The following is a 57,671-nucleotide window of genomic DNA, read 5'->3' on the forward strand; positions in this document are numbered from 1 at the left end:
TAAACAACGAAGGGTCTCACAATTTCAGTCTCGAAGTAGAAAATACAGAACTTACCCCAAGATATATCGGTGCTGTAATTAATGATGTAAAAGTTACAGATTCACCCGACTGGCTGAAAAACAGACTGAAAGCTATTGGATTGAGTCCTATTAATAATATTGTAGACATTACCAATTATATTCTTCATGGTTTGGGACAGCCGCTTCATGCTTTTGATGCAGATAAAATTGCCGATCAGAAAATAAAAGTTGGAACCGTTGCAGAAGGAACAAAATTCACCACATTAGACGGTGTTGAAAGAACGTTGAACGGTTCTGAAATCATCATCAAAGACGGCAAAGATACTCCATTATGTATTGCCGGAGTTTTCGGTGGACTAAATTCAGGAGTTTCTAATGAAACAAAAACTATTTTCTTAGAAAGTGTCTATTTTAATCCGGTAGCCATAAGAAAGGCAGCAAAAGCTCATGGTCTAAATACAGATGCATCTTTCAGATTCGAAAGAGGTGTAGATCCTAATATCACAAGAACTGCCATTACACACGCTATCAAAATGATTGAAGATTTGGCAGAAGGAAAACTTACAGGAGAACTGCTTGAAGAATATCCTAAAAAAATTGAAGATCATTATATCATTCTTAGATTCTCAAAAATAGAGCAGATATTAGGAACAAAAATTCACAGAGAAAAAGTGAAAGAAATTCTAAAAGCTCTTGAAATTCAGGTTCTAAATGAAATTCAGAATGGCTTTGAGATTTCGGTTCCTGCATACAGAGCAGATGTTACCCGAGAAATTGATGTGATTGAAGAAATTCTTAGAATTTACGGTTATAATAAGATAGACGCTCCTCAGAAAATATCGTTCACTCCTGTAAAATTGAGTAAAAACGATCAGGATGAATTAGAAAATTCTTGGGCAAGAACTTTACAGAGTTTAGGTTTTAATGAAGTTATGAACAACTCTCTTACTTCTGTAAAAGACGAAACAGATGCGGTAAAACTTCTTAATCCTTTAAGCGGAGATTTGGCATTTATGAGAAAATCTTTACTCGAAGGGCTTTTACAGAATGCTGCCTATAACATCAACAGAAAGAGCCAAGATATTAAGTTTTTTGAATTCGGAAAAATCTATCATAAAAAAGAAAAATACGAAGAAAGAAAACAACTGGCTGTTTTAGTTTCTGGAAGAAATGTTGCCGAAAACTGGTTGCAGCCTAAATCTGCTACCAATTTTTATCATCTTAAATCTTTTGTAAAAGTACTTCTAGAAAGACTTTCTATAGATTATAAAGAAGTTGCGTTATCTGATGATAGATTTTCGGATGCTATTGCTTACGAATGCAACGGTAAAACTTTGGTAAGAATAGGAAAAGTTTCTGCCCAACTTCTGAAAGATGCAGATATTAATCAGGAGTGTTTCTATGCAGAAATAGAACTGGAATTCGCTCAGCAACTGCGTTCAGACAATCAGCTTATATTTAGAGATATTCCAAAATTCAATAAAATAAGAAGAGATTTGGCATTGTTGATTGATAAGAATATTACTTACGAAGAATTATTTCAGTCTGCAAAGAAAAACAAATCGCCTTTCATTAAAAACATCAACCTTTTCGATGTATACGAAGGCAAAAATTTACCTGAAGGTAAAAAATCTTACGCAATGAGTTTTGAACTTTTAAATGAAGAAAAAACTTTAGAAGATAAAGAAATTACCCATGTAATGGACTCTTTAATTAAAACTTTCCAGAAAGAATTCAGTGCAGAATTAAGATAAAACAATATATTTTTCATATAAAAACGGGCTTTTGTCCGTTTTTTTCATTTTAAAAGCATAATTTTAAGTTTTTAGGTTTACATATGAAAAACGAACAGCTATTTCCACTTATCCAAAAGGCAATAGAAAAAGATCAAAAGGCACAAACGCAGCTCATTAATATTTTTTGGGTAGATGTTTTTTCTTTTGTGATGAAGAAAGTACAGGACGAAAATGATGCAGACGAAATTACTGTAAATGTATTTTCTAAAGTCTTGTCTAAACTGGATATGTTTGATGCTCATTTTCAATTCAAAACCTGGATATTAACGATTGCCCAAAACACTATTATTGATTTCTGGAGAAGAAAATCCAGAGAAAACCAAAATACAACGGAAAATCTGGAAGAAGTAAAAAATCAGTTTGCCAAATCCCCTGAAGAACTGATGATATCGGAAGAGGAACAGAAAAAAATCATTAAAACTATAGAATCTTTAGACTCAAATTATCGGGATATTATCCGTTTGAGATTTTTTGAAGAAAAAAGTATTAAAGAAATCGCCGAAGAATTGGGAATTTCTGTAGCCAATACCAAAGTCCGTGTAATGAGAGCCAAAAAAGTACTCGCAGAACTACTGAAAAATAACGGTTTGGGAGATCACAGCTGAAAGAGATTACCCAACCAAATCCAAAAGTGTTTTTTCTTCCAAGATTTTAAGCGAAGCATCCCTTACTTCAATTAAAACATCGTGCAAACCGCAATGATCTTCTGTGCAGTTTTCACATTTTTCGTAAAAATTAAGACTTACACAAGGCAGTAAGGCGATAGGACCATTCACCAGTCTTATAATTTTAGCCAAATTAACTTCTCCCGGATTTTCTCTGAAGAAATATCCCCCGCCTTTCCCTTTTTTACTGTCTAAAATTTCTGCTTTTTTAAGCTGAAGAAGTATATTCTCTAAAAATTTTAGCGGAATTTTTTTGTTTTCCGCAATTTCAGAAATAAGAACAGGACCTTCATTTCTCTTTTCTACAAGATACGAAAGTGCTTTAAAGGCATATTGAGATTTTTTTGAAAGCATTACAGCAAAAATAATAAAAAGTTAGGATATTTTACAGTTTCAGAACTTTAACTGCAATAGGTCTTCTTTATAAAATATTATCTTTGTATTATGTTCAGTAAGCAGGAAGCCCAACAGTTAAAAAAAGAATTTTGGATCGCATTTGGAAAATCGTTTCCAAGAAAATGGATTTTATATGACACGAAGATTAAAGATTTCTCGTTCAAATTTTATGCAGATAAAAAGAAAGCAGAAGTTTCTATAGACATAGAAATGAAAGATGAAATTTTCCGAAATGCTTATTATGAGAAAATCTGGTCTTTAGAGGATATACTTAAAGATTTTGTAGGAGATTTTTTTAAAGACGAATACTATACATTAGAAAACGGAAAAGTAATTAGCCGGATTTGGGTAGAAAAACATGATGTTTCTGTTTTCAATAAAAATACATGGCAGGAAATTTTCGAATTTTTCGTTGAAAAAATGGACGGTTTCGAACGGTTTTATTATGAATATGAAGACTTTATAAAAGATGTATAAATTTCATCAAATAAAAAAAGATTTGAAAATTTAAACCATCATAAAAAAAGACATCTGCAAAAGCAGATGTCTTTTTTCAGTGAAAATATCAACTGAATTATTTTTTACCAGCTTTAACATCAACGTTAATCTCGATATCTTTGCTGATCATCCATTCTGCTGGATCAGTTTCATCTGTTCCGAATTTAATACCCCAATCTGCACGGTTTACAGTAAACATAGCTTTAAGAGAAGCAGAATTTTCTACAATTTCTACTTTTGCAGGGAATGTTACATTCATTGTTTTACCTAATAATGTAAGATTTCCGCTGATTGTTTTGTTTGCTCCTTCTACAGCTTTTGTAGCACCTGCTGCTAAATCTTCAACTTTGGTAATTTTAAAGTCTGCAGTAGGAAATTTTTCAACATCAAAGAAATCTGCATTTTTAAGGTGAGCTTCAAGCTCTGTATATTTTTTGTCTTTTTCGGTTACAGATGCAGGATCTACTTTTAAAGATTTCATATCGATTACAAATTCACCGGAAGCCAGATTATTTTCTGCTACAGTAAGCTCTCCTGTACTTACATTAAGAGTTCCCCAACGTGGTGCAAAACCTCCTTTGTGGAAGGCTTTCCAGTCTACTTTAGATGCCGCAGCGTCTACTGCAAAAACATCACCGCTTTTTTCTGCTACTGTCTGCTCCTGAGATGTTGTTGCATTTTCTGCTTTTTTATCGCCACAAGATGACAAAAGCAAACCTAATCCTGCTAAAGCAATTACTCCAAATTTTTTCATTTTTTAAAATTTTAATTTATTATTGAATATTTTTTGTTCATTTTATTTTGCAAACCTCCGAAAATTTATTCTTGAACTCATTGACTTAGGATAAGATTTTTCATTTACTGAATTTTATGATATATAAATTCCATTTAAGAAAAGAACAGTTCATTCTGTGGGTTTTCGTGTTCAATGATACAAAAAAGTTTTGTTTTGAAAAAAAAACAGACTTCCATTTATAAAATTTTAACAATTTAAAATATGCTTTTTGAACAAAAAAAAGAGAAACCTCACAGTATCTCTTTTTTATTATTTTAACCAAACTTTTTCTTTCTCAACCAGAAGAATAATCCTCCCAAAAGACCAATAATCGCTAATGGCAGAAGCAAATTAAGATATTGCCATTTTGATCGTTCTTCGCTTATTCTGTGTCGGTCTAGAAGTCGTTCCTCAATATTTCGGTTTCTGAGATCCATAATATTGCTGTCATCCAAAAGATAATCTAATGAATTTCGAAGAAACTGTTCATTACCAAACTGCTCGTCGGTTAACATATCTACACCCAAAGGCAAAGGTTGCCCTTTAATCACTTTATTTCTACCGACATCTCCATCTGCAATAACAATCATTTTATTTTCCGGACTTGTAGCTTTGAATCCCGGATAAGATTTTCTTTCGATTCTTGATGCATAAGCAGAACTGAATTTCCCTTCCAAAGCAACCGCAAAAATCTTCGGAGTACTTGGCTTTTCCATTTGCCCAAGGCTGTCTACACTTGCAATTTCTTTCAGCTCAACATAGTTGGGAACCTGCTTTAATAAAGTTCTTTCACTGGATTCAAACAAAACATGGGTTTTAAACTTTCTTCCACCCAAAGTATCTATTGATGTTGGAAATTCCAGTTTTACAGGATTAATATTTTTCGTAATCGGATGGTCATGTTCTGCAATTCCCAAAGGAAAATACGGCCACGGAAGATTTGTATATTGTGCATTTCCTCCTACTTCACCGGTAACCAGTTTTAAAAGTGCATATTTTTTCACATCTTTTACCAGAGCCGGATTGATTCTTAAACCATAATTAAAGAAAAAATCGGTCATATTGATATCCACAGGGAAAGGCATTACTTTTTTGGATCTTGTTAAAGTATCCATTTCAGCATTTACTGCATCGATCATCCAAAGCGTTTTTCCACCGTTCATAATAAACTGATCCAAAATAACTTTTTCACCGTCTGTAAAAGCTTTTCTAGGCTTGGCAATTACTAAGGCATCCATTTTTTTCAAAAGAGGAAGATCTGCCAAAGTTAATTCTACATTATTTTTTGGAACAACAGGACCTGCATCGTAATTTTCTAAGGCAAGATGCATAAATCCTTCGAATTCTCTTGGACCCAACTCATCCTGATTTACGAGAATACCAACTTTTTTTCTTTTATTTTCTGAAACAGATTTTATATTTGAAACCAGATTGTATTCTAAATTTTCTATAGATTTTCTAAGCTGTTCGTCTGCGTTAATATTTGCCTGTTCTACCACCAAAGGTATAGAAACACCTTTTCTATTGTATTTTATGACAGCATACGGAAAAAGACGAATCTGGGTAACTTTACCATCCTGAACATCGGGAAGAATAGAAGGCTGCATTCCCATCGCCATTAAAGTATCCTGAGACATTTTGGTTTTGATGGGATCTATAAACTTATAATCTATTTTAGGATTAATTTTTCTGAATTCTTCCAGCATAAATTTTGTCTCGCTCTGAAGCTGCTTAAAACTTGCCGGAAAATCTCCTTCCAGATAAACCTCAACAGTTAAAGGTTTCTTTACAGATTCTAAAACCTTTACTGTACTTTCTGAAAGTGTATATCTTTTCTCTTTTGTTAAATCTAATCGTATTCCGGAAAACATCATGATTATTGCCAAAGGCAAAATAATGATAAGTAAAATTCCGAATGGAGATTTCAAGTTGATCTTCTTCATGCTCTTACTTCTTTTTGGTAATAAAATGATTAGACAAAGCTAAGCTCAAACCGATGACAAAAACGAAATATGCAACATCTCTGAAATCAATTAAACCGCGTGTAAATGCTAAAAAATGACTGTAAAACCCAAGGTTCTGCAAGATATAATCTGCTCCACCCAAAAGTTTGTAGCTGGCTAACTGCTCAATTCCGAAATACATAATGAAGCACATAAAAACTCCAAGCAAATAAGCCATAATCTGGTTTTGTGAAAGAGAAGATGCTAAAATTCCTACTCCTGCAAATGCTGCAATAAGAATAATGAGCCCAAAATAACTTCCTAAAGTCATACCGCTGTCGATATTTCCTTCCGGAACACCGAGAACAAATACCGTATAATAATAAATTACCGATGGAATAAGACATAAAATTCCGACGATCCATACCGAGAAAAACTTCCCAAAAACCAAATCGGAAATTTTGATAGGTTGAGAAAAAAGCCAGTTTAATGTTCCCGTCTGTTGTTCTTCCGCAAAAGTTTTCATAGATAATGCAGGGATGATGAACATCAAAAGCCACGGAACCAAAACGAAGTAACTCTGCAACGAAGCCAGACCAATATCGAAAATATTAGAATCATTTTCGAAAAAAAACAAAAACAGTGTAGTAATCAGACTGAAAGCTGCAATGATTACCCATGCGCTCCAGTTACCGAAATAACTCCAAAGTTCTTTTTTTAAAATTGCAATCATGTAATATTCAAAAGTTTTAGAAGGTAAATAGATGGTTACAGCTCCTCATTTACCGTAATATCTGTTATTAATTTTTATTTTTTCCTTTATTCACCAATTTTACAGTCATCATAATAAGAAATACCAAAACGAAAAATCCTGTAATTAATTGCCACCAATATTCAATTACCTGAGATTTTAATATTACCGTAAAAACCACTAAGAACAAAATAAAAGTAGCAACTTCATTTGCCTGTCTTAGTTTTAAGTTGGGTGTCTGTAGAGTATTTCCGTTCAAAGCAACTATTTGTTTTACTTTTTTCCAGCACCAGTAATGGTAAATGGCAAGTCCGATCAAAAAAGTGAGCTTAAGATGAAACCAAGGCATTTTCATCAGACCAAAATTCAGAAAAATCATTGTAAGACCGCAAACCGTCATGATTATCCCTGCAGGAACGGTGATAATATTCCAAAGTCTCCGAGCCATAAAAGCATACTGTTCTCTAAGGATTTTCTTTTTTTCGTCCTGAAATGCATCTGTATCTTTATAGTAAACAAAAATTCTTACGAGGTAAAAAATCCCCGCAAAATAACTTACCATAAAAACAATATGCAATGCTTTGATGATGATATACAACATCCTCTAAATTTGTGTGCAAATATAACGATTTTGCAGATGATGAGTTTAAAAATTATTTTGTAAAAGAAAGACTATCAACTTTTTTCCCTTTATCGTATTTCTTAATGTATTTCAGATTTCCTTGCTCATCATAATACTTCCAGTCTCCGAAATAATACCAGTGGCGTTCATTTGTGGAAATATCTACTTTAGAGATTCCTTTTTCCATTATTTTTCCGTTTGGATGATGCACTTTTGTTTTGGTAACATTATTTCGAGTTACATCTTTTTGGTATAGTTTGTTTTGATAAATTGTTTTCCAAACTCCAATTTTTTCACCATTTCTATATCTTCCGGACGCTGTCATTTCTCCCTCTATTGCAGGATAATGCTCAACCCATTTCCCGTGTCTTTGCTGGGCTTTTCCCGGAATTTTGATGTACTGATTTATTTTTTGATTGCAAGAAAACAAACAGATCAGCATAAATGCAGATAAAATTTTATGAATTTTCATCAGTTAATATTTTTAGTAAAAATAGAAAAATAATATTATTCTACAAATGTAGAACATTAGAATTATAAAAAAACAACTCCTTTTTTAAAGAGCTGTTTTTAAATATTTTGAATTGAATTATCTATAATTAACCTTCAATAAAGAACTTTACATTTTCTACCGGTCTGCCAATCATTGCCACAGAACCTTTAATAAGAATAGGTCTTTGGATAAGAGAAGGGTTTTCTGCCAAAATTTCTAACCATTCGTCTTCAGAAAATTCTTTACCTGCATATTTTTCAAGATAAAGCTTTTCATTTTTACGAACCATATTTTCTACTGGCTGATTGAGTTTTTTGAGAATTGTTTTAAGCTCCAGAACGGTTAAAGGATCTTTCACAATATCAATAATTTCAAACTGAACACCATTTTCATCCAAATATTCTAAAACAGCATTGGATTTGGAGCAGTTACTGTTGTGTAAGACCTTTATCATAATATACTAGATTTAAAATAATCCGTTGAGTTCCGCATCTATTTTCTCGAGAATAAAACCAAAATCTTCAGGTTTTTCTACAAAGTCCAGATCATCTACTTCAATAATCAGAAGTTTGCCTTCGGTATAGTTAGAAATCCATTTCTCGTATTTTTGGTTGAGTTTAGATAAATATTCTATGCTGATAGAAGCTTCATACTCTCTTCCTCTTTTATAGATTTTTTTTACAAGATTAGGAACATCAGACTTAAGGTAAATAAGCAAATCGGGTGCCGAAACAAAAGTTTTCATTAAATCGAAAAGCGAAGCATAATTGCTGAAATCTCTGTCTGAAAGAAGTTTCATATCATTAAGATTTTCTGCAAAAATATGAGCGTCTTCATAAATTGTACGATCCTGAATAATATTTTTTCCGCTCTCGCGAATTTCTTTTACCTGACGGAATCTGCTTCCCAAAAAATAAATCTGTAAAGCAAAACTCCACTTATTCATATCTGCATAAAAATCTTCCAGATAAGGATTATGATCTACGTCTTCGAACTGTGCATCCCAACCGTAATGTTTAGAAAGCATGGTAGTAAGTGTGGTTTTTCCGGCTCCAATGTTACCTGTAACAGCAATGTGCATATTTTTGTATGAAGTTTTTTCTAATTAAATACCCAAAGATTCTACTCTGGAAATTTCATCTATTATTTTTATAATATCTCCTTTTTCAGATTTTTCTTTTTCCAGCCTTTCTATCTCTTTCTGCAATTCTATTTTTTTCTTTTCCAGTTGTTCAAGAGTTTTTTCCGGCTTCAATTTCCGAAGATTTTCAAGAGTGTAAAGATAGAGTTTGTTGCCTTTTACTTCAAAATAAGCCAAAGAGTTTTTATCCACAATCTGCGTTGCAGGATCCTCAAATAATTTCGAAAGTTCTTTATCCTGAACATAGGTAAAAACAGCGGTATTGGTAATCACCATAATATTTTCGTTTTCTCTGCGAAATCTTTTTGCGTTAACAACAGGCGCTTCAAATAGTTTTTCGAACTTTAAACTGAAAACACGAAATGTATCCTTAGATAAAATATAAACCTTACTTTCATAAACAAGTAAATCTATGAGATCATCTACATTTACACTATAAGGAAAAGAATTGATGGTGGTATCGTTTCTGAAATTATACTGCAGCATTCTCTTTGTACTTTCATCGAGTACCCAAACCTGCTGAAGATCTTCTGCATAGGCATGTTTCACAAAACCGAATTTCTGTTTAAAATCTAATTTCTGAATTTCGTTAAGATTCTGGTCTACAAATTTCATTTCCTGAGCATTTTCAGAAAAAAGTGCAACGCTGAGAGGATTCTGCACTCCCTGAACTTTGAAAGGAACGGTAAACATCATTTTACCCAACTGTTTCCCGAGAGAATCGTATTTGGTAAAACTAAAATCTTTGTTTTTGTACAAATAGATGCTTCCGTAATCATCGGCAAACATATCTCTAACTTCGCTGAGTTTCAAGCTGTCGAAAGGCAAAACTTTCTGAGCCGAAACGGAACAGAAAAAAAGAATAAGTAAAAATGATAATATTCTCAAATCTTCTTTAATAAGATAGCGTCCCGAAAAGGAACGCTACCAATTTACATTTTTTATTTATTGTAATAAAATTCTGAAGGTTTTTTAACTACTTTAAAGCAACTTCATAAATTTTAGACCAATTTTTACCGGTAACCAGCATATTATCTCCTTTAAAGGCAATACCGTTCAGTACATGTTCAGAATCTACATCTGTGAAAGGATCTGCCAATTTAGAAAAATCGAACTTACCTACAACTTCTCCGTTTGCAGGATTTATTTTCAGAATAATTGGTTTATGCCACACATTAGCGTAAATAAATCCTTTGTAATATTCTAACTCGTTTAGCTGATCGTAAACACTTGTATTTCCCGCTACCGAAATGTATCTTACCAATTTAGATGGATTATTAACATCCAGAAAATAAAGATTTTTGGAACCATCTGAAGCAATAAGGTTTTTGCCGTCATAAGTAAGTCCCCATCCTTCTCCTAAAACACTTGGATAATCGAATTCTGACAATAATTTCAAAGTTTTCTTATCATAAACAAATCCTTTTTTGTTTTTCCATGTAAGCTGATAAACTTTGTCTCCCGCAATGGTACTTCCTTCAGAGAAAACATCTTCAGGCTGTTTGGTGCTTAAAACCGGAGTTGTATTTCCCAACTGATAAGTAAGAATTTGTGAAGAACCATTTTGCCCGTCGCTTTCATAGATGGTATTTCCGTCTAACTGAAAACCCTGTACAAAATTTTTAGGATCATGAGGATATTCTGCAACAACTTCATAATTAAGCGTAGTTTCCGGAGATTTGCTGTAAACATTGATGGTTGCATCCTGATACAATGTTTCCCCACCTTTTGTTTTCACATTAAACGTAACCGCATTATCACCTAATGTAAAATACTTGGGATCAATTACAAGATTGTTCGTTTCTTTTTCTCCAAAACTTATGGTAATACTTTCTGCATTATCTATAACTTCTTGCGGCAAAGTAAGTTTATCGCCAAAATGATATCCTTTCTGCTCCATTCCTGTATTATAGTCTGCAAGAGAAGTGAGGATTTTTTCGTCATTTTTACAAGAAACAATCAGTAATAATGCTGCAAAACCTGCTATTAATTTATTTTTCATTGTTTTTATCGAAATTTTTTTCAAAAATAACAAAATTTATTCCTCTCTGCTAATTTCTTGTACAGATTCGCCAAACTGAAGGATATATCCGTTGTTATCGTAAATGGCAAATTCTCTCATTCCCCAATCGAAAACTTCGAGTTCATAACAAATTTTTGCTGTAAACTTCAAAGAATCCCAAAAAGACTGAATATTTTCAATATTAAAATAAAAAGATCCGGAAAAACATATTTCCCTTTTCTTTTCATGAGAATTGGGCAAAGAAATCATGATTTGAATTTCATCTTTCTCCAAAACAGCCCAATTCCAATCTGAATTTTGGTTTTTTAAAGAAAATTTCAAAACATGAGTATAAAACTGAATCGTTTCTTCAAATTTTTCAGTCCACAATACCGGAGTTAAAGAATTTACTTTCATTCTCAGTTCATTAATGGGTAAATCCTGTAATTTTAGCTTCATCAAAATCGAGCTGCATTTCTATACCCCGTAAGACTTGATCATCAAATATTTTTTCGCGTTTCATTCTATGAAGTTCGTTTCTCTGTGCCTGAATTACCTGACGAAGAACATCCTTACTCTCATGAAGAGAGGAAGAGAAATTTTCCGTAGAAGCCATGCATTGCGTTTTATCTGCCATCATCATCATTTCATTTTCAAGTTTACGTTTTTGATGACGAACCAAGCTGTTGGTTTCTATTAACTGAGTATAATCGTTCTCTAATGTATGTAAAGCCGTTTCTTTAAGCTTTCTCCAAAGTATAACTTCTTGTTTTTCCTCCGGAATATCGCTTTGTACATCTTTAATTTTTAAAAGTTTTAAAATAGGTGAAAGCATTAAGCCTTGTCCCACCAAAGTAATAAGAATGATAACAAAAGTGACAAAAAGGATAATATTTCTATGTGGAAAAGCCTCACCATTCGGTAAAAAAGCCGGAATTGAAAGTGCTGCAGCCAAAGAAACTACCCCTCTCATTGCCGCAAAACTAATGATAAAAGGTTCCCGCCAATCTGGTTTTGGAAACTTCAGTCTATAATCTTTCGAACACAGCCAAGGCAGATAAGCCACTGCATAACTGTAAAAAATTCTGGTAAAAACTATTGCTCCTCCGATAACAACACTATAGATAATACCTTCAGAAATCGTATAATCTTTCATTCCCGCTACAACCACCGGTAATTCTAGTCCGATAAGGATAAAAATAATGGTATTCATTAGGAAAATAAGAACATTCCAGACATTTCCTGCCTGAATTCTCGTGGTATGACTCATATAACAGTGAGAATTATATGACATTAACAACCCACCTGCAACAACCGATAAAACACCGGAAAAATGGAAATGTTCTGCACCTACATACATTATATACGGTACAATAAGAGTAATAACTGTATCTATATTAGAATTAGAAGGAATGTATCTTAGAAAAAATCCAAAAACAAAACCGCAAGCAATACCAACTGCTACTCCACCAACTGCCATCATAAAGAAGTCTTTAGCAGCATCAGCAAAGATAAACTGTCCAGAAATAACTGCCGCCAAAGCAAATTTAAAAACAATTAAACTCGAAGCATCGTTAATTAAACTTTCCCCTTCTAACACACTGGTAATTTTTTTTGGAATTTTCATGTGCTTCAGTACAGAAGTTGCCGCTACAGCATCTGGCGGAGAATTTACTCCTCCTAAAAGAAATCCCATCGCCACAGTAAGTCCCGGTATAATTGATGATGACAGATAAGCTACGACGATGGAGGTAAGAAAAACCAATCCAAATGCCATAGAAAAAATCTGCTTTTTCCATTTCCGAAAATCCTGCCAAGAAGTAAACCATGCCGCTTCAAATAAAATGGGAGGAAGAAAAATAAGAAAAACCAAATCTGGCTCTATTTCGATATGTGGCATACCGGGAACTAAACTTATTAAAAGCCCTGCAATAACCAAAAATATAGGATATGCAACTTTAAGCTTTTGCCCGATCATTACCAAAATCATCACCGCCAACAATACTACAATGGATAAAATGACATAATTGTGAATCATTCGTTTTTTATGTATTAAGTTAAAAAAATAATTAAGAATTTATTATAAAGCTCTGCTTATAAAGACCGAATAAAAGTATTTTTACTTTAATTTTTTGTAAAAGGTATATTATTATAAAAACCAATCTGTATTTGCCCGCGGTTTTTATTTTCCTGAATTTGGTTCATATAACCGGCTTCAATACGCATGTTTTTATTAATCACAAAGCCAACTGCTCCATAAACGCGGTTTCTATCGAAAACAGGGCTGTTGAAATGCAGGAAAATCTCATTATATGCCGAAGCATACCATGTTTTAGGCAACATTTCTTTATTGTTAATGGGAATATTAATCCCAAGCAAATAACGGAACCTCATTCTGAAATCATCCTGTAAAAAACGCTCTTCTAAACGATAACGATGCTGAAGAAAAACTCTTCCGAATTTTTGTTTTGTAATATATTGCTGAAATAGTCTATGCTCAATATTTTCGGATTTTTCTCCATTGATGTAGGGTTTACTCAAAACAAAACCATATCCTACCAAGACATTATTATTATTCTCAGTAAGATCGTACCCAATCCCAGTACGTATTAATAATTGTTCTAAATCTGTTCCTGCATCGAAATTTCTGTACTGAATTTCATTATGAAAATTAAATCTATCACTAATTTTATTATTTCCGAAATACATATACCAAGCTCCCAATTCGTTTTTCTGTGCAAAAACTGAAATACTCAAGAAACATAATACAACAACAATTACTCTGCGATAAGCCTTCATATTTAATAATTTAAAATAACTATCATTAATTACAAAATTAATAATAATTATCTATCAATCAAAATATAAATTTCAGACTTTATTTAACTAAAAAAACCGGCAATAACCGGTTTATAATTTTAAGGATGTTGTTGCATTTTTTCAGGATCATCATAATTAACCATCCATTGGATTCCAAATTTGTCTGTAAACATTCCAAAATAAGCTCCCCAAAAAGTGTCTTGCAAAGGCATGGTTACAATTCCTTCATCCGAAAGACCTTCAAAAAGCCTGTTTGCTTCCCCCTTAGATTCTGCATTAATAGAAATCGCATAGTTATTTCCTTCTTTAAAAGGATAATCTCCCATAATATCGCTTCCCATCAACATGGTTTCTTTAGAAATCGGTAAACAAACATGCATAATTCTGTTTTTATCTTCTTCCGGTAATTTTTTACCGTCTGATGCAGGCATTTCGCCGAAAGTTCCCATGTATGGAATTTCTCCGCCAAAAACTGACTGATAAAATTCAAAAGCCTGTCTGCAGTTTCCATTGAAAGTAATATATACATTTACTGTTGCCATAGTTTATTACTGTTTAAATGTTTTTAGATTAAAATTTACAATATTTCTATCTGTGCTGGTCTATAAGAATCATATTTCCGTCGGGATCTTTAAGATAAATATGTTCCGGTCCAGAAGAGTTTTCGTCTGCTTCTTTTTGCAATTCTACTTTATTATTTTTCAAATGTTTCTGAATTTCTCTTACATCATCAAAAATTTCCAAGTTTTGCGCATTTTCATCCCAACCCGGATTGAAAGTGAGCATATTCCCATCAAACATTGCCTGAAAAAGCCCGATAAGTGTGGTTCCGTTCTTCATTATAAGATAGTTTTGCTCTACGCTTCCACCCATTTCTTTAAAGCCGAGTATTTCATAAAACTCTTTAGATTTCAAGAGGTCTTTCACACTCAAACTAATAGAAAATGCACCTAATTTCATATTCTTACTGATTTTTAAGTTTAGTTTTAAGATTTAAATCTCCATCATAACTCTTCCAGTTTCCCACTAAATCAATAGTCTGATTTTCGATTTTTTCGGTTGCATTATTCCAGCGAAAGGCAAAGGTGAATTTACCGGAGAAAACACCAGAATGTTTTCCTTTATTTTCTTCTGCCAATTCGTAATTTCCGAACACTAATCCTCTTTTTCTACCGTCTTTATATTGGGGTAATGGTAAACTTACCTTCAAATTTTGTATAATTTAAATCTACCAAAGAGTAGCCGGAAACAAAATATTCCTGATCGTTTTTCTTATTCTGTTCCGAAATAGTAATTTTCAACTTAATCGGCTGGTTTTTGTTGCCAATTGTACCTATGTAAGGATTAGAATTATTCTGCCAAACATTGGAAATATTCGGCATTTGGGAAAATAGGAACTGAGCAATGAACAGTAATAAAAGAAATATTTTCCTCTTCATAAAATTACTGTAAAATTACACTCCAAATTGACTTAAATGATGATTGAGATGTTTCGCAAGCATATTATTCCATTCTTTTGACGATAATCTGCCGAAAGAGAAAGATTCTTTATCTTCAAACGCTGTAGCTCCCAATTGTTGGGTTTTTTGGATATATCCAATCAGTCTTTTCTTTTCATCATCAAAATTCTTTCTCTCTTTAATTATAAATTGGGGAGCGGTCGGAGAATCTTTCGTATAAGATTTTTCGCTTACAACCTTAGATTTCACAAAAGTTTTCAGTATAAATTTAGCAACTGTACCCGGCTTTTTATGTTTTTCGGGTTCGTAGATCATTTCGTAGGATACACAACAATGTGCCAACATCTGGTCGACAGTCATTCTCCCCCACAACCCATGAGTATCTTCAATTAAATTATTGATTCTGTTGATATAATTCTGTGCATCTTTTGCATCGAATACATTTTCCATGATAATTTACTCTTTTATAACAAATATATCAGTTTTTTTTCTTGTGTGAAATATCAGAATGATTTCAGTTTAAGAAAAAATATTTCTTATGATTAAGACACAAAAAATAGGAGCAGAATTTCTCCCGCTCCTATTATAATATTCAAAAAGAATGTTTAAAAATTATTTCTTGATTGCTTTTACAGTTTGCTTAGTACCGTCATTCATATGAAGAACAACCAAATACATTCCAGCATTCAATTCGCTTAACTGAAGATTAGCTGTTGGTTTTTCGAAAGATTTCACCAATCTTCCAGCAACATCCATCACAGAAATAGATTTTATATTTTTAATGTCTGAAATATTCAATACATCAGTAAACGGGTTTGGATATACTTTAATATCGTTTTTAGTCTTAACAACTTCTGATGTTGATAAACTCGCATCATAAGCAGAAACTTTGAAAGTTCCGTTGTTAGTAGCACTGTAATTCCAAACTCCAATTAAGAGTGTTTCTCCAGGAGTAATAGAATTAGCAGATGTTAAACTAAGTTTAGAAAACGATCCATCGTCTGAGCTATCGTCATCACAACCAATTTCTACGAGAGATCCACACGATCCGGAATATACTCCAAGAACTGTATCGGTAACTGAAGATCCTGCATCTGAATTTGTTTCTATAGTAATACTACCACTTGCCGGGACAACAACTTTATACCAAGTGTCCGCATATCGTATGGTTTGACAAGTTGTTGTTGCAGTAGCATCACTCGTAAGAGTAGCACCAACAGTGGTTCCTACAACAGAATTCTGAGCAAAATTAGCTCCAGGAGTTAAAGTAGTTGCATTTGAACAATTATCATTTACAGGAGGTGTTTTAAATGTACCTGTTATCCAATTACTATTAGATGTAGTTGTACAGTTAGTTCTTATCCAATAATAATAGGTTGTATTTGCTACTACAGATGGTAAATTAACAGATGTTGCCGATGTAACTGTTCCTGCTGTTGGAGCTGTATTCACTGTTGAAACATAGTACTCATAACCAACTCCTGGTACAGGAGATACTGATGACCAGTTTAAAGTAGCTGTATTGTATGTTAAATTTGTAATTGAGGAAGATGATGGCTCCGAACATGCCGGCTTAAGATCAATATTAATATCATCTAAATATATCTGATTCATATCTTCGTCCGAATATGCCTGAAAGCCAAAATAATAAACCCCTGTTGTAGCTGGAGTAAAATCTACAAAATCATTGGTAATAACACCGCCAATTACACTAGGATAATCTCTAAGCAGATTAGTCATTCCGGCAGCGTTATTTGTACTTCCGTAAGCTACTTTCATTTTTTCGTTATATTGATAGCCAGTGGCATTAGAAAACTTATATTTTATTCTGTAATTAACACCAGCTGTTAAATTGATTCCCTGTGTAAAAAACCAAGTATCTGCTGGTTCATTCGAATTATATGAATAATTTAGAACATTACCATTGAAACCAGCTGGTACAGTAGAAGATTGAGATATATCTTGCGTTTTCCAAATATTTCCTAATCCATAATTTACCGCAGTAGTACAACTTGGTAATGATGGAGCAGTAACACCATCAAAATTTTGAGCATAAGGAATAGTAGTTGAAACACAAGGAGTATTAAAGGTAAGAGCTCCTATCCAATAACCCTTATCTGAAGTAGAACATACAGATCTAACCCATACATAATAAGTACTATTAGCAACCAAATTAGGCAAATTTGCAGATGTGGTATTAGATGTTACCGAATTGGTTGCATTTAATACAATTGTACTTGTAGGAAATGTTGATGAAGTACTATAATAAACTTCATATCCATTCGCAGGAACTGTTGAAGGTGCAGTCCACGATAATAGTGCATTAGATGAAGAAATATTTGATGCCGCAATTCCTGATGGTTGCAAACATGTTGGGGGAGCAGATTGTGAAATTGCTACATTATCGAAATAATAAAATGAATCTCCTGAATTATCAGAAATTACATTAAACCTCACATAAAAAGTTGCTGAATTTGGAGGTATAAATGTAAATGTCTTTGTAGCACATGATGCGCTTTCTGTGTGATTATTTTCATCGATTGTATAAACAGCTGTCCAAGGTCCTGATAAACTCGATGCATATTCTACAGATATACTTCCAATTAGGTTAGATGCTGTTGGACTACCAGGACCTGACCATGAATAATCCAATACCTTATAATCAAAAGACATTGTTATTTGCCCCTGATTATTTCCAGTCATCTGAGGGGAAGTTAACTGCCCAGCGTTCCCATAATATCTTTCTCCTCTAATAGTTCCACCAGATGAACCACAAATTTCGGAAGGATCTGTTATATCCTCAAAAACATCTCCAAACAATTTTTGAGAAGAGGTCCAGCCATTAAGACCAGAAGCTGTCCAGTCTTGTGTGTATGACACCTGAGCCATCATAAATACTCCAAAAAGTATTTGACTTAATAATAAAATTTTCTTCATATAAATTTTTTTTGAATTATTTAATAAAATTATAAAATAACAATGAAGTCAACAATAAAAAATAAAAAAAATATTTTTTTATTAATAAAAATTTAAAATCATAAAAATATCTACATTTTACAATAAAAAAGGTGGCCTTCTCAGACCACCTTTAGTATAATAACTTTAAAAATTATTTTTTAATTGCTTTTACAGTTTGCTTAGTACCGTCATTCATATGAAGAACAACCAAATACATTCCAGAACTCAATTCGCTTAACTGAAGATTAGCTGTTGGTTTTTCGAAAGATTTTACCAATCTTCCAGCAACATCCATCACAGAAATAGATTTCACATTTTTAATGTCTGAAATATTCAACACATCAGTAAATGGGTTTGGATATACTTGAATACTTTCTTTAGCAACAGCTTCAGAAGTACCTAAACATCCTACAGAACTAACAGTAGCTGTAACCATTTGTCTTGGACCTTCACAAGAACTTGAGAATTTCCAATTATATATATAATACCAGTAATTTGTTCCTAAACTGAAATTATTACCAGTTACGTTAATTGCAGATGATGTGTATGGGTAATTAGCACCCTCCGTATTTCTATTTAAATTAATTGCCACACCTGTTCCCTGACCAATTCTATACCCTGTACCTACAGATAATGGGTAATTTAACACAATTGTCTGTGCAGTATTACCTCCAGTCACTGTAACGGTATAAGGAATATTAATTAATGTTACACCTGCACTATTACGAATTTCGATTGCAGAATTAGCTCCTACAGCAGCTGTAGGAAATACATCAATACTTACTAAAGTGGTTGGTACGGTAACATCGAATATTTGATAGTATGTTGTAACATCATAACTTGTTGCACTGATGCTTGATAATGCACTTGGATTTACAGGACCTACATCACCTGACACTCCATTAGATTTAGCTGAAGCATAATAATTAGTAGTCGTTGATAAAACTGGCGTAGTATATGTTAATCCCGTACCTAAAACTGTACCTGCAGTCGCTGCATCATACCATGTGATAGTAGCTCCACTTTCTGCAGTTGCTGAAAGAGTTGCTGTATTACCAGGACAAACCGTTGTTCCTGTAGTAGAAAGCAAAGCTGGAGGTTGACATAATGTTACAAAAGTTGCTACTGAAGTCCAAGAACTTCTATCAGGACCATTACACACCGATCTTACCCAAACGTAATATGCTGTAGAAGGAGATAATCCACTTATTGGGGCTGAAGTTGTTAAAGAGGTTACTGAGTTTGTCGCATTTAAAGGAGTTGTAAATGTCGGTGCTGTACTCGAAGAACTATAATACACCTCATATCCATTAGATGGAACTGTAGAAGGAGCAGTCCAAGTTGCAGTAGCTCCAGACGTTGTAACACTTGAAGGAGTTATTGCCAAAGCAGTAGGAACAAAACAAGTAACTACAGTTGTGAAATTCCTTTCAGAACATCCTAAAGAGGTACTTGTTGCATTATATCCATTAATTGTATAAAAATATTTTAAACCATTATTTAAAGGCGTTGGTAAAGTATAAGTAAGAACATTACCTACATCAAAAGCATTTAAAACATCATTACCACCAGAAGTAGTTCCAATTGTAATCTTATATCCAGTTGCATTAGCACTCGCTGCCCACGTAAAAGTAGGAGTAACAGAAACTCCTGTTGCTGCTGAAGCAGGAGCACTTACACTTGGACAAGCCGTTAAAGTAGTAAATGTTCTTTCAGAACAACCGGGAGTAGTACTTGTACTATTGTAGCTATTTAAAGTATAATAGTATTTTGTTCCTAGAGCCAAAGAATTTGGCAAGGTATAAGTTGTTACGTTACCTACATCGAATGCATTTAAAACATCAGTTCCTCCAGATGTAGTTCCAATATTTAATTTATAACCTGTAACTCCTGTAACAGCAGCCCAAGTAAATGTTGGCGTTAAAGATACCCCAGTTGCAGCTGAAGCAGGAGCACTTACTGTTGCACAACCAGCTGTAGTAAAGCTTCTTTCCGTACAACTTAATGAAGAATTATAAGAATTATAAGCATTTAAGGTATAATAATACTTTGTCCCAATAGTTAAAGATGTTGGCAATGTATATGTTGTAACATTCCCCAAATCGAAAGCATTAAGAATATTATTACCACCTGGAGTTGTACCTATTGTTAACTTATAACCTGTAGCATCAGTTACAGCTGTCCATGTAAAAGTTGGAGTAAGCGAAACATTTGTAGCAGAAGATGAAGGCGCACTTACAGAAGGACAATTTAAGTTTTTAGTTGTAAAAGAAAATTCTGTACATCCTATAGCTGTACCATATGAATTGCTTGGTAAAACTTTTACATAGTATAATTTACCATACAATAATGGAGTTGTACTAGGTATTGTATAAGTAATTACATTACCCACATCAAAACTATTAAGAATATCAGTACCTCCAGGAGTCGTTCCAAGATTTATTTTGTAAGAAGTTGTCCCAACAGATGAAGTCCAACTTATTGTAGGAGCAAGAGCAACTCCAGTAGCATTATTAAGAGGAGCTGTAATAGTTGTACATGCAGGAGGAGTGGTATTTATTGATATATTTACATTATCCACATAGATATCACTGCCACCATTATCTCCAGTTGCCAAAAATCTTAAAATCGCAGTACTACTTACCGAAGGTAAAACAAAATCTTTGGTAGCCCACGTATCCTGAACTCCTATAGAAGAACCAATATTCGTAAAAGTATTTCCGCCATCCGTAGATAATTGAACTTGTAAAATATCAGTTCCTGAAGTATTAAGGTAATTAAATGTTAAAAGTCTATCGCCAGAATTTCCCGAAAGATTTACGTATAAATCCATGTATCCAGATACATATAAGCAGTTATAAGAATGGAATCTGGCAGCTGGTGTTACTGCAGGTGCAGAAACTGTTGAAGATCCTCCAACACCACTCCATCCTGAAGCACTTGTAAAACCACTATCGGTAATATCACTCGCTCTCCAAGAATTATCACCTCTTGAAGGCCAAGTTCTCCAATAGGTTGCATTTGGCAAGTCTGCAGTAGAGTTACCATTTACCCAGTTAGAAAAATTTTCGGTAAAAGGAATGGTTGCATAGGTAGTTGGAGCAGCTAACCAAGTTCCTGGGCTATAATTAAACGTTAGTCCAGATGCTGGTATCGTAACTCCTCCAGTAGTTCCAAATGTTACTGTAGAAGTTGTTGATGTACCAACTGCTGTTGAGGTCCAATCTGCCCCGGTCCTATTATTAAGATCAGATGCTTCCGCTCCCTTTAATCCAACCTGTCCTGTTGCAGTTGCACTTCCCGAAGCACAAGTTCCATAAACAATAGCAATAGAATTATTTGACGAATCTAATTGAATCTGAAAATTAAGTAATTGAGAAGAAGAACCTCCGCTTACTTTAAGATCTGTAAATTGTACTACAAATTTAGAACCAACTGTTTCATAAGCAATTTCGGAAGTTGTAGTATTAGCATTTACTAAATTGGCAGAAAAACCTGCTATTGCACCTTCTATGGTATTTGGAGCAGACGAATCAGTGGAAAGACCTGTCGTAGTTGAAGCTAAACTAGACGTTGCTCCAAAAGTAACAAACCCATTGTTGCTAATATAGACAGAATTGTAAGTCTTCCCATTATACTTAAAAGATGGTATTGTTACCAAACTAGAAATACCATCAGTGGAAAGGGCAGATCCAGACTGCCAAACAGTTCGATTTGCCGAAAGCGGCGTGTAGGTACCAGATGTTTGCGAAAATCCATAACCATTGTTAGCATTTGGATTTACCGCAGTAGGTGGTCCTACCTGTGCATATACTCCAACGCTGAGAGCTAACATGCACGTTAGTAAAAGTTTTTTCATACTCAGTTAAATTAAAATTAGGTGGCTAATTTAATAAAAATTAACATTACAATTTAAATAAATTATTATTTTCTTTAAAAATTTACTATAACAAACTCAAAAGCATTAAAAATTTACTAAACATTTGTTTAATTCTATGATAAACAATCATATTCTATTTATTAACAATTAAATTAATTTCAAATAAAATCGCAGTTCAAAATAATCTGAACTGCGATTTATATTTAATATTTTAGAGATACATTAATTCAAATAAAACTCATACTTATTTAAAAGCTGAATCTCCTTTATAAGATCTCCATTAAGATCGACAGACTGTTTCATAGATTGTAATTCTATTTGAGAGTCATCATCATTGTTTTTAATAAAAAACTTAATTTTCTGTGAACCTTGATTTCTCTCCAGAACAGTACGGAAAAAGTTTAAATCTTCCGGACGGAAATCCATCACATCCATTACTAAAGAAATACTTTTGGCGTATTTTTCAAAAGCTTCCTGTAGCTCAATTACCTCATTTACATTCACAAAAACTCTTCCGTCTTTTACCTGTGCAAATTTTATTTTTAAAATAACAAACCGCTGTACTTCAAGCTTTTCTTTCAGTTTCATATAATCTCTATCGCCTAATCTGAAAGAATAAGATCCTGAATAATCTTCCAAGGTAAGAAAAGCCACTTTTTCACCACTTCTGAAACCGTCTTTTACCACATATTCAGTTATTAAGCCTGCCACAGTATATTCTTTTCCGCCACCGCCGTTTTCTCTTTCTTTCTGAATTGTTTTCCAGTCTTTTTTCTTTTCTTCAAAGAGTTCTTCCTGTTTGTTGGCAAAAGCCTGCTCTTTATAAGTATCAACCTCATCCAGATTCAAAAATCCGAAAATACCCTTTGGTTCTGCTTTTTTAGTGATTTCTTCAATAATTTCTTCCTCTTCTCCCGCCACAATATCATCCGAAATAATTTCTGCTAAATCTGTTAAATCTTCCGTTTTATCCTGCTCAATAATCGGAACCTCCTCAATAATAGGTTTTATCTCCTCACCTTTTTCCAATACTGCATTTTTAGACAGTTGCCCCTGCATAAACTGGAACTGATATTTGAATTCATCAAGCGGATGTGCCGAAAGGTAGAAGCCAATAATTTCTTTTTCTTTATTGAGCTTATGCATGTTTGGCCACTCCGGACAAGGAAGCAATTTTGGCTGCTCAATCTGAACTTCTTCGGCAAAATCGGCAAAAAGAGAATTCTCCATTTCGTTTTTACTTTCCTGAAAACTTTGTCCGTAACGGATCAATCTTTCTAAATTGGTTCTTCCAGCCATATCAATATCAAAATACTGACCGCGGTGATAGGCATCCAATTCATCAAAAGCTCCTGCCAAAACCAAACTTTCGGCTACTCTTTTATTCATTTGGGAAGGTAAAATTCTTTCAAAAAAATCATAAATATTTTTGAATTTTCCGTTTTCTCTTTCTTTCGTAATCGCTTCACTTGGTCCCTCTCCAATTCCTTTAATCGCTCCAAGACCAAAACGGATCTGCCCTTTTTCGTTTACAGAAAATTTATACTGAGATTCATTCACATCAGGCCCCAAAACATCTACACCAATATTTTTACAGTCTTCCATAAACATGGTAATAGAGTCGGTATTGTTAATGTTATTGCTCATTACACTCGCCATATATTCTGCCGGATAATTGGCCTTCAGATAAGCAGTCTGATAAGCAATGAAGGCGTAGCAAGTAGAGTGAGATTTGTTGAAAGCATATTCTGCAAAGGCTTTCCAGTCATTCCAGATTTTTTCTAAACGTTCTTCATTAAGGTTATTTTTCCTTCCGCCCTCAATAAATTTCGGGTACATTTTGTTCAGAACGTCTATCTGCTTTTTACCCATTGCTTTTCTCAGCGTATCGGCTTCACCTTTGGTAAAGTTCGCCAGTTTTTGAGAAAGAAGCATTACCTGCTCCTGATAAACGGTAATACCATAAGTTTCTTTTAAATATTCTTCGGTTTCGGGTAAATCGTAAACAATTTCCTCAATTCCGTGTTTACGGTTAATAAAATTCGGAATATATTTAATAGGTCCCGGGCGATAAAGGGCGTTCATAGCAATGAGATCGGCAAAAACCGTAGGCTTCAGTTCTCGCATATATTTCTGCATTCCCGGACTTTCATACTGGAAAATCCCGACCGTTCTTCCTTCTTTAAAAAGCTGATAGGTTTTTGCATCATCAAGCGGAATCAAATCCGGATCAATATCAACATTATATCTGGCTTTTACCAGTTTTAAGGCATCTTTTATAATGGTTAAAGTTCTGAGCCCCAAAAAGTCCATCTTCAAAAGTCCTGCACTTTCTGCCACCGAGTTATCAAACTGAGACACCAAAATATCAGCATCTTTTGCCGCAATGGTTACAGGAACCAAATTACTTACATCTTCAGGTGTAATGATGACCCCGCATGCGTGAATTCCTGTATTTCTGATGCAGCCTTCCATCTTTTTGGCACTTGCCAACACATCGTGTCGGGCATCATCTGGAGTATTCAGAACGTATTTCATCTCATCAACGAGCTGCTGTTCTTCCGGCTTCAGTTTATCATATTTAGATAAAGCTTTGGCAATATTCATCCCCGGACTTGGCGGGATAAGCTTCGCAATATTATTGGTATCGGGAATCGGCACATCTAAAACTCTTCCGGCATCCTTAATTGCCGATTTGCCACCCAAAACAGAATAAGTAATAATCTGCGCCACCTGAGTTTTACCGTATTTTTCTACCACCCATTTAATGATTTTATCTCGACCTTCATCATCGAAGTCAATATCAATATCGGGCATAGAAACCCTTTCCGGATTCAAAAATCTTTCAAAAAGAAGATCGTATTTTATAGGATCTACATTGGTAATCCCAATACAATACGCAACGGCAGAACCTGCTGCAGAACCACGACCGGGACCTACCCAAACTCCCATTTTACGGGCTTCGTTACAGAAATCCTGCACAATCAAAAAGTAACCCGGATAGCCCGTATTGGCAACTACTTCCAGTTCGAAATCAAGACGTTCTTTTATTTCGGGAGTAATTCCGGTTGCTTCGTATCTTTTTTTTGCACCTTCGTATGTTAAATGAGTTAAATAGGCCATTTCGCCCCGCTTTCCGCCATCTATATCATCTTCAGGATGAATAAACTGTTCCGGAATATCAAATTTCGGCAAAAGAACATCTCTTTTTAAAGTATAGGGTTTAAATTTAGCCGTAAATTCTTCATATGCCTCAAAAGCATCGGGATAGGCTAAAAATGCTTCTTTAATTTCATCAGAATTTTTGATGTAATACTCGCCTGTCGCCAAACCTCTTCTTTTACCAAAACCTTTACCTACAGGCGTTGTAAGCTTCTCTCCGTCTTTAATACAGCTTACGATATCCTGAATATTGGCATCATCTTTATTGGTATAAAAAGTTTCGTTCTGAGCTAAAATTTTAACACTGTATTTATCTGCAAAATGAAGTAAAACATCATTCAAATGTTCTTCTTCGGGCAGCTTGTGATTTTGAATCTGAACATAGAAATCATCTAGAAAAGTATCTTTCCACCATTTGAAAAGCTCCTCTCCTTTCTGTTCACCAGTATTGAGAATAGCATCCGGAATATCCCCGTGAATCCCCGATGTTAAAGCAATAACTCCTTCCTTATATTCAGCAATAAGTTCACGGCTGATCCTTGGAACTCCAAAATAAAAGCCTTTGAGAAAACCGATACTTGAAAGTTTAGCTAAATTTTTATATCCGTTAAAATCTTTTGCCAGCAAAACCACCTGTGTTCTTCTGTCCGGATCATCTTTGGTAAACTGCTTCTGTTCGTAGCGGTCTGAAATGTAAAATTCGCAGCCTACAACCGGTATCAAAGGTTCTGAAACAGGTTCTTCTTCATTAAATTCTTCTCCCTTTTCTTCTGCTTCCTGTTTTTTTACCAGATATTCTTTATGCTTTTTCGCCCGGTCACCATTCGCACCTTCTATTGCCGAAACAAACTTGAAAGCCCCCATCATATTCCCCAAATCTACCATTCCCACAGCAGGAAAATTGTCGTCTGCGGCTTTTTTAATTAAATCATTAAAACTAGAAGTAGCCGTTAAAGTAGAAAAAACACTGTGATTATTAAAATTAAAATATTTTCCAAGATCAATATCTTCAACACTTCCAAAATCCTGTTGCTTTTTCTTACTGTTGAAGTCTGCAACCTGCCTTCTGATAACAATATTGAAAGGCTTGATCGGATTGGGATAAAGCGTTTTAAAATAAGAGAGCTGATCTTCAGAAATTTTTAAAATCTCCGCCGGAATTACCCCGATTCTCATCATTTCAAAGAAAACCTGAGCCGTTGCATTAACATCGGCAGCCGCATTGTGAGCTTCATCAAATTTATGACCGTATAGTTTTTCATACAATTCTTCCAGTTTGGGAGATTTGTAACGTCCACCTTTTCCGCCACCAAGCTGACAATAATCTGTCCCCAGAATCATGGTATCGGCTTTAGGCTTTTCCTGAAGGTTATCCTTTATATTTTTTCGGTAAAACTCGGCTCCTACGATGTTATAGTCAAACTCCACATTATGTCCGGAAACTACTCTTACTTTTTCTAAAACTTTAGAAAATTCGTTAAGAATTTCTTCCAGATTGCGACCTTCTTCCTGAGCAATTTTGGTGGTAATCCCGTGAATTCTTGCCGCGTTGAAAGGAATATCATATCCTTCCGGTTTTATGATATAATCCTGATTTTCAATTAAAGTTCCGTCATCATCATGCAGCTGCCATGCAATCTGCACCATTCTTGGCCAGTTATCTGAATCCGAAAGAGGAGCGTTGAAATTCTTTGGTAAACCCGTGGTTTCTGTGTCAAAAACTAAATACATGTAACTTTTTTCTAGCTTTTTATTTTAAAAAAGAGAATGTAAAGTTAGGGTAATTTTTCAGTTATAACAATATCTGGATGTAGTCTTCCAGACTAAAACTGCAATAAAAAATCCTCAAACCATACGGAATGAGGATGTATCAGTATTTTAGTGAATTTAAACTTTTTTGGTAGCCAGAGTATATATTTTTTTTCCAGCACTTATCAAAATCAAAGCTATTAAACCGCCTGTAAGACCGTAAATAATATGTTTAAGCATTTCATTCCAATCTGGTAAAACATGATGAAGTACGGCTATATTATGATCGAAAATTCCCCCTGCAACCAAGATTAAAGCAATAGTTCCGACTACGCCCAAAGCCTTAATCACGAAAGGAAGAGCTTTTACAAGCAAATGTCCTAATTTACTTATTATACCTTTATCGTTACTTTTTTTAATCAGTTTAAAACCAGCATCATCCATTCTAACAATGAGTGCGACAATTCCATAAACCCCAATCGTTGCAATAATGGAAACAATAGAAACGGTAACAATTTCCACTAGAAAAGGATCAAATTGAGATTTTAAGCTTTCGTAACCTGTTTTTGCAGAAGCAAGTGCTATGATGACGATTTCCAGAGAAAGAATAAAATCTGTTGTGATGGCAGATTTTACTTTTGTTTTTTCTGCAACTTCGCCATCTTCCACAACATCATCCGATTCTTCTATAACTTCCTGTCCTTTTTTCTCTCTGTGAAATAAAAATTCTACAATTTTTTCTACTCCTTCGTATGCAAGGTAAAATCCACCAATAATTAAAATAAAACTAATTGCCGGAGAATAGAGCCATTCTAAAAGAAATACAAAAGGTATAATAATCAATTTATTGATGAATGACCCCTTCATAATCTTCATTAGTACCGGAATTTCTCTTGAAGATAGGAAACCGGTGGCTTTTTCTGCATTTACCGCAAGATCGTCCCCAAGAATTCCTGCTGTTTTTTGGGTTGCAATCTTACTTGTAACCGCTACATCATCCATTAAAGCAGCAATATCGTCTAAAATTGCAAAAAAACCTGAAGCCATATTTTAAGTAATTTTTAATCTTTGTTAATACCCCGCAAAAGTATAGATTTTTTTAGGATAAATTTTAATTTTGGCAACTTTTCGATTCTGTTTTCAGCATAAAAGATTGAATAATTCCTCATTAGAAATTATAGTTTTCTTTATATCTTTACTTAATGAAAAAACTGGTTCTGAAATTCCCTATTATTTTTTTAGGATTAAGTGTTTTTATTTTGAATTCTTGCAACACAAAATTTCGGGTTTGGGTGGGAAATAATAGTCAGAAAATCTACAATTTGAAATATGGCGAACATAAACGCCAAAAAATGGACATTTTTTTACCCGCAGAATATTCTAAAGATTCTCCTGTCGTTTTGCTTGTGCATGGTGGTGCATGGAAATACGGACGCAAAGAACACATGATTAATATTCAGAAATTGTTGTTTGAAAATAGCATTCCAAGCATCAACATCAATTACCGTTTGGTTTCTAAAAATATTACTTACAGAGATCAGCTAGAAGATATTCATTCAGCGATTGAAAAATTCAATTCTCTTTCGGAAAAAGCCGAGCTTCTTCCAAATCATTATATCATTTTGGGCGAAAGTGCAGGAGGACATCTTGCTTTGCTTTACGGGTACAGAAACCCAGAAAGAATTAAAAAAATCATCTCTCTAAGTGCGCCCACAGACTTCTATTCTTCAGAATATTTGCATTCTTTTTATTCCAGATACACTTCTAGAACTGTACAAAAAATGGTAGGTTCGAACTTTAACCGAAAAAATCTCTCGGAAGAATTCAAAACAGCAAGTCCGATAGCAAATATCAGTAATGTTCCGACTCTATTATTTCAGGGAAATCAGGATTTTTTAGTGAATTACAGACAAGGTTTAGCATTAGATTCTGCTCTAACTGAAAAGAAAGTTCCCCATCAATTTATTTTTATGGATAAAACAGGGCACGCTCCGAGATTTTTCAATAAAAAAAAGAGAGATACCATTATATATCCCGCAATTTTGGAATGGATAAAAAAATAACCCGCAAAAATGCAGGTTATTCTATTTTTTAATCTTCTTCTTTATCTATAAGCTCTTCCAGTCTTTCGTCTTCAAGTTTTGGATTTCCTTTTGGGGCTCCAAATACAAATTTAAGAATAACAGGGACAGTGGTAATAAGAACAATAACGATAATGATAAATTCCAGTTTATCCTTTAAATCTATTCCAAACTGAGCTCGGAAAAGTTCATTAAGATAATGTCCGGCAAAAATCAGGATAAAAGACCATAATATACCCCCAATGATGTTATCTCTTACGAACTGTTTTCTGTCCATCTTTACAATCCCTGCAACAATCGGCATAAAAGTTCTTACAACCGGTAAAAATCTAGCCATTATAATTGCCAAAGCCCCATTTTTTTCAAAAAAATCGTGAGCCTGATACAAATATTTCTTTTTGAAGAGCATTGTATCTTTTTTATTGTACAAAGCAGGACCTGTTTTACGCCCGAACCAATACCCTACCTGATTACCAACAATTGCAGCAAAAGCAACCGCAGAAGATAATAATGTAGTATCTAAAAAATCACTACCTGTAGAACCAAAAGTTTCTTTAATAATTTCAACGGCGTAAATTCCTGACACGAAAAGCAGTGAGTCTCCCGGTAAGAAAAACCCAATAAATAAACCTGTTTCGGCAAATACGATGAATAAAATAAGCCAAAACCCTCCCATTTTAATATAAAGTTCAGGGTTTAATAAATCTTTCCAACTATTGATATCTTCCATAAATAATGATGTGTAGCAAAAATAAGCTTAATACTCTTGAAAAGGAAATATATTAGCATATTTTAACGAAAATTCTTATACCAGATTTATAGGTCTAAATCGTCTTCTGAAACCGCTGTTCCGTCTGCCATTAAAAATGCTTTTAAAAATGGAGTAAGGTTACCATTCATTACCGCATCTACATCGGAGGTTTCATAACCCGAACGGACATCTTTTACGAGTTTATATGGATGCATCACATAATTTCGGATCTGACTTCCCCATTCTATTTTCATTTTATTGGCTTCAATCTCGTTTCGGGCTTTCATTCTCTCTTCAAGTTCCATTTCATATAACCTAGAACGCAACAACTGCATGGCTTTTTCTTTATTCTGAAGCTGAGATCGAGATTCTGAATTTTCGATGATAATTCCTGTAGGAGCGTGACGAAGACGAACTGCTGTTTCCACTTTATTTACATTCTGTCCTCCAGCTCCGGAACTACGCATGGTTTCAAAAGAAATGTCTGCAGGGTTAATATTAATTTCTATGGTATCGTCTACCAAAGGATAAACATATACAGATACAAAACTGGTATGTCGTTTCGCATTAGAATCGAAAGGAGAAATTCTTACCAAACGGTGTACTCCGTTTTCGCCTCGTAGATATCCAAAGGCAAATTCACCTTCAATTTCCAGCGTAACCGTTTTTACCCCTGCAACATCACCTTCCTGAAAGTTCAGCTCACGTATTTTATAGCCTTGTTTTTCTGCCCACATGGTGTACATTCTCATAAGCATCGAAGCCCAATCGCAACTTTCAGTTCCCCCTGCACCCGCTGTAATTTGTAAAACAGCAGACAACTCGTCGCCTTCATTAGAAAGCATATTTTTGAATTCTAAATCTTCTATTTTTTCCAAAAGCCAAGGAAAAGACTCGTCTAGTTCTTTTTCGGATTCGGGATCTTCTTTGGCAAACTCTATTAAAACCTGCAAATCTTCAAACTGAGTATTGATTTCTTCGTAAGCTTCCACCCATTTCTTTTTAGAACGAAGCTGTTTCAAAAATGCTTCTGCCGTTTTAGGATTATCCCAAAATTCGGGAGCAGCTGTTTTTTCGTCATCATTAGAAATTTCAATCTTCTTTTTATCAATCTGAAGGTATCTGTGAAGATCTTCTATTCTTAGCTGAGTATCTTTTATTTGTTCGTTATTAATCACAATTATGATTTTTTGCAAAAATACGGATAAATTAGAATTGAAAACTTCAATATGAATAATCACTCAATTTGAAGTTCCTGCTCGTTAAAATCCGTTATTAATTATAATTTCTAAAAAAAATCCTTTCAAATTTCTCTGAAAGGACTCATATTATTTTGTAACCTGAATTATCGAGCAATATTTACGGCTCTGGTTTCTCTGATCACCGTAACTTTTACTTGTCCCGGATAAGTAAGTTCATTCTGAATTTTCTCTGAAATATCGTAAGAAAGCTGTGCTGCAATCTCGTCATTTACTCTGCCACTTTCTACCATAACTCTCAGTTCTCTACCAGCCTGAATTGCATAAGCAGAAGATACTCCTTCAAAACTTAAAGCTGCAGCTTCCAGATCTTTCAATCTCTGAATATATGATTCTAAAACCTGACGTCTTGCTCCCGGTCTTGCTCCCGAAATAGCATCTGCAACCTGAATAATTGGAGATAAAAGAGAAGTCATTTCCACTTCATCGTGGTGTGCACCGATTGCATTAACAACTTCTGCATTTTCACCATATTTTTCTGCCCACTGCATTCCCAATAAAGCATGTGGAAGTTCAGACTCCTGCTCCGGAACTTTACCAATATCATGTAATAAACCGGCTCTTTTCGCTAATTTTACATTCAGGCCTAATTCAGCAGCCATTGTTGCCGCAATATTGGCAACTTCTCTTGAGTGCTGCAAAAGATTTTGCCCGTAAGAAGAACGGTATTTCATACGACCAACAATTTTCACCAATTCAGGATGCAAACCGTGAATACCTAAGTCTATAATCGTTCTTTTCCCTACTTCTATAATTTCTTCTTCTATCTGTTTTCTTGTTTTCTCTACAACTTCTTCAATTCTTGCAGGGTGAATTCTTCCGTCTGTAACCAATCTGTGAAGTGATAATCTTGCAATTTCTCTCCTTACAGGATCGAAACATGAAAGTAAAATTGCTTCCGGAGTATCATCTACAATAATTTCTACACCTGTAACAGCCTCCAAAGCACGGATATTTCTACCTTCTCTACCAATAATTCTACCTTTTACTTCATCAGATTCAATATTGAACACAGAAACTGAATTTTCGATTGCCTGCTCTGTACCAATTCTCTGGATTGTCTGAATTACAATTTTACGAGCCTCACTCTTTGCATTTAGCTGAGCTTCTTCCATGATGCTCTGAACATGTGCCTGAGCTCTTGTTTTGGCTTCAGCTCTCATGGTTTCTACCAATTCTGCCTTAGCTTCTTCTGCTGTGTAGTTAGAAATTCTTTCCAGCATTTCTACTTTTTTAGCAGTAGCAGAATCAAGTTCATGCTGTTTTTTCTCTAAAATTTCATTCTTTTTTGCGTAATCAGCAATTTGCTTATCCAGATCTTTTTCTAGTTTTCCGGTTTTACTAAGCTCATCATTCAGCTTATTTTCTTTATCTTTAATACGCTTTTCCCCCTCCTGCATTTTCTTTTCTCTTACCTGAATGTCTGCATCATGCTGAGATTTAAGTTCCAGAAACTTTTCTTTTGCCTGGAGATGTTTTTCTTTTTTTATGGATTCTGCCTGTACTGTAGCTTTATCCAACAAATTATCTGCATTTTTCTTTGCATCGTCTATAATAAATTTTGCCTTGGTATTCAGCGAACTTTTAGAGAAAACCATCCCTATTACCGCTCCGATTACCAGACAAATAACGCTTATAATAATAGCGGTTGCTGTCATAGTATATATTGAGTTTTAATTGTCTAATTGTTTATTGATATTGTATAAATTAAACATTTTCGCAATGTTATATTTTCATAAATACCCACAAAAAAACCTACAGTAATCCAGTGATATAGAGTAAACTCCTAATCAACACGATTTGAACTGATTTCCACTGTCTGTAATCCGGAATTCCGGCACGCCATTCAATGGACATTTGTTCGGTAATTGTTTAGCGTTGAGTTTACCTTTAATGTGTTAGAATTACTGTAGGCAGATTTTCTTGGGAAAATTACTAATTCCCAAATTCTTCCAGAGTCTGATTTATGTTTTTCAATCGTTCGCTGGAAGATTTTATATTTTTTTCATGATTAAGACTCACCACTTCAGCATTAGTTCCCAACTTAAGGGCACACATAGCCAAAGCATCCTGTTTATCTCTTACATCAAAATTTTGTTCAAAATCTTTAATCATATTTTCTATTTGCTTCCCCACTTTGCGTAAGGTTTCTTCCTCGGCTGCGGGTACGTTCAGAGGATAAATTCTTCCTGCAATATTAATGGTTATTCTCCTTACCTCCATTATAATCCGCTGTTTTGAAGCTGCGCAATACAAAAGTCTACTTCTTTCACCAATCTGTTGATATGGTTTTTCATGAGTCTGTTGTGTTCAGGATTTCCTGATATTGCCGAATACAATTTTATATTTTTCTGTTCTTCTGCTAATACCTGATTTTTCTTTCTTTCCTCTTCATATTTCTTTTTCAGTTCTTGATGCTCCTCGCTGAGATCAGAAAATTTTTCAGAAAGATTCTGATAACTTTTCTGAAGATTCAGAATCCTTTTTTCCAGTTCTGAAAATTGAGTTTCTAGTTCTTGAAGCATTTCAGGCTTTATATTCTAACTTATAGCAAAAATAGGAAAATATTGCCATCAATAAAAATAAATATCTCTATATTTTGAAAAAAACAAAAAAGGAGATGCCAAGCAACTCCTTTTATTATTAATTTTTTGTTATTTTATTCAAACTTCAAAACAAACATTACTGCTCTTGTCTGCAAAGTAGAAATTGCAGCAGACCAATATGGCGGCGTTGTAGCATTATCTGCTACCATTTCGTTATTCATGAAGAAAGTCCCTCTAACCGCTGGAGTTAACTTAAATTTATTGAAATAAAACTGAATTCCCATTTCTGCAGACCACGCAAAGTTATGCGTTGTAGACCTGAATGTCTGCTGTAAGTTATCATCCGGAGAGGAAGAATTCGACTGTAAATTAACGATATAATTTACACCACCTGCAATGTAAGGTCTAGAATTATACCATCTTTCTCCATGGAGTTCTAAAAGTACAGGAACATCTATTAAAGTTGATTTAATCTCTCTTACTTTGTCTTTATCTTGCAATGCAATAGGAATAAACGGTGCGTTTTGAGGATTCCCGTCTTTGTAAAAATCGTTGGTCTGTGTATTAAAAGTAAGTTGTCTTTGGGCAAACTGCAAACCTGGCTCTACTCTTACATCCAAATAGTCATTCAGTCTGAATTTGGTAATTAAACCAGCACCAAAACTATAACTTTCTTTAGATTTTACCAATGTATGATTATCGTACATCCCATATCTAGGATCCAGCACAATGCGATAATCCATTTTATTCCCGTTCAAAAAGAAACCCCAACTGAACTTTTGCTGGTCGAATTCCTCCAGCCTGTCCATCCTGTTACGAGTTCTAAATTGAGCGTCTGCAAAAACTGCAATATTTACTGAGGTCAAAACCAGAGCTTTTAATAGAAATTTATTCATAGGTTATTTTGTTGCTTTATAAATTGTGGCTATACCTAAACTTAGCTTTTTATATTCTACTTTTTTAAATCCTGTATCTGTAAGAATCTGTTTCATTTTTTCTCCATACGGGAAAGCGTTCACAGAATCAGGAAGATAAGTATATGCCATATTGTCTTTAGAAACCAGCCTGCCAATTGCAGGAAGTATGTTTTTAAAATAAAACATATAAAAAGGTCCTAAAAATCCTTCTACCTTAGAAAATTCAAGAATATATACACTTTTATTTTCTTTTACCACTCTTCTTAACTCTGCCAAACCTTTGGTAAGGTTCTCAAAATTTCTCACTCCAAAAGCTACAGAAACCGCATCAAATCTATTATCTTCGAAAGGTAGTCCCTCTGCATCACCCTTTTGCATGGAAATTTTGCCGTCTAAATTAAGTTTTTTTATTTTAATAACGCCAACATTTAACATTTGTTGCGATAAATCTAAACCAACTACTTTTGCACCGGTTCCTTTTTGTACTGCTATGGCAAGATCACCAGTTCCGGTTGCTACATCCAAAACCTCTCCGGGGTTATCTTTTTTCATCCACTTCACCAAAACATTTCTCCAGAGCACGTCTATTTTCATAGACAAAACATGGTTGAGCAAATCGTATTTAGGCGCAATATTGTCGAACATATCCTCTACCTGACTTTTTTTGCTTGAGTCTGAATTGTAGGGAGTAACTTGGTTGATATCTTTTGTCAAAACTTAAAACTTATAATATTCTTTATAATAATTGAGATAATCCTGTTTGCGGAAAATCTTAGAGCGCGATTCTACTTTCTGGATATTCTTAATTAACTGATCGTAATCTTCGTCTATATTGTAGTAAAAATCTTCTGTGTAAAGCTTATTGAAATGCTTTGCACCTCCAAAATAGGGTTTTCCGTCTATCATGGTTTTATTCAGTGCCAAAAGTAATGAATCTTTTTTAAGATTGTAGCCATAATATTGATCATTAATGTAATAATCTTTATGAGCTATATTAATTAAGCCTCTTATTTTATTAACTTCGAAAGCAGAATCATAAAGCATTTTTTTGTTCTGATCGAAAACCTTTATAGAGTTTTTCCCTTTATTCAGGTCTACTTTCACGTACTGACCGGCAGAAATAATCCCTTCTTCCCCATTGTTTATTTTGAAATAATAAGTATTAGGAGTAGGATTATCTACGAGATAATAATTTTTTTTCGCCAGAAAGAAATAATAAGTGGCAAAAGCAGCTATAAAGACAAGAAATGCAACAAGTAAGCCTTTTAAAGAAGGATTGTTTTTCATAGATAGTCTGAGACAATTTTTGCAAATTTAATAATATTTTTAATTCTTTCTTATTAATATTAATTATTAACTTTGCAACTTTAAAAAATTATACAAACGAATGCCGAATACAATCATTATTGGTTCCGGATCTTATCTTCCTAACAGAATTATTGGAAGAGATTTTTTCTTAGATTCAGAGTTTTATACGGAAGATGGGCTGAAGATTGACAAGCCAGCTGAAGAAACCATTTCGAAATTTGTAGAAATTACAGAGATAGAAAACAGAAGATTTATTGAAGATGACCTTTCAAATTCAAAAATCGGCTACGAAGCGGCTAAAATAGCTCTAGAAGATGCAGATATTAATGGTGAAGATTTAGATTATATTATTTACGCAAGCAATTTCGGGGATGTTACTGTAAACGGTTATGCCGATTTCATGCCTAACATGGCAGCGAGAGTAAAAAATATGCTTGGCATTAAGAACAGAAAATGTATTACCTACGATATGATGTTCGGATGTCCTGGTTGGGTAGAAGCAATGATTCTTGCTGATAACCTAATTAAAGCCAAAGTGGCAAAAACTATTTTGGTAATTGGTGCAGAAACCCTGAGCAGAGTAACAGACCTTCACGATAGAAACAGAATGATTTTTGCAGACGGAGCCGGAGCTGTAGTTGTAAAAGCTACCGATGAAGAAAATGTAGGAATTATTGCCCATAATACGATATGCGATAATGGTGTTGAGCTAGAATATCTTGCTAATGGACCTTCTATCAACAAAGAAGCAGACCAAAGCAGATTATATGTAAGAATGATGGGAAGAAAAATTTACGAGTACGCTCTTAAAAATGTTCCTGTGGCTATAAAAGAAACGATTGATGATGCCGGATTATCTATTGAAGATATTGATAAGATATTGATTCACCAGGCAAATGCAAAGATGGATTATGCAATGATAGAAAGACTTCACAAACTTTATGATATTAAAGATTACGATCATTCTATCTCTCCTATGACTATTCAGGAGTTTGGAAATTCTTCCGTTGCAACAATTCCTACGATGTATGATTTAATTATTAAAGGAAAACTGGAAGGTCATTCGTTTAAGGATAAAGGCAACATTGTAATGACTTCCGTTGGTGCAGGAATGAATATTAACGCTATTGTTTATAAATTTCCTTAAATTATTTATCTATAATTAAAATAAATCTGCACAAAAGGAAGTTTTTCTTTTGTGCTTTTTTATATAATTTATTGTATGCAAAAAAATTTCTTGATCATTACCGGAATATTCATTCTCCTTGAGATTTATATTTACCAGGCAATAAGAACTTTAACCGATAATTCATGGATAAGATGGGGTTATATTGGTATTTATGTTCTTATTTACGCGCTTTTTACTTACGAAATTCTCAATTTTCAAAGAAGTGACCGAGATGCTACTAAATCTCATATCATCAGTATTTTGTTATTGGTTTTCATAATTCCTAAGCTCTTTGTGTTTTTATTTTTGTTAATTGATGACATTTTCAGAACAGGAAGTTATTTATTCGGGTTCACCCGCTCGTCAGAAAACTTTTTCCCTGAAAGAAGAAAGTTTTTAAGTTTAATGGGACTTGGTTTAGGAGGTGTGCTTTCGGCATTATTTATAGATGGTGCTACTTTTGGCAAATACCGTCACAAAGTAAGAAGAGTTAAAGTGAAAATAGCCAATCTTCCTAATAGCTTTAAAGGGTATAAAATCATTCAGATATCAGATGTCCACAGTGGAAGTTTTTCGGATCCCAGCAAACTGGAACACGCTATAGATTTAATTAATGAACAAAAGCCAGATTTGGTTTTATTTACCGGTGATATGGTAAATAATGTTGCAGACGAATTTAAGCCATTCATACCACTTTTTTCTAAAATCTCCGCAAAGGATGGAAAATTTTCGGTATTGGGAAATCATGATTACGGAGATTATGTAACATGGAAGTCTCTTGACGAAAAGAAAAACAATCTGGAAACACTCATAGATTATCAAAGAAAAGCAGGGTTCGATTTATTAAGAAATGAAAACCGCATCATAGAAAAAAATGGCGAAAAACTTTATATTTTAGGCGTAGAAAACTGGGGTTTGAAGCCATTTCCTCAATTTGGAAAGATTGATGAAGCTTTGCTAAACGTTCCAACCGATGCACCAAAAATATTAATGAGCCACGACCCTACCCATTTCGATTATGTGGTAAAAAAACATCCCGGAAACATCCATTTAACTTTATCAGGACATACACATGGGATGCAGTTCGGTTTAGATTTAAAAAACATCAAATGGTCGCCAGTACAGTATAAATATCCAAAATGGGCAGATTTATATGAAAGCGAAGGCAAATTATTGTATGTGAATCGGGGTTTTGGAGTTTTAGGTTACCCCGGAAGAGTTGGTGTATTACCGGAAATTACTTTATTTGAATTATCTTAAAACCATAAAAAAATCCGAAACTCATTGAGTTTCGGATTTTTTTGTTCAACTATTTTATGCGTTGAAATGTTTTTTCACGGTTTCTAAAACCTCTTCATCAGACATTTGCTGTGCGGTATCTAACGTAATTTTAAGATTTTTAAACTGTGCTGTATCATGCAAATAATGTTTAAATTCTTCCTGAATGGTACCCGGTCCGGTTACATATACTTCTTCTGAATTGGTAAGTAAATGCTCCACTTCCTTAAAAAACTTCACTTTATTGGTTTGCTCGGCATTATTAGCTGCATTTTCACTAGAATTCCCATACTGAATGGTTGCTTTTACCGGACTGCACAAAAAGAATTTGAACGCATTTTGAGCATCATGATTTTTTACAACAACCGCTTTATGCGTATCTATCCAGATTCCCGCCAATTTTTTTTCTGACATAATATTTTATTTTTAAAGTTATGCCATACAAAGACAAGAATAATGCAAAATTATTGTTAACGGGTGTTAAATTATTTTCCCAAGACAAATACAGCAGGAATTTTATGAAGCTCTGGCTTTTGTTTCTGCCATTCTTTAATGGTTTTTGTTTTGATGAATTCCAGTTCGGGATCGTTAATGTTTGCTGCGATACAGAGTTTTGTATGGGGAGAAAGAAATTTAATTAAATCCTCCAAAAGCTGATTATTTCTATACGGAGTTTCCATGAATATTTGAGAATATCCTGTTTTATCAACCAAATTTTCCAAATGCAGAATTTGTTTTTTCTTTTCTCCTTTATCTATGGGAAGATATCCGTTAAAAGTAAATTCCTGACCATTAAATCCACTGGAAATGAGTGCCAAAATTATAGACGAAGGCCCAGAAATAGGAATAACTCTTATATTTTTTTCATGACACCACTTTACCATGAGATTTCCGGGATCTGCAATACATGGAAGTCCGGCTTCGGATAAAAGTCCGAAATCCTGTCCTTGAAGCATCAGTTGCTGAGCTTCTTTTACATCTGAATTTTCGGTATATTTATCTAAAAGAAAAAGTTTCAGTTCCGACTGCTTTTTTTCGGGAGCAAAAAATTTCACCACTTTTCTTGCCGTTTTTTCATTTTCGACAAAAAAATAATCGGTCTGCATAATATAATCTTTTATTACCGGAGCAAAATGATTAACAGATGTATTCTCTGAAAGATAAGCAGGAATTAAAAAAAGCATAGTTTAGAATATGAATTGTTTATTTTTGATTAATTGTGAGATTCAGCAAAAGATTTTATCAGTTTTTTAGAGATTATTTCGCAGGCATCATATATCTGTCTGAAAACTTTTTCAAAGCCTTCCGCACCGCTCCAATAAGGATCGGGAACTTCTATTGAATAATTTTCCAGACCGAGATCCTGCATCAGTAAACTGACTTTACTTTTTTGTTGCTCATTTTTAGCAAGAGAAAGCACATCACGAAGATTATTCTTGTCCATACAGTAAATTTTATCATAATAATCTAAATCGCTTAACAGAATTGGCCTTGAACATTGTTCCGAAATATCCAAACCGTTTTTAAGAGCAATTTCCACCGATCTTTTATCTGGTTGGCTTCCTTGGTGCATATCTATTGTACCTGCCGAATCTACTTCAAAAGTATCCGGAAGTTTAGATTTCAAAATTCCCTCTGCCAAAGGGCTTCTACAAATATTTCCTAGGCAAACCATTAATATTTTCACTGATTTCAAATATATTTTAAATAAAATTTCACAACAAAACTAAATAAAAAAATGGAGAATAAAATTACTCTCCATTTCTTTATCTTATATAAAAACGATTAGCTTTTAATCTTTTCGGTAAGCTCTTTTACGTATTTTTTTACTTCTTTATCTATCTTAGAAACATCTTTTATTGTTTCGCATGCGTACATTACTGTAGAATGGTCTTTTCCTCCCATTTCTTCTCCAATTTTGGTAAAAGTGGCATTGGTAAACTCTTTCGCGAAATACATCGCCAATTGTCTTGGAAGAGCAATTTCTCTTTTTCTTGTTTTAGATAAAAGCTGTTCTCTTTTAATACCGAAATAATCGCACACCACTTCCTGAATATAAGGAATATTGATGATTTTTTTCTGATTGGCAGCTATTTTATTAATAGTTTCCTTTAAAAGCTCTAAACTGAGATCAGATTTGTAAATCGTAGAATACGCAATTACTGAATTGATTACTCCGATAAGTTCTCTTACATTCGTTTTAGCTTCCGAGGCAAGAAAATCCAGCATATCTTCCGTAAGAACAATTCCGTCTCTGCTTAATTTATCTTCGATAATTTTTTTTCTGGTATCTAAATCCGGAGATTTTATTTCTGCAGAAAGTCCCCATTTGAAACGGGAAACAATTCTGTCCTGAATATCCATAATATCTACCGGAGCTTTATCGGAAGTTAAAATAATCTGTTTTCCGTTTTGGTGCAGATAATCGAAAATATGAAAGAAACTGTCCTGTGTTGCAGATTTACCAGATAAGAACTGAATATCATCAATAATCAGAACATCTACCATTTGATAAAAATTGGCAAATTCTGTCTGTTTATGAGCTTTAGCAGCAGAAATAAACTGCTGGATAAATTTTTCTGATGAAAGATAAAGCACTACTTTATCTGGAAACTGGCTTTTTACCTCTAATCCTACAGCCTGACCTAAGTGAGTTTTTCCCACTCCATATCCTCCATACAAAAACAAAGGGTTAAAAGCGGTTGCTCCCGGTCTTTTGGCAATAGATTTTGCTACTGTTGCAGCAAATTTATTGCTTTCTCCCTCTACATAATTATCAAAAGAAAAATCTGCTTTAAGATTAGAATCTATATTTACTTTTTTAATTCCCGGAACTACAAAAGGATTTACAATATTAGAAGAAAACCCTTGAGGCATTGTTTCCTGAACTTTTGGTGTAGGAACAGATTTCCCTTTCATATTCATGGTAACGGGTTTTTCCTGACCTATCGGTTTGTTTTCCATTACCGAATACCAAAGTTTAACACCTTTGCCAATATTTTTCTTCAGGGCAGCAGAAAGCAATGACAGATAATTATCTTCAATATATTCTTTATAGAAATCGCTCGGAACCATCAACGTAAGATTATTCTCAACCAAAGAAATTGGCTGAACTTTGTCGAACAGTAAATCAAACGATTTTTCAAGTTTTTTGAGATCAGAATTGTCTTCGGCTGCGTTAAGATTATCCCGCATAAACTGAAGGCACTTCTGCCATACCATCATTAAATTTTCATCCATATTTTATGCCCTGATTTTTACTATGATCTTCGTCTTTATAGAGGGAAGACAAAGGTCTAATTTTTTAATTTAAAAAAAAATATTTCTCATATTGATTATTTAAAAATATATTTGTATGAATAATTTAAAACTCAAAATGATACACTCAACACACTCATTAAGAGTACGTTACGCAGAAACAGATCCTATGAAATATGTTTATTACGGAAATTACGCAACCTATTTCGAATTGGGTCGTGTAGAACTTTTCCGCAGCATAGGAATCTCTTACGATGAAATCGAAAAAAGTGGAATTTGGCTTCCGGTTTCAGATTATAAAATTAAGTATTTAAAACCAGCATTATACGATCAAAAATTAGAAATTCATACTTATTTAAAAAAAATTCCGGGAGTGAGAATTGAATTTGAATATGAAATTTATAATGAAGAAGGAACAAAAATTACAGAAGCAGCTACTACACTATTTTTCTTAAATTCGGAAACCCATAAAATTATTAAATGTCCCGATTTCTTAATGAAGCTAATTGAGGAAAACTGGAAAGAATAAAATTTGGAAACAATATTTCAAAGATTGAATGAAAATTTCATTCATAATTTCTTAATCTGAAAGAATTACTTCCTATTGAATAAACAAAATTTGATTAACAATATAACCAAATGAAAAACATCAAATTACTTTTAATCCTGTTTTCGGGTTTTATATTTGCCCAACAATCGGTTTTAAACAAAAAAATAAATTCTATTATTAAAGATAAAAAAGCAACGATCGGAATTTCTGTTTTAGGATTTGAAAACAATTTTCAATATCATAAAAATGGTAACAAAAAGCTTCCCATGCTCAGTGTTTTTAAATTTCATATTGCTGCAACAGTCTTGGATTGGGTAGATAAAGGAAAACTTTCTTTGGAGCAGAAAATTTTCATAAAAAAGGAAGATCTTCTTAAAGATACCTGGTCGCCTATTCGTGATCAATATCCCGATGGAAATATTGAAATGAGTCTTGACGAAATCATCCGTTACACCGTTGCATGGAGTGATAATAATGGTTGCGACATTCTTCTGAAATTGATTGGCGGCACAGAAACAGTACAAAAATTTATAGATTCTAAAGGAGTTAAAAATTTTCAAATTAAGAATAATGAAGAGCAGATGCATAAAGCCTCAAAATATGTTTACGAAAATTATACAACTACCCAATCTTTAGCATTGCTTTATAAGCAGTTTTTTCAGGGAAAAATTCTTTCAGAAAAATCTACACATTATTTATATAATATCATGCTGAACACGGAAACCGGCAAAAATAAGCTTAAAGAACAACTTCCTCCGAAAACTATTGCACACAAAACTGGCTCTTCAGGAAAATATGAAGGCTTAACAATTGCTGAAAATGACAGCGGAATTGTTACTTTGCCCAACGATAAGCACTACTCTATTGTCGTTTTTGTGAATAATTCTACCGAACCGGAAGCAGTAAACTGTAAGATGATTTCAGATATTTCAAAAACAGTTTGGGATTATTTTAATAAGTAAAATTTTAAGCTTAATTTTAAAACCATAAAAATGAAGCAGAATTTAGAAGATGAAAATATTTAAAGCAGCTTAAAAAATTTGATAATTTAATTATAAAAGAACTTTTAAAATGATTAAAAACATTGTAGTTATCGGAGCAGGAACCATGGGAAACGGTATCGCACACACTTTTGCACAAAGCGGATTTAGTGTAAATCTTGTTGATGTTTCTCAGGAAGCTTTAGATAAAGGTCTGAAAACCATTACTACCAATCTCGACAGAATAATTGCAAAAGGAAATCTTACTGAAGAGAAAAAAGCAGAAACTTTAAGCAATATTACAACGTACACGCAATTAAAAGATGCGGTAACCAATGCAGATCTTATCGTTGAAGCTGCTACAGAAAACCAAGATCTAAAGCTGAAAATTTTCGCACAAATGGATGAATTTGCTCCCGAAAATTGCATTTTGGCTACTAATACATCTTCAATCTCGATTACAAAAATTGCTGCCGCTACCAAAAGAGCAGACAAAGTAATAGGAATGCATTTTATGAATCCTGTTCCGATTATGAAGCTGGTAGAAATCATTAAAGGCTATTCTACATCGAAAGAAACGTTCGATTCTATCTACGAAATGAGCAAAACTTTAGGAAAAGTACCGGTAGAAGTGAACGATTATCCTGGATTTGTTGCAAACAGAATTTTAATGCCAATGATTAATGAGTCTATTGAAACATTATACAACGGCGTTGCAGGAGTTGAAGAAATAGACACGGTAATGAAATTGGGTATGGCACATCCTATGGGACCGCTTCAGCTTGCAGATTTCATCGGTTTGGATGTTTGCCTAGCAATTCTGAATGTAATGTACGACGGTTTCAAAAATCCAAAATATGCACCAAATCCTTTATTGGTAAATATGGTGATGGCAGGTAAATTGGGTGTAAAATCCGGTGAAGGTTTTTATGATTATTTTGAAAGCAAAAAAGCTGAAAAAGTAGCTAAAATGTTTTCCAAATAAACATTAACTGTGAAGTTTTGTTTCTGGCATTCTGTAAAACAAATTCTATTTTGTTGATATATTGACTTGCATTGGGAAATTCATTACTTTCACAATCCATGAAATTTAAAGAAAAAAATATTCAGATAATATTGGTCATCATCACAGTTTTGATGACCATTTTTCGTTTTCTGCTTAATGAGAAAGGAAGAACCAGCCCAGATTCGATAAGATTTATGCATTTTGCAAAAGTTTTTCCGGTAATCGACAATACTATAACTCCATTGGGATATCCTTTAAGCATAAAATTTTTCACATTTTTTGGTTTTGATGAGTTTTGGAGCAGTAAAATTGTAGGCTTAGCTGCTTTGGCTTTTATTCTAATTTTCACCTATCGCAAAAACTTTTTCTTTCGAGAAGCGTTGGTTACCTGTTCATTATTCAGTTTAGTTTCCCTCTTTTCTTTTACGATGAGTGAAGCTTTAATTCTGCCCTTCGTTATTGGGTTTCTTTACATTTCATCACAAATTATTATCGGGAATTTAGAAAAAGGGAGAGCAGTCTTTTATTTAACCATAAGTTTAATTTTACTGTATAACATCAGATACAGCGCCTTATTTCTAATGGGTGGAACAGGGCTTTACGGCTTAATATTTTGGAAAAAAAAGCACGCATCTTCATTTATTATTTCTGGAATTCTGGCGGGTATTTTTGTTGTACTTTACAAATTATTTTTCATCGATTATTTTAATGAAAATTACGTTAAAGAATCGCTAGAAATGGGTTTATATCCTACTTCCCAACTTTTAAAAGAATTATTTTGGGGGCTTTGCACCACCTTCAACCCGTTTATTCACATGGCTAATCCGAACAGAGGAATTATTAACTACGGAATTTATGGTTTAGGATTAGTAAACATCCTGTTAATGATTTATTTATTCATTGTAAAACCGCTTAGTGAAACAGAAGTCTATTTTATTTTTATAGGAATTTTCGGAATTATCTGTTCTTTTTTCATTCAGTATTTTTATCCTGTCAATGCAATCGATTTCCGGTTACTTTCAGCTTTCAGCTTACCCATCTGGTTGGTATATTTCAGAAAAATATTTCAGAGATTTAAATGGAAAACGTATGCAATTGGGTTTTTAAGCATTTGTTCGGGATTATTCTTTACGCTTCTTTCTAAAGGCAACTATCTTGAAAACAGAAAAGAAGTAAAACAGTTTCTTAAAAATAAAAATCTGGAAAACAAACCTATAAAATTTTATCTTGAAGCCACAGAAGATTTAGAAAACATACAGATTGCAGAACTAATAAGTACCGTAAATGCCGATTTAGACATTACTTTCAAACCATCGGACACGCTTCAGAAGAATACCCTTACCAAGCATAAAGTTTTACAAAAAATTAAAATTGACAAGAACAAATACCAATAATTTTATATATCTTTGAGAAAGTTTAAATATTAAAAAAATGAAGTTACCAAAGTTTTTATTGGCAGATAATTCTGAGTTTCCTGAAGATTTATTTGTTGTACACACAGAATATCCAAGATTTATCTTAAACGTTGAAGAAGAAGAAGTTGAATGGCTTGATGATCTTGAAGGAGATGATGAAGAAACCATGGCAGATGAAGCTACTAAAGTAGTAGAAGCAGCATTTAAATGGTGCGATGAAGAGTTGGCAAAATACGACGAAGAAGAGGAAGATTAATTCCAATTATAAAATGAAGCTGCCCAATGGCAGCTTTTTTTACAAACTCACCATACAAGAGGCTGTCATTTTTTTTGGCAGCCTTTTTCATTACAAAAAACAGATTTTTCACTTTAATGTTCTTCATTTTTCCACATTAATTATCATATAATCTTATGGAAGAATATTTTATCAATTAAAAATTCCGAACGTTAAATTCTACATTTTTTAGCTCCTCCAACACAGTTTTATATTATTTATCCGGATATATTAGTAAATTTGGAATATGGAAAGTTTTGGAAAAGATTTATTACAGAAAATTAAAAAAGCATCTCTCGAAGGTCAGAATGCACACGGAATTTTTTCCCCACCATACAGACCTTTGTTCAGCTACGATCAGATTTTAGAAAAAAATCCAAAGTTTGCTGCAGTTAACATTGTTCTCTATCTTAAAAATGATGAATGGCATTTTCCGCTCATTGTAAGATCTATTAACGAACACGACAGACACAGCGGACAGATTTCTCTTCCCGGAGGAAAACGCGAAGAACTGGATAAAGATTTTGCCGAAACTGCCATAAGAGAAACTTCTGAAGAAATAGGAATTGAAAAACCTTACGTAAAAATAATTCGTGAGCTCTCTCCTATTTACATTCCGCCGAGTAATTTTTATGTGTATCCTTATATTTCTTATACGAAAAGAAATCCTGAATTTATCTTACAGCAAACCGAAGCTGTAGAAGTGATAGAATTTCCCATTACATCGTTCCTGAATCTTTCCGGAACGCCAGAAATTATGGCACTTCCCGGAGCTGGAGGAAAAGAAGTTCCTGTTATTAATTTCAACGGATATATTATTTGGGGAGCCACTGCAATGATTTTAAGCGAATTCAGCCAGTTGATTAAAAAAATGTAACTTTGCGGATATTATGTTTAACTGAAATATGGCGAAGAAAAATATTTTCACCGATTCGTTCGGAACTCCTTATTTTTTAAAAAGACTTATTATTTTCATTCTTGGATTTATTTCTTACAGAAGATTTAATGGTTTCAACAAACTGAAAATTACAGGAACAGAAAATTTGGTAGATCTTCCCGACACGAATGTATTATTCGTATCTAATCATCAAACCTATTTTGCGGATGTCGCTGCAATGTATCATGCTTTTTGTGCTGTAAATAACGGATATTTAAATACCATTAAAAATCCTATTTATCTTCTCAACCCCAGAGTAGATTTTTATTACGTAGCCGCAGAAGAAACCATGAATAAAGGTATTCTTCCGAAAATCTTCAAAATTGCAGGAGCAGTTACTGTAAAAAGAACATGGAGAGCAGAAGGAAAAAACGTTAACAGAATGGTAGATCTTAGCGAGATTGATAATATCATGAAAGCTCTGGATAACGGTTGGGTAGCCACATTTCCGCAAGGAACAACTGCTGCTTTTGCACAGGGAAGAAAAGGAACCGCAAAACTGATAAAAAACCAAAGACCTATTGTAATTCCTATAAAAATAAATGGTTTCCGAAGAGCATTTGATAAAAAAGGACTTCGCGTAAAAGTTACGGGAGTAAAACCTACTATGGAATTCAAGAAACCTTTGGATATAGATTACGACAACGAAAATGCTCAGGAAATTCTATATAAAATAATGACTGCGATAGAACAGACGGAAGATTTTAATGTACTTCATACTTATGATGAAGAAATTAAAGCCAAAAAATCTGAACAGAATAAATCTCAAAATTAAAAATCAATGAAAAAGTTTTTAGGAATCTTTTTTATAGCATTGCTTGTATTGTCATGCAATTCTCAAAAAATATATTCCGATTACGATATCAGTTTTTCCAGAAGCGGAGGATTTGCTCCCACTTATGAAAATTTATTAATTAAAGGCAATAATGCTCATTACTCTTTCGAAGGTCGCGATCAAAAAATAAAACAAACCTTCAAAGTTTCCGATGAAGATCTTAAAATTTTGAATGATGTTCTGTCTCAAAACAACTTCAGACAAATACAAGAAGATCACAAAAAAATGTATGATAATATTACCACTTCGGTAAATGTAAAAAACGGCAAAAATTCTGGGAGTAAAAATGACGGAAGCATGATTATGCCGAATTATAAAACCAACTGGGGAAATATTGTTACTGCCTTTCAGGAAATTATTAGTAAAAACATCAAAAAATAACACAAAGTTGAGAACGCATTTCATTGCTATCGGCGGAAGCGCCATGCACAATCTCGCGATTGCTTTAAAAGATAAAGGTTATATAGTTACAGGATCAGACGATGCTATTTTCGAACCATCCAGATCAAGACTGCAAAAAAAAGAAATCTTACCTGAAGAATTAGGATGGTTTCCCGAAAAAATAACTTCAGATATTGATGCAGTGATTCTTGGAATGCACGCTCATCAGGATAATCCGGAATTGGCAAAAGCAAAAGAATTAGGTTTAAAAATCTATTCTTATCCAGAATTTTTGTACGAACAGTCTAAAGAAAAAACCAGAGTTGTTATTGCCGGATCTCATGGGAAAACAACCATTACATCTATGATTCTTCACGTACTGAATTTCCACCAAAAAGATGTAGACTTTATGGTTGGAGCTCAGCTAGAAGGATTCGACTGTATGGTAAAACTTACAGAAGATAATGATTTTATGGTTTTAGAAGGTGACGAATACCTTTCATCTCCCATAGATTTACGCTCCAAATTTCTTTTATACCAACCTAACATTGCTCTGTTAAGTGGAATTGCATGGGATCACATTAATGTTTTTAAAACTTTTGATGATTATATAGAACAATTCCGAAAATTTGTTGCTAGCATTACTCCGGGTGGTGTTCTTGTTTATAATGAAGAAGATAAAGAAGTAGTGAAAGTGGTAGAAAGTGCCGATAATTATTTCAGAAAAATACCATACAAAACGCCAGAATACGAAATTGCAAACGGTAAAGTTCTCCTTAAAACTGAAATGGGAGACGTTCCGCTTTCTGTTTTCGGAGCCCATAATTTATTGAATCTGGAAGGTGCAAGACATATTTGCCATACTTTAGGAATTATGGATGAAGACTTTTATGAGGCGATTATGAGCTTTAAAGGTGCATCTAAACGTTTGGAGAAAATAGAAAGAGAAGACAAAGGCATTTTATATAAAGACTTTGCACACGCTCCCAGCAAAGTAAAAGCTGCTGTAAAAGCTTTTTGTGAGCAGTTTAAAAACCAAAAAAAATATGGTTTTCTGGAGCTTCACACTTATTCGAGCTTAAATCCTGTTTTCTTAGAACAGTATGACCACGCAATGGACGGATTGGATGAAGCAATAGTTTTTTATTCTGAAGATGCTTTAAAAATTAAACGTATGGAGCCTATTTCTCCGGATTTAATTAAAGAAATGTTTAAAAAAGATGATTTAAAAGTTTTCACGAATGCTGAAGATTTACATCATTATTGGGATACTTTAGATAAAACTCAGGGTGTTTATATGATGATGAGTTCAGGGAACTTTGGCGGATTAGATTTAACTCACTAATTTTCTGGATTTTTTGAATTTTCTGTACAAATTTCAATTTTTTTTAAAATAAAAAGAGACTGTTTCATTTTTGAAACAGCCTCTGCTAACAATAAATCTACTATAATAAGGAGTGAATTTTAATAATCACTTACTCGCTTAAATCAATTTAAACCATCCATTAAAGGAAATTTTCAATGAAATTGAGCTGTTTCGGTAGAATCTTTCATAGCAACTGTTGCTGAAGATCCGTTGGTAACAATATTCTGTACCTCATCAAAATAACCCGTTCCCACAAACGATTGGTGTTTAACCGCTCTGAAGCCCTGCTTCTGTAAAGCAAATTCCCTTTCCTGTAACTGAGAATATCCTGCCATTCCTCGTTCTTTGTATGCCAAAGCCAATTCGAACATTGCTGTATTGAGTGCATGGAAACCTGCCAAAGTAATAAACTGGAATTTATAGCCCATTTTAGCCAATTCTTCTCTGAAAGTTAGCATTTCACTTTCGCTAAGTTTTGCTGCCCAGTTAAAAGATGGAGAACAGTTATATGCCAACATTTTCCCAGGAAATTTCGCATGAATACCTTCTGCAAACCTTCTTGCCTGTTCCAAATCCGGGTTAGATGTTTCCATCCAGATAAGATCTGCATATGGTGCGTAAGACAAACCTCTGTCAATCCCCTGTTCTACTCCATTTTTCACTACATAAAAACCTTCACTGGTTCTTTCACCGGTAACAAATTTTTTATCTCTGTCATCAATATCCGAAGTTAAAAGATCTGCCGCATCGGCATCGGTTCTGGCAATAATAACACTAGGAACACCCAAAACATCTGCCGCCAAACGTGCCGCGATCAGTTTATTAATAGCTTCTTGAGTAGGAACCAGAACTTTCCCTCCCAAATGCCCACATTTTTTTGCTGAAGAAAGCTGATCTTCAAAATGAACTGCGGCCGCACCTGCTTCTATCATTTGTTTCATTAATTCATAAGCATTGAGATTTCCGCCGAAACCCGCTTCTGCATCGGCAATGATCGGAACTAAATATTCTTTTTCTCCTGCACCATTTACCGATTGTATTTGGTCTGCTCTCAATAAAGCATTATTGATTTTTTTAACCACAGAAGGCACAGAATTCGCCGGATACAAGGATTGGTCAGGATACATTTCACCGGATAAATTGGCATCTGCTGCAACTTGCCATCCGGAAAGATAAATTGCTTCTAAACCCGCATCTACTTCTTGTACCGCCTGATTTCCTGTTAAAGCTCCTAAACCGGCAACAAAATCCTGATTATTCAATTTTTGCCAGAATTTTTTAGACATTTCTGTGGCAATGGTATAGTCTAATGTATATGAACCACGAAGTTTAAGAACATCTTCTGCAGTATAAGGTCTTTTAATACCGTTCCAACGCGGATTTTCTAGCCAGTCTTTTTCTAATTCCTGAATTTTTTCTTGCTTTGTTTTCATAATATTTGAGATTAAATTATTTATTTTCTGAATTTTTACATGAAATTTTAAATAAACGGATAGGCTTTTAAGGTTAAAAACTCTTCAAATTTTTCATTGAGAATTAGTTCGTTGAAAAGTTCTTTAGCCAAGGAAAATTTTCCATTTTTAAAACGATTTTCACCTACATATTGCTCGATGCGTTCGATTTCTTCAAATTCCCATTGCAAAATCATTTCGCGAGTCAGTTTTCTTCCATCATTCAAAACGGCATTATTTTTTAACCATTGCCAAATTTGTGTACGCGATATTTCTGCTGTCGCTGCATCTTCCATAAGGTTATAAAGAGCAGCCGCACCAATTCCCATAAGCCAGGATTCTATATAAAGAATACCAACATTAATGTTTTTTCTAACCCCTTTTTCAGTGATTTCCCCTTGCGGAATTTCCAAAAGCTCTTTTTCGGTTATTTGATAATCAAATTTTTTATCAATTTGATTTTTTGTTGGCATAAAACGGTCGAAAACATCTTTAGCAACAGAAACCAAAGCGGGATGGGCAACCCAAGTGCCGTCATGACCATTTTTCACCTCATGCTCTTTATCCTGTTTTACTTTTCCGAATGCCAAACTGTTGGCTTCATAGTCGTTTTTAATAGGAATCTGAGCCGCCATTCCACCAATTGCGTGTACATTTCTTTTGTGGCAAATCTCAATTACCCTTTTCGAGTAAGCACTCATAAAAGGAGATTTCATAGTAACCTGATCTCTATCCGGAACTAAAAACTGAGGCAGATTTCTAAATTTTTTAATGTATGAAAATATGTAATCCCATCTTCCGCAATTTAAACCTGAACTATGTTCTTTCAATTCAAATAAAATCTCATCAATCTGAAAAGAAGCAGTAATAGTTTCTACTAAAACAGTTGCTTTAATACTTCCCTGTGGAATATTAAGATAATTCTGGGCAAAAACAAAAACATCGTTCCACCATCTTGCCTCTTTGTAATGCTCGAGTTTTGGAAGATAAAAATATGCACCGCTGCCATTTTGGATAAGTTTTTTGGCATTTCTGAAAAAATAAATTCCAAAATCTATTAATGAAGCCGAAGCCAAACTTCCATTTATTTCGATATGCTTTTCAGAAAGATGCAAACCTCTCGGACGAACCAGTAGAACCGCAGTTTTTTCATTAAGTCCGTAAGATTTCCCATTCTCATTCGTGAAATCTATTTTTTTGTTGACAGCATCAGTAAGATTAATTTGTCCTTCCATGCAATTTTCCCACGTTGGAGCATTGCTGTCCTCAAAATCTGCCATAAAAGTAGAAGATCCTGAATTTAAAGCATTGATAATCATCTTCCTGTTCACAGGTCCTGTTATTTCTACTCTTCTATCCAACAAATCTTCAGGAATCGGAGCACAAACCCAATCTCCGTTTCTGATATCTTCTGTTTCAGATAGAAATTTCGGAAGTACTCCTTTGTCGAAATCCTCTTGCATTTTTCTTCTTTCTTCTAAAAGTTCTAATCTTTTATTGTTGAAATTTTGGTGTAATTCAACTAAGAAATCGACAAGATTTGGTGTAAAAATCTCTTTAAACTGCTGTTCCGATTGTATTTTAATTAAAGACTTAGTTTCCATAAGAAGTGGCTTTTGTAATTTTAATATTGCAAACATAAATAAAAACTTTCACAATTAGCGAACTTTCGCTAAATTTTATATAATATTTTTTTGTGAAAAAATGCTTTTAATGCTTATTTTTGAAAAATGAACGCAGAAAGTGACTATATAAAAACGGTTTTTGGACTAAAACTAAAACAACAAAGACAGAAAAACAGCTGGTCTTTACAGGATCTTTCTGTAAAAACAGGTCTTTCAAAATCTTATCTCAATGAAATAGAAAACGGAAAAAAATATCCCAAACACGATAAAATAATCCTGCTTTCTGAAGCAATACAATGTACTTTTGATGATTTGGTTTCTACAAAACTGGATAAAAACCTTACACCATTCAGCGAGATTCTGCAGTCGGATTTTTTCAAGGAAATTCCACTAGAGCTTTTTGGCATCAATAAAAATAATCTTATAAGCATTATAAGCGATGCACCCAAAAAAGTAACCGCTTTCATTAATGCATTAATAGAAATTTCGCAGAATTACAACCTTGGGAAAGAAAGATTTTACTTTGCGGTTCTTCGTTCATTTCAAGAATTGTACGATAATTATTTTCCGGAAATTGAAGAAAAAGCAATAATTTTCGCAGAAGAAAACACTATTACAATAGGAAAAAGCTTGCAAAGTGATACTTTAGAAAAAATTCTTACAGAAAAATTAGGATATCAGATTCAATCTGAAAATTTCGAGCAATATGGTACTTTGGGAAATCTCCGTTCTCTTTATATTCCCGAAAAAAAATTACTTCTTCTAAACAACAAGTTAGAACCAGATCAAAAAACTTTTATTTTCGCTAAAGAAATAGGATTTAATGTTTTGGATCTTAAAAATCGCCCAAATACTTATTCCTGGCTGGATTTTGGAAGTTTTGAAGAAATTCTCAATAACTATTATGCTTCCTATTTTGCAGGAGCTTTATTGATTTCGAAAACAGAAATTATTGACAAAACCTCTGATTTTTTTCTTCAAAATGAATGGAAACCCAATGGTTTTGAAGAATTAATTGAAAATTTCACACATTCTCCTGAAACTTTTTATTACAGATTAACCAATATTCTCTCTTCAGAACTTGGGATTAAAGATTTGTTTTATCTCTGTCTTGTAAAGAAGAAAAATACAGATAAAATACAGATTTTAAAAGAGTTACACCTCAACCATCAACAAGCGCCCCACGCAAATGCCACCAACGAACATTATTGCAGACGTTGGATTGCCGTGAAAAATCTTCAACATCTTAAAGAAAATGAAATTTTAACAGACGCACAAATTTCACATTATAAAGATCTTGGTTTTAGTTATCTGGTTATTTCAACATCGCAGAAGAATCCGTTTTCTGATGGAAGCAACAGAAGTTATTGCTTAGGAATTTTACTGAATACCCAAACCATTAAGAAAATTAATTTTATAAAATCTCCTACTCTTAAAACAGTAGACGTTGGAGTTACATGCGAATCTTGCAGTATTTCTAATTGTGAAGTAAGGCAGGCTCCTCCTATTCGTCTGGAAAAAGATCACTTTAACCAAAACATGAAGAATGCCATAAATAAAATTAGAAAAGATTGTATGGGAAAGTAAAAGATGTGTAAATATGGTATTCAATTTATAAAAATGAAGTTTTTAAATACAATAAATCAAAAGTTGAAGAGTTAATAATAAGTGCCTTTTAAAAACATAATTAATGAAAAACATTTTACTCCTGATCTGTTGTACATGCTTCATATTGATAAAAACACAGGTAATTTCTCAGCACCCATATATATTACTTGGAGAACCCACTCACGGTGATGGAGCAGTTTTTGACGAAAAGGTAAAAATCATCAAGCAATTATCAAAAGACCACAACTTCAAAACCATTTTATTTGAAGCAGGATTTTATGACAATTTCAAAGCATGGGAATTGTATAAAATAAATGGTGACATTAATATATACAACAGCAGTATTTTTAAAATATGGTCTGAAACCAAGGCTTTTCAAGAGCTAATTTCATATATTAAACAAAATCCTGAAATAAAAATCTTAGGCATAGACTGTCAGGAAGGACAACTTTTTGAACAATACTATTTAGAAGATTTAAAAAACACCCTCAGTAAGAACAAAATTAATATATCGGAGGACGAACTTCAGATGATAGACAAAATCATTATTAATAAAGATTTAGAAAATCTAAAAAATGATGAAGATGAAAAATCAAAATACAATTCTGTATGCCAAAAAATTCTTTCGGCATTCGCTTCGTTACAAAATAAAGATTATAAAACAAAAGTTATAGAACAGTCTTTTAAAAGTTCTAAAGCAGAAGTAGATTATACTTTAAGACAATTAAATAAGGAATTTTTTGCAGTACAAAATCCAAGAGATTTGCAGATGGCAGAGAATTTTATATTTCTTCAAAAAGAGCTTAAAAATGAAAAACTCATATTATGGGCAGCAAATTATCATATTGCGAATAACTTAAAGGATTTTAAACTGACTGATATTTCTGTTGATTATATTAAAAATTTCCAAACACAAGAAAAGCAACTAACCGGACACAACGAAGAATCATTAGAAGATAAAATTAACCAGATTAACGAAATAAAAGAAAGTATTACTCTTGGTAAAATTCTTAAGGATTATTATAAAGATCAACTCTATGCTTTAGCATTTACATCTTACGAAGGCAACTATTCTGGTTTTCATGAAATGGCAACACCAATACTCACTCCTCCAGAAAACAGTTTGGAATCTGATCTTTTCATAAAAAAGAGTGAACCTATTCTTATCAATTTAAAAATCTATCCTAAAGAAGAATTCTACACTTCAGCCTTCGGATATCTGCCAATCTTAATGAAATGGAAAAATGTCTTTGACGGTATTTATTACATTCCTAAAATGTATCCTCCAGAAATTATTTCATATCGAGAAAACATCAAAAAAACGCTAAAAGCTGAAGATAAGAGGAAAATTACCGGCAAATTATTAGATGAAAAAACTCAAAATCCAATCAAATACGGTAATATATATTTTAAATCTTCCAATAGAAGTGTTGTAACCAATGATAATGGCGATTTTAGTATAACTTCACCACTATCCCCAGATTATATGATTGTTTCGGCAATTGGCTATAAGAATGACTCTGTGAGAATTACCGGACAAAATAAAATAACCATTAGCCTTAAATCTTCTGGTGAGAAAATATCTGATATTGATGAATTAGTTTTAAAAAATAAAAAAGCCTTATCCGCATCTGAAATTCTTGAGAAAGCAAGAGATAATATTGAAAAAAATTACATTCAGACTCCATATAATCAAAAATTTTATGTGAGTACGGAAAGATATAACGATAAAAATGTTCTTAAATATCAGGAACAAGCATTGGTAGAACTTTTTAATTCAGGAGGAATGAACAGTTCCAACAATGCAGAAAAGGGCATTTTCGGAGAAATACTTCAATATAAAAACTCCTCAGAAATACCTGTTAAACAAAATTGGGACACAGGAATTGGAAATCTTTGGGTACAAATTAACAGAGATATTATTCTCAGCAAAGCCAATGTTCTTTACAGAAGCAATTCTTATGACTTAACAACTAAAAAACTGATTGAATACGATGGTAAGAAAGTTTATAAGATAGATTTTGTCAACAATTCTCCCGGAAGTTATTCCACTGGTTACGGATATCCCGCTCCGGAAAGCTCAAAAGGTACCATCTACATTGAAAATAAAACTTTCGCAGTAGTTCGTTACGAGCATTGCATCGTAAGAAAAGTGAGCCAAAATAAGTATATGAAGTACCCAGTTCAGAGTTTTCACAAAATCATAGAAACTTATAAAGAAATTAACGGCAAATATTTTTTGAATTTTTATAAGCAAATCAATAAAAGTAATTTTTTGAACGAAGATAAAATTGTAGGAAGCAACTACGAAAATTTTTATCTAATGTCTGAAGATGTAAAAACGAATGAATTAACAGAATACAAACGCCCTCTAATTAAACTGAAGCCAGATTTTGAAGCAAAAACTGATGAAAAGTTTTGGGAAACATCTAATTTTTATATCGAAGATCAAAATTTTAGGTTTGAAAATTGCAGCTTTGAGGATTAAAAATCCGAAAGAATAATTTTTAATTAAAATGCACGCTAAATCCACTCCAAGACAGACTATAAAAAAAATTCTGCCATTAATATTAGCAACCGCTATCTTTATGCAGATGCTGGATTCTACTATTCTAAATACATCATTGCCTTCTATAGCAAAAGATTTAGAAGAATCTCCGCTGAATATGCAGAATGCAATTATAAGCTATGTTCTTACTTTAGCACTGTTTATGCCGGTAAGTGGATTTTTAGCAGATCGGTTTGGTACCAGAAAAGTTTTTGTTTTTTCACTCATTATTTTTAGTTTGGGCTCCATTTTTTGTGCGATTTCGCAAAACCTGACACAATTGGTTATAGCAAGAGTTATTCAGGGAGTTGGAGGAAGCTTAATGACACCGGTCGGAAAACTTGCACTTATAAAAACATTCGACAGAAACGAACTCCTTAAAGCAATGAATTTCGCAATTGTTCCGGCATTAATAGGCCCTGTTCTCGGTCCTTTGGTAGGCGGTTACATTGTAGATTGTCTTTCTTGGCATTGGATTTTCCTCATCAACATTCCTTTTGGTATCTTAGGAATTGTTTTAGGATTAAAGTTTATGCCTAATTACAATTCTAAATCTACAGATTTTGATTTGAAAGGATTTTTGATATTTGCAGCAGCTTCTCTGCTTTTATCTATCTCTCTTGAACTTTTTGGAGAATCTAAAAACATAACACCGGTTCTCATTGTCTTTATTCTTGGATTTTTGTTTTTGTATTACTATTACAGACATGCTAAAAAAGGAGAAAACCCAATATTTCCTTTAAGCCTTTTTCAGGTAAGAACATTTCGGGTAGGAATTGTAGGAAATCTTGCCACAAGATTAGGGATTAGTTCTATTCCGCTCTTGCTCCCGCTCATGATTCAGGTGGCTTATCACCAAACTGCAGTGGTTTCTGGATGGATTGTTGCACCAATGGCATTAACTGCCATGTTCGGAAAATCTTCTGTAATAAAAATTCTCAATAAATTCGGTTACAAACGTACACTTATGGTAAATACGATTGTAATCGGAATTTTA

Annotated in this window: 54 protein-coding genes (2 of these 54 running past the window's edge); 18 read left to right on the forward strand and 36 right to left on the reverse strand. The window is 33.7% G+C overall.

Going from position 1 to position 57,671, the window contains the following annotated elements:
- Positions 1 to 1,775: the 3' portion of a phenylalanine--tRNA ligase subunit beta gene (pheT, locus tag MTP08_RS08490; protein WP_243575616.1), read on the forward strand. 625 nt of this gene lie to the left of the window's left edge; the window shows 1,775 of its 2,400 coding nt (coding positions 626–2,400); its start codon lies beyond the left edge, outside the window; its stop codon occupies positions 1,773 to 1,775.
- Positions 1,776 to 1,858: 83 nt separating this feature from the next.
- A complete protein-coding gene (locus MTP08_RS08495; RefSeq protein WP_243575617.1) occupies positions 1,859 to 2,422 on the forward strand; it encodes an RNA polymerase sigma factor in 564 nt (187 codons plus the stop codon).
- Between the two features lie 6 nt (positions 2,423 to 2,428).
- Here the strand turns inward: MTP08_RS08495 and MTP08_RS08500 are convergent, their stop codons facing one another.
- On the reverse strand, positions 2,429 to 2,836 hold the full coding sequence (locus tag MTP08_RS08500; RefSeq protein WP_243575618.1) for an RrF2 family transcriptional regulator: 408 nt from the start codon (positions 2,834 to 2,836) through the stop codon (positions 2,429 to 2,431).
- A gap of 90 nt (positions 2,837 to 2,926) precedes the next feature.
- Between MTP08_RS08500 and MTP08_RS08505 the strand changes: the two genes are divergently transcribed.
- A complete protein-coding gene (locus MTP08_RS08505) occupies positions 2,927 to 3,355 on the forward strand; it encodes a DUF4268 domain-containing protein (protein WP_243575619.1) in 429 nt (142 codons plus the stop codon).
- Between the two features lie 97 nt (positions 3,356 to 3,452).
- On the opposite strand, the gene MTP08_RS08510 is transcribed toward MTP08_RS08505, so the two are convergent.
- The 21 genes from MTP08_RS08510 to MTP08_RS08610 all read right to left on the reverse strand — a co-directional run bounded on the left by MTP08_RS08510 (position 3,453) and on the right by MTP08_RS08610 (position 28,179).
- On the reverse strand, positions 3,453 to 4,130 hold the full coding sequence (locus MTP08_RS08510) for a YceI family protein (RefSeq protein WP_243575620.1): 678 nt from the start codon (positions 4,128 to 4,130) through the stop codon (positions 3,453 to 3,455).
- A gap of 296 nt (positions 4,131 to 4,426) precedes the next feature.
- Positions 4,427 to 6,094 (reverse strand): gliding motility-associated ABC transporter substrate-binding protein GldG, encoded by a 1,668-nt coding sequence (gene gldG, locus MTP08_RS08515; protein WP_243575621.1) that lies wholly within the window; start codon positions 6,092 to 6,094, stop codon positions 4,427 to 4,429.
- Positions 6,095 to 6,098: 4 nt separating this feature from the next.
- Positions 6,099 to 6,827, reverse strand: a complete 729-nt coding sequence (locus MTP08_RS08520) for an ABC transporter permease subunit (RefSeq protein WP_209389665.1) — start codon at positions 6,825 to 6,827, stop codon at positions 6,099 to 6,101.
- A gap of 67 nt (positions 6,828 to 6,894) precedes the next feature.
- Complete coding sequence (locus MTP08_RS08525) at positions 6,895 to 7,446, reverse strand: CopD family protein (protein ID WP_243575622.1); 552 nt, start codon at positions 7,444 to 7,446, stop codon at positions 6,895 to 6,897.
- Positions 7,447 to 7,498: 52 nt separating this feature from the next.
- The gene (locus tag MTP08_RS08530) at positions 7,499 to 7,939 is read right to left on the reverse strand and encodes a toxin-antitoxin system YwqK family antitoxin (protein WP_243575623.1); all 441 of its coding nucleotides are present in this window, start codon (positions 7,937 to 7,939) and stop codon (positions 7,499 to 7,501) included.
- A 127-nt stretch (positions 7,940 to 8,066) separates the two neighbouring features.
- The gene (locus tag MTP08_RS08535; protein WP_243575624.1) at positions 8,067 to 8,414 is read right to left on the reverse strand and encodes an arsenate reductase family protein; all 348 of its coding nucleotides are present in this window, start codon (positions 8,412 to 8,414) and stop codon (positions 8,067 to 8,069) included.
- Positions 8,415 to 8,426: 12 nt separating this feature from the next.
- Complete coding sequence (locus MTP08_RS08540; protein WP_209389387.1) at positions 8,427 to 9,041, reverse strand: deoxynucleoside kinase; 615 nt, start codon at positions 9,039 to 9,041, stop codon at positions 8,427 to 8,429.
- Between the two features lie 24 nt (positions 9,042 to 9,065).
- Positions 9,066 to 9,989: a hypothetical protein gene (locus tag MTP08_RS08545; RefSeq protein ID WP_243575625.1), complete on the reverse strand. Its 924-nt coding sequence runs from the start codon at positions 9,987 to 9,989 to the stop codon at positions 9,066 to 9,068.
- A gap of 88 nt (positions 9,990 to 10,077) precedes the next feature.
- Positions 10,078 to 11,103: a glutaminyl-peptide cyclotransferase gene (locus MTP08_RS08550; RefSeq protein WP_243575626.1), complete on the reverse strand. Its 1,026-nt coding sequence runs from the start codon at positions 11,101 to 11,103 to the stop codon at positions 10,078 to 10,080.
- Between the two features lie 36 nt (positions 11,104 to 11,139).
- Positions 11,140 to 11,562, reverse strand: a complete 423-nt coding sequence (locus tag MTP08_RS08555; RefSeq protein ID WP_243575627.1) for a VOC family protein — start codon at positions 11,560 to 11,562, stop codon at positions 11,140 to 11,142.
- Positions 11,531 to 13,141, reverse strand: coding sequence for a Na+/H+ antiporter (locus MTP08_RS08560; protein ID WP_243575628.1), 1,611 nt, complete (start codon positions 13,139 to 13,141; stop codon positions 11,531 to 11,533). Before MTP08_RS08560 ends, MTP08_RS08555 begins: the two co-directional genes overlap by 32 nt.
- A gap of 86 nt (positions 13,142 to 13,227) precedes the next feature.
- A complete protein-coding gene (locus MTP08_RS08565) occupies positions 13,228 to 13,902 on the reverse strand; it encodes a DUF2490 domain-containing protein (protein ID WP_243575629.1) in 675 nt (224 codons plus the stop codon).
- A 119-nt stretch (positions 13,903 to 14,021) separates the two neighbouring features.
- Positions 14,022 to 14,465 (reverse strand): VOC family protein, encoded by a 444-nt coding sequence (locus MTP08_RS08570; RefSeq protein WP_243575630.1) that lies wholly within the window; start codon positions 14,463 to 14,465, stop codon positions 14,022 to 14,024.
- Between the two features lie 46 nt (positions 14,466 to 14,511).
- A complete protein-coding gene (locus MTP08_RS08575; RefSeq protein WP_243575631.1) occupies positions 14,512 to 14,883 on the reverse strand; it encodes a VOC family protein in 372 nt (123 codons plus the stop codon).
- Positions 14,884 to 14,887: 4 nt separating this feature from the next.
- A complete protein-coding gene (locus MTP08_RS08580) occupies positions 14,888 to 15,133 on the reverse strand; it encodes a hypothetical protein (protein WP_243575632.1) in 246 nt (81 codons plus the stop codon).
- On the reverse strand, positions 15,102 to 15,362 hold the full coding sequence (locus MTP08_RS08585) for a hypothetical protein (RefSeq protein WP_243575633.1): 261 nt from the start codon (positions 15,360 to 15,362) through the stop codon (positions 15,102 to 15,104). The genes MTP08_RS08580 and MTP08_RS08585 overlap by 32 nt, the downstream gene beginning before the upstream one ends.
- A 15-nt stretch (positions 15,363 to 15,377) precedes the next feature.
- Positions 15,378 to 15,833 carry a DUF1569 domain-containing protein gene (locus MTP08_RS08590; protein ID WP_243575634.1) on the reverse strand — a complete coding sequence of 152 codons (456 nt, stop codon included), beginning with the start codon at positions 15,831 to 15,833 and terminating at the stop codon, positions 15,378 to 15,380.
- Positions 15,834 to 15,995: 162 nt separating this feature from the next.
- The gene (locus tag MTP08_RS08595; protein ID WP_243575635.1) at positions 15,996 to 18,320 is read right to left on the reverse strand and encodes a T9SS-dependent choice-of-anchor J family protein; all 2,325 of its coding nucleotides are present in this window, start codon (positions 18,318 to 18,320) and stop codon (positions 15,996 to 15,998) included.
- Between the two features lie 172 nt (positions 18,321 to 18,492).
- A complete protein-coding gene (locus MTP08_RS08600; protein ID WP_243575636.1) occupies positions 18,493 to 22,200 on the reverse strand; it encodes an Ig-like domain-containing protein in 3,708 nt (1,235 codons plus the stop codon).
- Between the two features lie 243 nt (positions 22,201 to 22,443).
- The gene (dnaE, locus tag MTP08_RS08605) at positions 22,444 to 27,114 is read right to left on the reverse strand and encodes a DNA polymerase III subunit alpha (protein ID WP_243575637.1); all 4,671 of its coding nucleotides are present in this window, start codon (positions 27,112 to 27,114) and stop codon (positions 22,444 to 22,446) included.
- Between the two features lie 156 nt (positions 27,115 to 27,270).
- A complete protein-coding gene (locus tag MTP08_RS08610; protein WP_243575638.1) occupies positions 27,271 to 28,179 on the reverse strand; it encodes a DUF808 family protein in 909 nt (302 codons plus the stop codon).
- 305 nt (positions 28,180 to 28,484) lie between these two features.
- Here MTP08_RS08610 and MTP08_RS08615 point away from each other — a divergent pair, with 305 nt between their 5' ends.
- Entirely contained in the window at positions 28,485 to 29,195 is a 711-nt protein-coding gene (locus MTP08_RS08615) for an alpha/beta hydrolase (protein WP_243575639.1), read from the forward strand.
- Positions 29,196 to 29,223: 28 nt separating this feature from the next.
- On the opposite strand, the gene MTP08_RS08620 is transcribed toward MTP08_RS08615, so the two are convergent.
- The 8 genes from MTP08_RS08620 to MTP08_RS08655 all read right to left on the reverse strand — a co-directional run bounded on the left by MTP08_RS08620 (position 29,224) and on the right by MTP08_RS08655 (position 35,973).
- Complete coding sequence (locus MTP08_RS08620; protein ID WP_209389402.1) at positions 29,224 to 29,943, reverse strand: DedA family protein; 720 nt, start codon at positions 29,941 to 29,943, stop codon at positions 29,224 to 29,226.
- 86 nt (positions 29,944 to 30,029) lie between these two features.
- Positions 30,030 to 31,142, reverse strand: coding sequence for a peptide chain release factor 2 (gene prfB / locus MTP08_RS08625; RefSeq protein WP_243575640.1), 1,113 nt, complete (start codon positions 31,140 to 31,142; stop codon positions 30,030 to 30,032).
- Positions 31,143 to 31,309: 167 nt separating this feature from the next.
- Positions 31,310 to 32,881 (reverse strand): ribonuclease Y, encoded by a 1,572-nt coding sequence (gene rny, locus MTP08_RS08630; protein WP_209389404.1) that lies wholly within the window; start codon positions 32,879 to 32,881, stop codon positions 31,310 to 31,312.
- A 277-nt stretch (positions 32,882 to 33,158) separates the two neighbouring features.
- Positions 33,159 to 33,446, reverse strand: a complete 288-nt coding sequence (locus tag MTP08_RS08635; RefSeq protein ID WP_243575641.1) for a cell division protein ZapA — start codon at positions 33,444 to 33,446, stop codon at positions 33,159 to 33,161.
- Positions 33,446 to 33,748: a hypothetical protein gene (locus MTP08_RS08640; protein WP_209389406.1), complete on the reverse strand. Its 303-nt coding sequence runs from the start codon at positions 33,746 to 33,748 to the stop codon at positions 33,446 to 33,448. The genes MTP08_RS08635 and MTP08_RS08640 overlap by 1 nt, the downstream gene beginning before the upstream one ends.
- Positions 33,749 to 33,882: 134 nt before the next feature.
- A complete protein-coding gene (porT, locus tag MTP08_RS08645) occupies positions 33,883 to 34,665 on the reverse strand; it encodes a type IX secretion/gliding motility protein PorT/SprT (protein WP_243575642.1) in 783 nt (260 codons plus the stop codon).
- Positions 34,666 to 34,668: 3 nt separating this feature from the next.
- Positions 34,669 to 35,331 (reverse strand): bifunctional demethylmenaquinone methyltransferase/2-methoxy-6-polyprenyl-1,4-benzoquinol methylase UbiE, encoded by a 663-nt coding sequence (gene ubiE, locus MTP08_RS08650; protein WP_243577739.1) that lies wholly within the window; start codon positions 35,329 to 35,331, stop codon positions 34,669 to 34,671.
- 72 nt (positions 35,332 to 35,403) lie between these two features.
- Positions 35,404 to 35,973 carry a hypothetical protein gene (locus tag MTP08_RS08655; protein WP_243575643.1) on the reverse strand — a complete coding sequence of 190 codons (570 nt, stop codon included), beginning with the start codon at positions 35,971 to 35,973 and terminating at the stop codon, positions 35,404 to 35,406.
- Positions 35,974 to 36,073: 100 nt separating this feature from the next.
- On the opposite strand from MTP08_RS08655, the gene MTP08_RS08660 reads away from it, so the two are divergent.
- Positions 36,074 to 37,141: a 3-oxoacyl-ACP synthase III family protein gene (locus MTP08_RS08660; RefSeq protein WP_243575644.1), complete on the forward strand. Its 1,068-nt coding sequence runs from the start codon at positions 36,074 to 36,076 to the stop codon at positions 37,139 to 37,141.
- 75 nt (positions 37,142 to 37,216) lie between these two features.
- The gene (locus MTP08_RS08665) at positions 37,217 to 38,422 is read left to right on the forward strand and encodes a metallophosphoesterase (protein ID WP_243575645.1); all 1,206 of its coding nucleotides are present in this window, start codon (positions 37,217 to 37,219) and stop codon (positions 38,420 to 38,422) included.
- Positions 38,423 to 38,476: 54 nt separating this feature from the next.
- Here MTP08_RS08665 and MTP08_RS08670 read toward each other — a convergent pair whose 3' ends face one another.
- The 4 genes from MTP08_RS08670 to dnaA form a co-directional block, all read right to left on the reverse strand.
- Positions 38,477 to 38,854: a hypothetical protein gene (locus tag MTP08_RS08670; protein ID WP_243575646.1), complete on the reverse strand. Its 378-nt coding sequence runs from the start codon at positions 38,852 to 38,854 to the stop codon at positions 38,477 to 38,479.
- 71 nt (positions 38,855 to 38,925) lie between these two features.
- Positions 38,926 to 39,624 (reverse strand): SAM-dependent methyltransferase, encoded by a 699-nt coding sequence (locus tag MTP08_RS08675; RefSeq protein WP_243575647.1) that lies wholly within the window; start codon positions 39,622 to 39,624, stop codon positions 38,926 to 38,928.
- Positions 39,625 to 39,653: 29 nt separating this feature from the next.
- Positions 39,654 to 40,127: a low molecular weight protein-tyrosine-phosphatase gene (locus MTP08_RS08680; RefSeq protein ID WP_243575648.1), complete on the reverse strand. Its 474-nt coding sequence runs from the start codon at positions 40,125 to 40,127 to the stop codon at positions 39,654 to 39,656.
- Positions 40,128 to 40,225: 98 nt separating this feature from the next.
- Positions 40,226 to 41,680, reverse strand: a complete 1,455-nt coding sequence (gene dnaA / locus MTP08_RS08685) for a chromosomal replication initiator protein DnaA (protein ID WP_243575649.1) — start codon at positions 41,678 to 41,680, stop codon at positions 40,226 to 40,228.
- Positions 41,681 to 41,816: 136 nt separating this feature from the next.
- Between dnaA and MTP08_RS08690 the strand changes: the two genes are divergently transcribed.
- From MTP08_RS08690 to MTP08_RS08730, 9 genes are all read left to right on the forward strand, one after another.
- Complete coding sequence (locus tag MTP08_RS08690) at positions 41,817 to 42,227, forward strand: acyl-CoA thioesterase (protein ID WP_243577740.1); 411 nt, start codon at positions 41,817 to 41,819, stop codon at positions 42,225 to 42,227.
- A 110-nt stretch (positions 42,228 to 42,337) separates the two neighbouring features.
- Positions 42,338 to 43,210 carry an RAA family extended-spectrum beta-lactamase gene (gene blaRAA, locus MTP08_RS08695; protein ID WP_243575650.1) on the forward strand — a complete coding sequence of 291 codons (873 nt, stop codon included), beginning with the start codon at positions 42,338 to 42,340 and terminating at the stop codon, positions 43,208 to 43,210.
- A 112-nt stretch (positions 43,211 to 43,322) separates the two neighbouring features.
- Positions 43,323 to 44,213 (forward strand): 3-hydroxybutyryl-CoA dehydrogenase, encoded by an 891-nt coding sequence (locus MTP08_RS08700; RefSeq protein WP_243577741.1) that lies wholly within the window; start codon positions 43,323 to 43,325, stop codon positions 44,211 to 44,213.
- Between the two features lie 98 nt (positions 44,214 to 44,311).
- On the forward strand, positions 44,312 to 45,628 hold the full coding sequence (locus MTP08_RS08705; RefSeq protein WP_243575651.1) for a hypothetical protein: 1,317 nt from the start codon (positions 44,312 to 44,314) through the stop codon (positions 45,626 to 45,628).
- A 37-nt stretch (positions 45,629 to 45,665) separates the two neighbouring features.
- A complete protein-coding gene (locus MTP08_RS08710; protein WP_002977986.1) occupies positions 45,666 to 45,905 on the forward strand; it encodes a hypothetical protein in 240 nt (79 codons plus the stop codon).
- 265 nt (positions 45,906 to 46,170) lie between these two features.
- On the forward strand, positions 46,171 to 46,800 hold the full coding sequence (locus MTP08_RS08715; protein WP_243575652.1) for an NUDIX hydrolase: 630 nt from the start codon (positions 46,171 to 46,173) through the stop codon (positions 46,798 to 46,800).
- A 28-nt stretch (positions 46,801 to 46,828) separates the two neighbouring features.
- Positions 46,829 to 47,635 carry a lysophospholipid acyltransferase family protein gene (locus MTP08_RS08720; RefSeq protein WP_209389426.1) on the forward strand — a complete coding sequence of 269 codons (807 nt, stop codon included), beginning with the start codon at positions 46,829 to 46,831 and terminating at the stop codon, positions 47,633 to 47,635.
- 6 nt (positions 47,636 to 47,641) lie between these two features.
- The gene (locus tag MTP08_RS08725) at positions 47,642 to 48,076 is read left to right on the forward strand and encodes a hypothetical protein (RefSeq protein WP_243575653.1); all 435 of its coding nucleotides are present in this window, start codon (positions 47,642 to 47,644) and stop codon (positions 48,074 to 48,076) included.
- Between the two features lie 7 nt (positions 48,077 to 48,083).
- Entirely contained in the window at positions 48,084 to 49,421 is a 1,338-nt protein-coding gene (locus MTP08_RS08730) for a UDP-N-acetylmuramate--L-alanine ligase (RefSeq protein WP_243575654.1), read from the forward strand.
- 173 nt (positions 49,422 to 49,594) lie between these two features.
- On the opposite strand, the gene aceA is transcribed toward MTP08_RS08730, so the two are convergent.
- Positions 49,595 to 50,875 carry an isocitrate lyase gene (gene aceA, locus MTP08_RS08735; RefSeq protein ID WP_243575655.1) on the reverse strand — a complete coding sequence of 427 codons (1,281 nt, stop codon included), beginning with the start codon at positions 50,873 to 50,875 and terminating at the stop codon, positions 49,595 to 49,597.
- 47 nt (positions 50,876 to 50,922) lie between these two features.
- Entirely contained in the window at positions 50,923 to 52,497 is a 1,575-nt protein-coding gene (aceB, locus tag MTP08_RS08740) for a malate synthase A (protein WP_243575656.1), read from the reverse strand.
- Between the two features lie 126 nt (positions 52,498 to 52,623).
- On the opposite strand from aceB, the gene MTP08_RS08745 reads away from it, so the two are divergent.
- From MTP08_RS08745 to MTP08_RS08755, 3 genes are all read left to right on the forward strand, one after another.
- On the forward strand, positions 52,624 to 54,105 hold the full coding sequence (locus tag MTP08_RS08745; protein WP_243575657.1) for a helix-turn-helix domain-containing protein: 1,482 nt from the start codon (positions 52,624 to 52,626) through the stop codon (positions 54,103 to 54,105).
- 103 nt (positions 54,106 to 54,208) lie between these two features.
- The gene (locus MTP08_RS08750) at positions 54,209 to 56,614 is read left to right on the forward strand and encodes an erythromycin esterase family protein (protein WP_243575658.1); all 2,406 of its coding nucleotides are present in this window, start codon (positions 54,209 to 54,211) and stop codon (positions 56,612 to 56,614) included.
- A gap of 28 nt (positions 56,615 to 56,642) precedes the next feature.
- Positions 56,643 to 57,671, forward strand: partial view of a DHA2 family efflux MFS transporter permease subunit gene (locus MTP08_RS08755; RefSeq protein ID WP_243575659.1) — the 5' portion only. It continues 375 nt past the right edge of the window; the window shows 1,029 of its 1,404 coding nt (coding positions 1–1,029); it begins with the start codon at positions 56,643 to 56,645; its stop codon lies off the right edge, out of view.

Source organism: Chryseobacterium oryzae, from assembly GCF_022811665.1.
Classification (GTDB): domain Bacteria; phylum Bacteroidota; class Bacteroidia; order Flavobacteriales; family Weeksellaceae; genus Chryseobacterium; species Chryseobacterium oryzae.

Bases quoted from the DNA above. Each gene is read 5' to 3' on its own strand.
- ubiE (WP_243577739.1), bottom strand. From the start codon at position 35,331: ATGTTCGACAATATTGCGCCTAAATACGATTTGCTCAACCATGTTTTG.
- MTP08_RS08705 (WP_243575651.1), top strand. From the start codon at position 44,312: ATGAAATTTAAAGAAAAAAATATTCAGATAATATTGGTCATCATCACA.
- MTP08_RS08595 (WP_243575635.1), bottom strand. From the start codon at position 18,320: ATGAAGAAAATTTTATTATTAAGTCAAATACTTTTTGGAGTATTTATG.
- MTP08_RS08660 (WP_243575644.1), top strand. From the start codon at position 36,074: ATGCCGAATACAATCATTATTGGTTCCGGATCTTATCTTCCTAACAGA.
- MTP08_RS08720 (WP_209389426.1), top strand. From the start codon at position 46,829: ATGGCGAAGAAAAATATTTTCACCGATTCGTTCGGAACTCCTTATTTT.
- MTP08_RS08505 (WP_243575619.1), top strand. From the start codon at position 2,927: ATGTTCAGTAAGCAGGAAGCCCAACAGTTAAAAAAAGAATTTTGGATC.
- MTP08_RS08600 (WP_243575636.1), bottom strand. From the start codon at position 22,200: ATGAAAAAACTTTTACTAACGTGCATGTTAGCTCTCAGCGTTGGAGTA.
- MTP08_RS08575 (WP_243575631.1), bottom strand. From the start codon at position 14,883: ATGAAATTAGGTGCATTTTCTATTAGTTTGAGTGTGAAAGACCTCTTG.
- MTP08_RS08635 (WP_243575641.1), bottom strand. From the start codon at position 33,446: ATGGAGGTAAGGAGAATAACCATTAATATTGCAGGAAGAATTTATCCT.
- MTP08_RS08555 (WP_243575627.1), bottom strand. From the start codon at position 11,562: ATGAAGCTAAAATTACAGGATTTACCCATTAATGAACTGAGAATGAAA.
- MTP08_RS08675 (WP_243575647.1), bottom strand. From the start codon at position 39,624: ATGCTTTTTTTAATTCCTGCTTATCTTTCAGAGAATACATCTGTTAAT.
- MTP08_RS08510 (WP_243575620.1), bottom strand. From the start codon at position 4,130: ATGAAAAAATTTGGAGTAATTGCTTTAGCAGGATTAGGTTTGCTTTTG.
- MTP08_RS08500 (WP_243575618.1), bottom strand. From the start codon at position 2,836: ATGCTTTCAAAAAAATCTCAATATGCCTTTAAAGCACTTTCGTATCTT.
- gldG (WP_243575621.1), bottom strand. From the start codon at position 6,094: ATGAAGAAGATCAACTTGAAATCTCCATTCGGAATTTTACTTATCATT.
- porT (WP_243575642.1), bottom strand. From the start codon at position 34,665: ATGAATAAATTTCTATTAAAAGCTCTGGTTTTGACCTCAGTAAATATT.
- MTP08_RS08570 (WP_243575630.1), bottom strand. From the start codon at position 14,465: ATGGCAACAGTAAATGTATATATTACTTTCAATGGAAACTGCAGACAG.
- MTP08_RS08715 (WP_243575652.1), top strand. From the start codon at position 46,171: ATGGAAAGTTTTGGAAAAGATTTATTACAGAAAATTAAAAAAGCATCT.
- MTP08_RS08530 (WP_243575623.1), bottom strand. From the start codon at position 7,939: ATGAAAATTCATAAAATTTTATCTGCATTTATGCTGATCTGTTTGTTT.
- dnaE (WP_243575637.1), bottom strand. From the start codon at position 27,114: ATGTATTTAGTTTTTGACACAGAAACCACGGGTTTACCAAAGAATTTC.
- MTP08_RS08550 (WP_243575626.1), bottom strand. From the start codon at position 11,103: ATGAAAAATAAATTAATAGCAGGTTTTGCAGCATTATTACTGATTGTT.
- MTP08_RS08745 (WP_243575657.1), top strand. From the start codon at position 52,624: ATGAACGCAGAAAGTGACTATATAAAAACGGTTTTTGGACTAAAACTA.
- MTP08_RS08560 (WP_243575628.1), bottom strand. From the start codon at position 13,141: ATGATTCACAATTATGTCATTTTATCCATTGTAGTATTGTTGGCGGTG.
- MTP08_RS08725 (WP_243575653.1), top strand. From the start codon at position 47,642: ATGAAAAAGTTTTTAGGAATCTTTTTTATAGCATTGCTTGTATTGTCA.
- MTP08_RS08495 (WP_243575617.1), top strand. From the start codon at position 1,859: ATGAAAAACGAACAGCTATTTCCACTTATCCAAAAGGCAATAGAAAAA.
- MTP08_RS08610 (WP_243575638.1), bottom strand. From the start codon at position 28,179: ATGGCTTCAGGTTTTTTTGCAATTTTAGACGATATTGCTGCTTTAATG.
- MTP08_RS08540 (WP_209389387.1), bottom strand. From the start codon at position 9,041: ATGCACATTGCTGTTACAGGTAACATTGGAGCCGGAAAAACCACACTT.
- MTP08_RS08710 (WP_002977986.1), top strand. From the start codon at position 45,666: ATGAAGTTACCAAAGTTTTTATTGGCAGATAATTCTGAGTTTCCTGAA.
- rny (WP_209389404.1), bottom strand. From the start codon at position 32,881: ATGACAGCAACCGCTATTATTATAAGCGTTATTTGTCTGGTAATCGGA.
- MTP08_RS08750 (WP_243575658.1), top strand. From the start codon at position 54,209: ATGAAAAACATTTTACTCCTGATCTGTTGTACATGCTTCATATTGATA.
- MTP08_RS08690 (WP_243577740.1), top strand. From the start codon at position 41,817: ATGATACACTCAACACACTCATTAAGAGTACGTTACGCAGAAACAGAT.
- MTP08_RS08590 (WP_243575634.1), bottom strand. From the start codon at position 15,833: ATGGAAAATGTATTCGATGCAAAAGATGCACAGAATTATATCAACAGA.
- MTP08_RS08665 (WP_243575645.1), top strand. From the start codon at position 37,217: ATGCAAAAAAATTTCTTGATCATTACCGGAATATTCATTCTCCTTGAG.
- blaRAA (WP_243575650.1), top strand. From the start codon at position 42,338: ATGAAAAACATCAAATTACTTTTAATCCTGTTTTCGGGTTTTATATTT.
- MTP08_RS08640 (WP_209389406.1), bottom strand. From the start codon at position 33,748: ATGCTTCAAGAACTAGAAACTCAATTTTCAGAACTGGAAAAAAGGATT.
- dnaA (WP_243575649.1), bottom strand. From the start codon at position 41,680: ATGGATGAAAATTTAATGATGGTATGGCAGAAGTGCCTTCAGTTTATG.
- MTP08_RS08585 (WP_243575633.1), bottom strand. From the start codon at position 15,362: ATGAAGAGGAAAATATTTCTTTTATTACTGTTCATTGCTCAGTTCCTA.
- aceB (WP_243575656.1), bottom strand. From the start codon at position 52,497: ATGGAAACTAAGTCTTTAATTAAAATACAATCGGAACAGCAGTTTAAA.
- MTP08_RS08520 (WP_209389665.1), bottom strand. From the start codon at position 6,827: ATGATTGCAATTTTAAAAAAAGAACTTTGGAGTTATTTCGGTAACTGG.
- aceA (WP_243575655.1), bottom strand. From the start codon at position 50,875: ATGAAAACAAAGCAAGAAAAAATTCAGGAATTAGAAAAAGACTGGCTA.
- MTP08_RS08535 (WP_243575624.1), bottom strand. From the start codon at position 8,414: ATGATAAAGGTCTTACACAACAGTAACTGCTCCAAATCCAATGCTGTT.
- MTP08_RS08615 (WP_243575639.1), top strand. From the start codon at position 28,485: ATGGACATTTTTTTACCCGCAGAATATTCTAAAGATTCTCCTGTCGTT.
- MTP08_RS08670 (WP_243575646.1), bottom strand. From the start codon at position 38,854: ATGTCAGAAAAAAAATTGGCGGGAATCTGGATAGATACGCATAAAGCG.
- MTP08_RS08655 (WP_243575643.1), bottom strand. From the start codon at position 35,973: ATGAAAAACAATCCTTCTTTAAAAGGCTTACTTGTTGCATTTCTTGTC.
- MTP08_RS08620 (WP_209389402.1), bottom strand. From the start codon at position 29,943: ATGGAAGATATCAATAGTTGGAAAGATTTATTAAACCCTGAACTTTAT.
- MTP08_RS08525 (WP_243575622.1), bottom strand. From the start codon at position 7,446: ATGTTGTATATCATCATCAAAGCATTGCATATTGTTTTTATGGTAAGT.
- MTP08_RS08565 (WP_243575629.1), bottom strand. From the start codon at position 13,902: ATGAAGGCTTATCGCAGAGTAATTGTTGTTGTATTATGTTTCTTGAGT.